Consider the following 57,671-nt stretch of genomic DNA (forward strand, 5'->3'; position numbering starts at 1 on the left):
CATTTTATCTATATTATTTGATCAATTTTACATTGATAATAGGTTATCAATTTTGTATTAAAACATATCTCCACCCAACTGCACATTTAAGTATTAGCCTGGCTGGCGGTTAAGGAATTATATGAATTATTCTAATTTAATTTTACTAAGCGTATTATCTGTAGGTGTTTGCACTTCTCTATATGCTCAAGAAAATACTATAAGTGGATCTTCTGATGCTAGCTCACTAGAAGAAACAGCAACGACCCATACGCGCTCACAAATTATTAAAGATTTAAAAAATATTAAAGTTAAAGATTTAAAAGTTAATGCGAATGCGGCACAACCAGATCCTGTAAAAGACCCATTACAGTCATTAAATCGTCCAATTTACTCATTTAACGACATGTTGGACCGAAATTTTTTACGCCCAGTTGCTGTGCAATATAGAGAAAAAACTCCAGAAGATGTACGTGGTTCTTATCGTCAATTCCGTAAAAATCTTGGAGAACCTTGGAATGCTGTTAACCAACTTATTCAAGGCCGCCCTGGTCGTGCGGCAAAAACCCTAGGTCGATTTACAATTAATACGTTAACAACGCTTGGTTTAGCTGATCCTGCCAGCCGTTTAGGTTTACCGACTGAAGAAGAGAATTTTGGTGTAACTCTCGGTTACTATGGTGTTCCTTCTGGCCCATTCCTGATGTTGCCTTTTTTCGGTCCAAGTACCTTACGTGATGGTTTTGGTTTAGCAGTAGATGCCCAAGCACGTCCACAGAAATATGTTATGGATGATCAAGATGGTCTTTATTGGTCAAGTAATATGTTACAAGCGGTTGATACGCGCGCTCAATATCTGGATCTAGATCAGACCTTACAAGGTGATCAATACGCCATGATTCGAGACTTATATCTCCAACGTAAAGCATTCCAAATTGCAGAGAAAAAGGGCGACTCAGCTGATGTATCTTTCATTGATGATGATTCAGAAGACACGCCAGATGACAATCAAAACCCTTAAAAGATGAAATCGAGGTATTGCTTGGATTAAGAGTTCGGCAATACCTTGATTTTGATCATACATACTCTATGATGAATAAAGTGATCATATAAAAGGACTACCATCTCTTCTATGTATTTTATTAAACCGACACGCTCTATCCCTTATTTAGAGCAAGCTTTGGATAAACTGCCAGGCTTACAAGTCATTAACATAGATGATTTAGATTTATATGATCCAACCATCATTGCAATAGCAGATGTACAAGATTTCCTTACATATAAATGGAATTTACCAACGATTGTCATTGCTTTTGAACATGAAGGTAGCGCTTTAGCTCAAGCTTGGGAAGCGGGTGCTCTTGCAGGTTGGGTATGGAATCAACTACCTAACGATTTAAATAAAGCATTATCAAGAATCGATGCTCAATATAAACGCAACCAAGATAGTCGTGATTTACCTTCAGCTGCTGAACTACAAAAAAGACTATTGCCTAATCCAATTGATTTATTAAATTATCAAGTCGAAACTTTCTTTCAGCCTTCAGCTTATCTTTCTGGTGATTGGTATGACTACTGGAAATTAAATGATAAGGAAGTTTTATTCTATCTTGCCGATGTTTCAGGACATGGTGTAACTAGCAGCTTATTAACATCTTGGATGGCAGCTTTCCATGGTCGCTCTAAAACACCAAGACAATTAATAAAAAAATTAAATGGAATGTTGGTTCAAGAGAATATTGAAAAGCACATTACGATTGTGGTGGGTATTTTAAACCTTGAAACACATACGCTTCGCTGGTCAAGTGCTGGACACTACCCTCCTCCTATCATTTTTGAACCTAATCAAGCTCCAAAAATTCTAACAACAAGTAGCTTCCCATTAGGCTTGACTGATGAACTCGAAGTTGAAGAGCATGTTTGTACATTAAACCACCAAGCACGCTTCATTGTTTGCTCAGATGGAGCACTTGAACCTTTTGATGGTGGGTTAAATGATCAGTTCCAACAATTGGTTCATCATTTGCAAAATCAATCATTCCAAGCACCCGATCATGTGGCTGATGACATTGCCATCTTCAGTCTTTGTCGAATGAATTAATTTACGAATCAATTAATTACATAATATACGACTTAAGGACTCTTGAGTCTGCGATGGCACTATGTGATAATTTTTCTATCCTTCTCTGAAAATGGCATTTATATGTCAACAGGTCATGTTGAATATGCAAGTTTAAATGGAACGCATATTTTCAAACTTATTGGTGAAGTGCGAGCCCATTCTTGTATAAGTCTAGACAAACTTTTAAACAGAATTGAACAGCAAGAGAATGTTGTTGGTGCAATCGTTGATTTAACCCAAACAACATTTATTGATAGTACGGTGTTAGGCATCCTGGCTAAGCTAGGTTTAAAGCTTAAACAAACTCATCATATTCAAGCTGTAATGCTATCTACCAATCCAGATATCACAACCTTAGCCAACAGTATGGGGCTAGGGCAGGTTTTTGTCATTTTGAATTACTGTGGCGATCCTAACGTTTGCACATTAACGTTAACTGATGAACAGATCACTCATAATGCAATGCTAAGAACAGTTCTGGATGCACATAAGACATTGATGAAACTCAATGCAAACAACCAGAATATGTTTGAGCCACTTGTGAAGCAGTTACAGAAAGAACAAGATACGCTTGAACAGGTATCAGATAAGCAAAATGCCTGACTTTAATATTAAGCCGGATTAGAATATGACCCTTATTTCTGTTGCTCAAATGAACTCGCAAGATGATATTGAAAATAATTTTCAAGTCATTGAGTCGTTGATTCAACAAAGTAAGGCGCAAAATGCTAGCCTGATTGTTTTCCCTGAAAACTTTGTATGTTTTGCAGCTGGAAAACAACGCGAAACAGCTGAGCAATTTGAGTCTATTCAACAACGGCTTGAGAAACTAGCACATCAATATCAAATCTGGATTGTGGCCGGTACCTTGCCATGCCCATTTCGTCCAGATGGATCTACCATTCAAGATGGTAGAGTCCGGACGGTTAGTCTTTGTATTAGCCCTGAGCGTACAGAAGCACGTTATGACAAGATCCATTTATTTGATGTACAAGTGGGTGATGCTGTCGGTGGTTATCAAGAGTCTCGTTTCTTTGAACCTGGAACAGACGTAGTAGTCACATCTACCCCTTTTGGCAATATTGGCTTAATGGTATGTTATGACTTACGTTTTCCAGAGCTTGCTCTAACTCTGAGACAACAAGGCGCTCATCTTCTTACTGCTCCTGCTGCATTTACTTATACAACTGGACAAATGCACTGGCAGCTTTTGCTACAAGCTCGGGCAATGGATAGCCAATGTTATGTTTTAGGCGCAGCACAACAGGGCTGGCATGGTGAAAAACGACAAACCTGGGGACACTCTGGGGCAACAGATAGTCGTGGCCAAATTTTAAGTATGATTGGATATGAAGGGAGTGGTTTAATCACTGTACCCTTTGATTTAACAGCACAAGAACTCGTCCGGTCTTCAATGCCTCTGATGACTCACCGTAAATTGATTCATTATTAAAAGTTTAATTATTCATGTGGAAATACTTATTTAGCATTTTTTGCTTGGGGGCAAATATTCATTGTTATGCAGAGTTTGGTACAACAAACCATTTTGTTTCGCCTGCTGCACAGCTCAACTCAGATATTCTTCCAGCAACTCCTAAAAATATCCCCTTGCCCGCTTTTGGCCAAAGAATTATTGGCTGGGGTACAGGCGCAGAAGGTGCTAGACAACGTTTAGAAAATATTCAGCCAGCAGATGTTTCTGTGATAAAAAAACAAGGAACAACGCTTGAAATGATTACTGCATGGCAAGATTTTTATGAACAAGAGCAGCAACGCAATGCAAATAATCCTACCGCGAAGTATCGTGCGCGTTTAATGAAAAAGATTGCAGATTTGTGGTGAAACACTTTCACCTAGAATATTTTTATCTTATGGAATAGTTGAAGTAATTATTCCATTTTTTATGTCCCTTAATTTACTTTATTCATAACCTATTCTTATGAACATTTAAGAAACGGAATAGAAAGCGATATACTACAAAAGTAATATCATTTTCTTTTGAGGAATATATGGACCAAGACTGTCAAAACTTAAAGCTTGAGAATCAATTATGTTTCCTCATTTATTCAACAAATTTAGCGCTTAATCAGCTCTACAGAAAACTACTAGCGCCTTTGGGTATCACATATCCCCAATATTTAGTTATGTTAGTGTTGTGGGAGCAGGATGAAGTAACTGTTTCAGAAATTGGAGCTAAACTTTTTTTAGAATCATCTACTCTCACACCTATCTTGAAAAAGTTAGAAGCTCTGCATTTACTTCGTCGTACCCGTTCAACTCAAGATGAGAGACAAGTGATTATTACACTGAGTGATGAAGGGAAAAAATTAAAAGATCAAGCAATGGATATTCCGGCAGGTGTATTAGAAGCAAGTTCATGTGATATGACAACGCTAATAGGCCTTAAAGACCAACTTACTAAACTTCGTACAAACTTAGTCAAATAAACAGCAATTTTTTCAAAAAATATACTTGTCAAAATAATTAAGTCGTGTACGATATATTTGTGTTCAATTTAATTTAGGAATAAAACGATGTCATTAGAAAAAGTTGTTTATCGTGCAAAAGCTAAAGCAACCGGTGGTCGTGATGGCCGTGCGACTTCATCAGACGGCGTATTAGATGTACAACTTGGTGTACCTAAAGAAATGGGTGGCGCTGGTGGTGCTGTAACAAATCCAGAGCAGTTATTTGCAGCTGGTTATTCAGCATGCTTTTTAGGTGCTTTAAAATTCGTTGCAAACCGCGATAAATTTAACATTAGTAAAGATGCTTATGTAGAGGGTGAAGTAGGTATTGGACCAATTCCTACAGGTTTTAGCATCGAAGCGACTTTAAATGTTTACTTAGTGGGTATGGATCGTGAAGAAGCTGAAAAGTTAGTTGCAGCAGCTCATATTGTTTGCCCATATTCAAATGCAACTCGCAACAATATTGATGTAACATTTAATATCGTGACTGAATAAGTTTTAATATTAAAAAAATGCCCGCATCAAATCGGGCATTTTTTTATCTTACATATTATGCTTCACTTGCCTCATTGGTTACACGAAGCACTTCTTCAAGTGTCGTTTTACCTGCAAACACTTTGCGCAAACCATCATCACGAATAGAACCTGAATACTCACGAGCATGATTTTCTAATTCATATTCAGCTGCGTTACCATGAATTAGACGGCGCATAGGTTCATCAACTGGTACGATTTCATAAATCGCTGTACGTCCATTAAAACCTAAATGTGAACAATGATCACACCCTTTGGCTTCAGGTAACTGCAACAACGGTTCATTATGAATATGTTGAAAAACCTGTTTTTCAAAAGTATCAGCTTCACGCCATGCCATACAATGTGGACATAAAGTACGAACTAAGCGTTGAGCAATCACCCCAATTAAAGAGCTTGATAATAAGAAGGGCTCAATTCCCATATCTTTAAGTCGAGTAACCGCACCAATAGCGGTATTGGTATGTAGTGTCGATAAAACCAAATGACCTGTTAAAGATGCTTGAACTGCAATTTCAGCAGTTTCCAGATCACGAATCTCCCCCACCATCACCACATCAGGATCTTGACGTAACATTGCTTTTAAAGCACGAGCAAATGTCATATCCACTTTGGTATTCACTTGGGTTTGACCAATGCCTTCGAGTTGATATTCGATTGGATCTTCAGCAGTTAAGATATTACGAGTATTGTCATTTAGATCAGACAAGGCTGCGTATAAAGTAGTCGTTTTCCCCGAACCTGTAGGCCCTGTGACCAGAATAATACCATGGGGACGATGCACTAACTGAGTTAAACGCTCATAGTCATTAGCCATTAAACCCAAGTGAGTCATGTTGAGACGGCCCGCTTGTTTATCAAGCAAACGCATAACGACCCTTTCACCATGTGACGATGGCAAAGTTGAAACACGCACATCCACTTCACGGCCAGCAAGACGTAAAGAAATACGTCCATCTTGTGGTACACGTTTTTCAGCAATATCAAGCTTCGCCATAACTTTAATACGCGAAACTAGTAAAGGCGCCAACTCACGGCGTGGTTGTACAATCTCACGTAATTGTCCATCTACACGTAATCGTACAGATAATTTTTTTTCAAAAGCTTCAATATGAATATCAGAAGCGCCTACTCGAATTGCCTCAGAGAGAAGTGCATTGATCAGACGCACAATAGGCGCGTCATCTTCTTGGTCCATCAAGTCTTCTGTTTCAGGAACCTGATCGGCCAAACTTAATAAATCCGGATGATCTTCTAAACCAGCTGCAACTTGTTGTGATTCCCCTGTATCACCTGCATAACTCGTACTTAAGAGCGTATTAAATTCTTGTTCAGTACATAATTGATAATGAGCTGGCTTACCCAAGATGCGTCTTGCTTCCTGTAATGCAATTTTTTCAGTGTTTTGACGTCTAATAATAAATACCTGATCACCGTCATAACGAAATAAAACACCATGACGCTTGGCAAAACTATATGGAACTTGTATTTGTTTCAATATTTGCATCACAATTTATAATGATGAGTAAGATGATTTTGAGTGTACTCTAAGCAGATTACAGCGTGAAGTCTGTTTAACAACTCGGTAGAGGAATTTTGCGTCTTGTTTGAAAATAATGAATATCAGCCTCACCCCCAGAATTCTTTAAAATGGTGGGGTGAACAGCACTTTGAAATTAACCAGTCCAAAGCATGGCAATTCGGTTCAATGCTCTTTCGTTTAACACGTGGCATAAAAGAATGGCGCATCGAATATTATCGTCCGTCTCTCCAAGATGATAATGAGCAAGATTGGCATCCAATTGCCGATCCACATTTTGCCTTTCCACATAATGTTCAAGTAGAACGATACATGTTTCGAAAGACCAATCCAGAATTTTTACTGATGCCCCGTCTAGCAGATCGTTCTGTGGTCATCAAACCTGTTGATCCTATTTACATTCCAGCCGGTCAACGTGGGACTCTATATATAAGCACACCATTATGGATTGCAGGCTTAGTTGAAAGTCAGCATGAACCTTTGTTTGAGATTCCTGTGATTCAGCCTAAAGATACGTGGTTTGGTCCTAATGCACAGCAAGGTGAAATCTGTTATGCCACTTCCGTGGATGGACGTACTGATATAAATCTATTAACACCACGCGCTTTCCGTGCTGTTACTCCAATTGACTTTCACAACACAAGTAATCATCAATTACGCTTTGATCGTATGAATGTGCCAGTTACCGCTCTTCCTCTTTTTTATAGTGAAAGTACTGGTCGTTTATGGACCTCTCAAATTAAAGTTTATTATGAGGGTTCTGATCGCCCGGCACGTATTCGTATTGAAAATCGTACGCCACCTCTTGCAGGTGAAGTGACCTATGTTCACCCACCACGTTCACCTGGTGGAGCATTATTCAATATGTTTGATTCATTCTTTTAAGAGGTTTATATGGCTGATTCAAATATTCCAAAAGATATCGCTGATAGCCTCACAAGTATATTTACCAATATCAATACCGAACGTATTAGTGAAATTTTAGTCGCTGTTGTGCTGTGTTTTATTGGATTTGTACTTGCTCGTATTATTTCAAATACATTTATTAGAACCATTGGCTCACGTTTTAATGCTCACCAACGCCTTGTATGGCGCCGTGGTATTTTTTATTTTATTTTCCTACTCTTCATTATGACAAGTTTGAAAGAAGCAGGGTTCAAACTTAGTGTATTCCTCGGTGCAGCAGGTATTTTAACTGTAGCACTCGGTTTTGCATCGCAAACATCTGCCAGCAACTTGATTAGTGGTTTATTTTTGATTGGTGAAGGTTCATTTGAAGTCGGCGATACGATCCAGATTACTCTCATTCGTGGTAATACCATTGAAGGCGAAGTCATTTCAATTGATTTGCTCTCAGTCAAGTTACTTACACTCGACAATGTATATATTCGTTTGCCGAATGAACAGCTTATTCGTGCGCCTGTACACAACTTATCTAAATATCCTATACGGCGTATTCCAATTACACTCGCAATCAACTTTCACGAAGATATTATTAAAGTACGTGAAGTTCTACTCGATGTGGCAGCCCATTATCCACTGGTATTGGATGATCCAAAACCTGCAGTTACGGTTACCGCATTCAGGGAATCATCGATTGAACTTTTATTTGCAATGTGGTGTCGACAAGAAAACTCTTTAAAAGTTCGGGATGAGATGCAAGAACGAATTCGAAATGGATTTTTAGACAATCAGATCGAAATTCCTGTTCCTAAAATGGGACTAATTGATCGACCATCTACTGTTTTTGCTGAAGATGATATCGATCAATACAGTAATCAAAAAGAATTAAATCGAGAGCCTAAAGCTTAGGCTCTTCATTTTTCTGTACAGCGGATGATGGTGGTAATGGCGCAAGATAAGCAATAATCAACATTACCCCACCCGCGCCAATAAATGAAATAACTCGAGTTAAAGTCGCACTTTGCGATAGATCAAGCAAAATCAGCTTTAATACCACAATTCCTAAAAGCGCAGCACCTACAAACCATAATTGACGAATCATTTTTCGACTAGAGAATGTAGTTAAAATGAATGCCAAGATTACCCAAAGCAATGTCAGACTTAACTGTACTATTCCATTTGTCCAAATTGCAGCACTCCAGAGTGGTGTTGCCCAGTAATAGTGCAAGCCTCTGACCACCACACTACTGAATACTAACAACCCCACTAAAATTGTTATAATTTTAAAAGCCCACTCCAGTGATTTATCTTGATCAAAAGCATGTTGATAAATAATAAAGAGCAGACCTGCAAATACTACAATAGAAAGAAAATCAGTTAAGTTAAATAAAGGAACTAAATAAAGATACTCAGCAAAGTGGCGATCAATGCTCACAACTAGCAACCAAATTAAGCTTAAACACCAAACCGGAATTTGATGTAACAATGTAGTTTTTTGAGCCTTATACGCCCAAAGCGAATAAACCACAGGAACAAACGCCAGAGCAACAACTGGCATTTGTGGAAAGATCGCCAAACCAACTACTGCTAACGCCAACCAGCTTAAACCAGCCCAGACGTTTAAGTATCCAGACTGACTCGACCGCGGTTGAGCCATAATAAATAAGGCACTTAGAATAATGGTAGCGACTAGGAAAGTAGCTTGTTGTAATGAGTCTACCCATTTGAATAAAGTAAACACTTGACTCGCAAACGCATCACCCAAAACTAACAACAGTAACAGGCTAATTAAAATTAACTGCAAACTTTGCCATTGCACACGAAGTTTATAGTGAACAACTGCACTAAATATTGCTATTAGAACTACGGCGAACATCAAATATGGACTCAAAGCATGATGATGCCATGCCATTATTTCTACACCAGCTACAGCACCCGCATACATTCCTAAACACAAGAAAATGCCACTAAACACGCTTGCACTAAAATAGCGTTGCTCTTTACTGTTGTATTGTAATAAATAAAAGGCAGAAATAAATTGAGCAATTGCATAGATGCTTGTGCTTAGGGTTGGGAACTCTTCATTTGCCCACACCTGATAAAATAGCGCAATAGAGCTGAGTAAAACTAAAACTACACCAATATATCGGCTTAAACGGTAGCGCTCAGTTACACCCCAAACAATTAAAGCCGTACCTTGAGCTACCCAACCAATTGCTGTCCAATGCGCTCCTTTTGCAAGCGGGAAAATTAAGGCAAAAAACGCAACCGCGAGAATGAAAAAGCTTTTTGCAAGGACCGAAAGCTGAGGATGAGTTTTCTTAATCCAGAAAGTTAATACTGCATAGGTGCTCGCCAAAACAGCTGCACCGATAGTCAATGCTTGTGTAGACTCATGTACCAAGTAAGCATGGAGGGTAAAGCCCAGTACTGGCACACTAAAAATAAGACCAACATCTAAGAGTGGTGGTAAACGAATCCTTTCGCGTTTTTCATGTGCTGATGCCCGAGATATATTTTGGCTATAACGAACACTTAACCAAATAAACAGCGCGATATGGCACCACAAAATCCAGTCTAATGTATTAAATTTTGCGGGTTCTGCATAAAATGCAATTGCACTACCACCTATAAACATTGTGGCAAAGAATGCAATTTGATTTAAGATTTTCCAAGGCTGAATAAAATTAACCGCAGCAACTGCTAAGTTAATTACTAAGTAATAGCTAAATAGGAAGGTTACATCAGGGCGATATTGTGGAATAACTAAAGGAGCCGCATAAGCCATACCAAGTGCTAATATTGCCAAATAAATAGCTTGTTGTTTTAAGCTCAGGAATACCGTAATAGCTAATAAAATCGTAAACAGAATACTCGCTGTAGTTAGGTTGGCAATTACACCAAAATGATGTGAGAACACAAGTGTCAGGAATACAACAGCCAGCCCGACACCTTGCAATGCCACAGCAAAAAGCTGATTTTTCTTTTGCAATGTATACCCAAATGCCGTTAACACACCTCCAGCAATAGCAATAAAGCCAAGTTTGACACCCAAACTAAGTTGCCAATGCTCGCTTGCAAAACGCAATAGCAACACCACCCCAACCATAAGCACAGCAACAGCAACTCTTAAGATTGGATTGCCATGAATCATCCAATCCACGGCTGGTTGCCACCATGCAGTTTGTACATCGGCTGGTTGTTCTGTTTGATTTAAAGGTGCCGTTCCAGCTGGGACTAGCGTATCCGTATTATTGGAACTAACTTGTTCTATTACAGGATTTATAACTTCTGTTTGTATGGTCTCATCTACATGAACAGTTTGTTTTGCTGACTCGAGGTATAATAGTCGAGTATGAAATGCACTGATGGTTTGAATCAAACATAGTAATAAAACCAGTAAAGCCCCACCAGCAATCCACATCCAATGATTTATATAAGCAACTAATGCAACCAAGGCTGCTGCATAAATCACTGTTCTTTGCATGTGAATAGAATAAAGTGGCGTTTTCTGCTGAGAAAACTGCTGTTCTAAATGAGTTAAACGCTCATGTAGATTTGACAGTAATTGAACTAGAATGACAGTAAGTGCAATAGATAAAGCAACAACGGCACTCTGAAATTTAAAACCAATTGAAATGGCTAAAAACAAAGTCAAAGCGATCAAAACAATGATCATTCCCTGTTTGTCTTTTTTATACATGGGCTTAGCAATATGACATCTTCATTACAGGTCATCTTACTTCAAGCCAATACAAGCGTATATTTATACATACAAAATACTGCAAAAATCATAAACCTGCATTCATAGCCGTTTTCACGTAAAATACCCGTAATTCAGATTAAGGAATTGTTCAATGCCACCATTTGTCTTGGTTGATGGGTCCTATTTTTTATTTCGTGCATATCATGCATTACCACCATTGACGACCTCTACAGGGTTACATACCAATGCAATACGTGGGGCAATTTCTGCCATTCAAAAATTAATGCGCCGTATGCAGCCAACACACATGGCCGTCATTTTTGATACGCCTGAGCCAACTTTCCGCCACAAGCTTTCACCTATTTATAAAGGTGATCGCCCGACCATGCCGGAAGAGTTATCTCAACAGATTCCATATTTGCATGCATTGATTAAAGCTCAGGGGATTCCTTTATATAGTCTTCCGGGTGCAGAGGCAGATGACATTATCGGTACGCTCGCTAAACGTGCCGTACTCGAAGGCCATCATGTACTTATCTCAACCGGCGATAAAGACATGGCTCAGCTCGTCAATGATCATGTAAAACTTGAAGATAGCTTTAAAGATCGTGTAATGGATACCGATGGGGTATTTGAAAAATTTGGTGTTTGGCCAAATCAAATTATCGATTACTTAACCCTTATGGGCGATGCGTCTGATGGCATCATGGGTGTACCTGGCGTAGGTGCAAAAACAGCAGCTAAGTTACTAACTGAATATGGCACTTTAGACAATATTATTGCCAATGCAGACCAACTTAAAGGCAAACTTAGCCAAAATATTAAAGATAACTTAGACAATATTAAGCTTGATCACCAGTTAGCTAGCATTGTCTGTGATCTTCCTTTAGAACTCGATTGGCATGAGTTAAAGCTTACTGATCCAAATGTTGAGGCTCTACGTAATCTTTATACTGAGCTTGAGTTTAGAAACCAATTACAGTCGCTTGATCATCCAAACAATCCAAATAGCTCAAGCTATAAACAACAAGCTTCACAAACTGTTGTACAAAATGAAGTTAAACCTGCTGAATCTATAGAAACTGAAGATCAAGCAAGCTTAACTAGTCAAGATGACCAGCTTGGAACTGCAAATTATCACACTGTTTTAACCCAAGAAGCATGGGATCAGCTCTTGCAACGCATGCAAAATGCCGATCATTTTGCTATTGATACAGAAACTACAAGCCTTGATTACCGTATTGCCGAGATGGTTGGTTTTTCAATCGCATTTGATGCGAAAGATGCCTACTATGTTCCATTAGCGCATAATTATGAAAATGCGCCGCAGCAACTAGATCGTGATCAAATTCTGGCTCAAATTAAGCCTGTGCTAGAAAATGAAGCTGTTAAAAAAATTGGGCATCACCTTAAATATGATGCCCATATCTTTGCTAATCATGGCATAGAACTTAAAGGCTGGTATTTCGATAGCATGCTTGCATCTTATGTATTGAATGCAGCAGCCACTCGTCACGGCATGGACGATGTAGCTCGTGTCTACTTAAGCCACTTAACCACCACTTTTGAACAAATTGCTGGTAAGGGTGCTAAACAAAAGACTTTCAATCAAATTGAGATTGAGGTTGCTGCTCACTATGCTGCAGAAGATGCACATGTGACCTATCGTTTGTATGAAGTGCTTTCAAACAAACTTAAGCCATTTCCTGAGCTAGAAAATATTTTATATAACATCGAAATGCCAGTTGCCCGTATTTTATCGGGTATGGAAGAAGATGGTATTCGTCTAGATCACGCATTCTTAGATAAATTAAGTGTTGAATTTGCAAAGACAATGGAAGGGCTTGAAAATCAAGCGATGGAAATTGCAGATGAAACTTTTAATATTGCATCTCCTAAACAAGTAGGCGAAATACTATTTGATAAATTAGGAATCAAAGGTGGTAAAAAAACTGCAACTGGACAATACAGTACTAGTGAAAGTGTTTTAGAAAAAATTGAACATCCTTTAGCGGAAATTATTCTAGAGCATCGCGGTTTAGCAAAGCTAAAAAGTACCTATACAGATCGTCTAGTTGAGCAATCTCATAATGACACACATCGTGTACACACGAGTTATCACCAAGCGCTCACAGCAACAGGTCGCCTCTCCTCTTCTGATCCTAATTTACAAAATATTCCAATTCGTAGACAAATTGGACGTCAAATTCGTAAAGCATTCATTGCGCCAGAAGGCCGAGTACTATTGGCTGCCGATTACTCGCAAATTGAATTACGTTTAATGGCTCATTTTTCTCAAGATGATGCTTTAGTACATGCGTTCCAGCACGGACAAGATGTTCACCGCCGTACTGCTGCAGAAGTATTAGGCATTGCAATTGAAGATGTGACCAATGATCAACGTCGTCAAGCGAAGGCAGTAAACTTTGGTCTACTGTATGGTATGTCTGAGTTTGGTTTGATTCGTCAGTTAGGTTTCACGCGCCAAGAGTCACAGAACTATATCAAACAATACTTCCAGCGCTATCCTGGCATTTACGAATACATGCAACGTACCCGCCAAGTAGCATCGGAACAAGGCTTTGTTGAAACTATTTTAGGCCGTCGTCTTTATACACCAGATATTGATGCACGAAATGTAATGGTGCGTAAGGCTGCCGAACGTGCTGCAATTAATGCGCCGTTACAAGGTAGTGCAGCTGATATTATTAAACTTGCGATGATTGAAGTCGATAAAATCTTACCAAAAGATCAAGCCAAGTTACTTCTTCAAGTACACGATGAATTAGTATTTGAAGCAGATCAAAATATTGCCGAAGAGCTCTCTAAGCAAATCGCGACTGTCATGGAATCTGTAGTAAAAATTTCTGTGCCTTTAGTTGTTGAAGTTGGGCAAGGGCAAAACTGGGATGATGCCCATTAATTAGTAGAAATAAAAAAGGGCTGTATTAACAGCCCTTTTTTATTGCGTTAACTTAAAGTCCTGTTAAAAGAACTTTTGCAACTTCATTCATTAAGATCTCGGCAATATAAAGCGCTAAAAAGGCCAAAATTGGAGATAAGTCAATCATTCCCATATTAGGCAACAAACGACGGAATGGCGCGAGTAATGGTTCAGCTAAATCTTGAATCACTTCAATATAAGGTGAACGAGATTGAGTGAACATAACCACCCAACTCAAAATAATTGTCGCGAAAATTAAATAACGGCAGAAACGAATTAGGTCCTGAATCATCGTCACAAATGTCAGAATCACTAAGTGAACTGGGCTATTTGGCATAGAACCGGAAAGATACATCACGCCAAAAATTTTCAGCAAATATAAAATAATTAAAAGAACCAACGCAGCCAAATTAAATCGGCCTTTTGCGACCGTCGGAAAAATTCGGCCAAAAATATCAACAATTTTAGTCGCCTTTACGGTCGATAAAACCACAGGATTATAAGGACTTACTGCCGCCAATTGCATTAAAAAACGGAAAAAGACCAATAAAATCGCGACATTAATTAAAATTCCAAAAATTAGCGCAGAATTTGCACCCATAGTTGTCTTATCCTATTTAAGCTATTTCGCACTGTCACTCAATTCTTGAGCCAATTCTTGACTACGCTTCTGTGCAGCAGCCAATGCAGATTGAATATTTTGGGAGATTTGTGCACGGTCAAAAACTTCAAGTGCAGCTTGAGTTGTGCCATTTGGCGATGTCACATTCTTACGAAGTTCAGAAGGAGTATTTGAACTCGTAATTGCCATTTGAGCTGCACCTAATGCCGTTTGAAGAGTCAACGCAGTTGCAACTTTTTCATCAAGTCCTAAATTTTTACCCGCACGGATCATACTTTCCATGAGATAGAAGAAATATGCAGGACCTGAGCCAGAAACCGCTGTTACCGCATCAATTTGAGCTTCGGAGTTTACCCAAATTGTTAAGCCTGTGGCTGCTAAAATCTGACTTGTTAATTCACGATCCGAAGTACCTACTACATCATTTGCATAGATACCATGCGCACCCGTCTGAACTAGAGCTGGCGTATTTGGCATAACTCGAACAATTCGATTGCTATCAATTAAGTTTGATATCGTTTGGATTTCAGCACCAGCAATAATTGAAATAACCAATTTATCTGATAACAGTCCTTTTAAAGGACGTAAAACAGTCGCCAAAACTTGTGGTTTTACTGCCAGTACAACGACATCAGCATTTTTAATTGCAGCTACATTATCTTGTGTCACATGGACTTCTTTTTCTTGCAATAATTGACGTATTTGCTCAACAGGATCTGAAACGGTAATACGTGTTGGTGGTAAACCTCTTGAAATGAGCCCGCCAATCAAAGCTTGGGCCATATTACCACCACCAATAAAACAGATATTACTATTTACTGCACTTGTCATAACCATCTTCGCCATTTACCAGATTACAAGAATAAGAAATTAAATCTGGTTGCCATCCTCCTTGCTCACAATACGGAGACTGAGCCAACCAAAATCCTTTCGGTGTAAAAACCCCAAGCATAACATTATCTATGACTAATATTTGAATTGTATGACGAAGCCAAGGCAAAATATGTGCTTCTTGAATTGCTTTTTTTAATGGCCATTGCCCAACACGACCATATAAATGGACCTTTTCACCACCTTGGCGTCGAATTATTTTTAATTTTTTATTTAATAAGGATGCAGACAAACCCATATTTTTTTGAGTAACTTGAAAATTTCCTGAAGCGCAATCCATTATTTCCCCTAGTTGAAAATAATGCTCCATCTCGGTTTCAACTGGGTTTAATTTTTCAGCAAGAAAAACTTGTCGGCTTAATCTATAAAGATAATGTTGATAACGGACATAGTAAAACTGATTCCAGTGTAATGCCGCTTGTGCATCAGACTTCGAATCAATTACTTCATTTTTTAACCGCTCAACCATTTCAAAGGCGGGCCGATATTGCCCATCACCTTTCATCCAAACCGAAAGCAATTGACGCTGTCGAGCAGAAGATAGTTTTAATAGCTGAGTTAAATCCAAACATTCATCCGTACCACAATTTTGCAAATCAACTTTTAAAACTTCTTCTAAAATTTCAGAAGCATCTTGCATCAAATAACTGGTACGACTAAGTGCTTGCTGCATTTTTGGAAATCGGTTTTGTAAGAAGGGCCAAAGTTCTTCACGCGACCATGCCCGATCATAATGGATATCGTAATTTGTAGGATCATCTACATACTCAATTTCAAGTTGAGTAGTCCACTCGGCAATCTGCTCACGGGTTAAATCCAAAAAAGGGCGCCAAATTGTCATATCAACACGATGATCAATAGACTGCATAGCAGCAAGCCCATCAACACCTGCACCCGACAATAAACGCAATATTACCGTTTCAGCCTGATCTTGCTGATGATGAGCGAGCACTAAAATTTCATTGGCTTGCAAATGTTGTAGATAAGCTTGGTAACGCGCCTGACGTGCTTGAGCTTCCAAATTACCGTTAGTAACTTGAACTTTTTGAATGATATAAGGAATATTTAAACGAGTCGCTTGTTTAGCAACGAGTTTCCCCCATCCCGCACTTTTTGATTGCAGTTGATGATCTATGTAAATTACTCGGATCTTTTGAGGGAAAATTTGAGACATCAAATGTAGTAGCAGCATTGAATCCATGCCGCCACTACATCCAATAAGAAAAGTACTATTTTCTGAAAACTCTTGAGCCTGTTTTAAGACGCGATGCCTAAATTTTCGCTGCCAAACTTCATTAAACGTTGATAACGTGCTTCGCATCGTTCATTTGCATCCATTGGTAGCAACTCATCCAAAGCTTGCTTCAAAACTACTTTTAGGTTTTGCATGACTTGCTCAGGGTCTAAATGAGCCCCTTCGCCTTCATCTACTACATATTCAACAATACCTAGAGATTGTAATTTATCTGCTGTCAAACCTAAAGCTTCACTTGCTTGAGCCGCTTTTTCAGCAGTTTTCCACAAAATAGATGCACAGCCTTCTGGTGAAATCACAGAATAAATACTATGCGACAACATAATTACTCGGTCAGCAACACCAATACCTAAAGCACCACCAGAACCGCCTTCACCGAGTACTGTTGCAACAACAGGAACTTTCAAACTTGAAAGTTGAGCAAGGCTAGTTGCAATTGCTTCAGCTTGTCCACGCTCTTCAGCACCAACACCTGGATAAGCACCCATAGTATCAATAAATGTGAAGACCGGAAGGTTAAAGCGCTCAGCCATATCTAATAGGCGTTGAGATTTACGGTAACCTTCTGGGTTAGCCATACCGAAGTTGTGCTTTAATTTTTCACGGGTACTACGACCACGGTGTTGGCCAATAACCATTACAGGCTGACCATCAAAACGAGCAAGACCACCTACCATCGCACCATCGTCACCAAACAAACGATCACCATGCAAGGCATCAAACTCTGTAAAGATTTCACCGACATAATCTAGAAACTGCGGACGATCAGGATGACGTGCAATTTGAACCGTTGTCCATGCTTTGGACTGAGTAGCTTTTTTCATAGGTCGAATATTATCCCTTTAATCGATAAATTTTTCCGACTGAATATTCAATTCAATGTCCCAATGCTTAAACTGCTCTTGCTCATCATGCAAGTCGGCAACTAACAATGGCCATTGTTTGGCATCACCAGAAACACTAAGTTGCCATTGTTGATCATTTATGATGGTCAGTTCAATGGCAGGAAGCATCTGATCACTTCGACTATGGTTGAGTAAAACTGCTAGGCGAAGTAATAAACATAGATAAAGTAATTTATTACCACCAGCCTTCAAAATTTCATTTTTTACATCATTTCGCAATTTACGACGGTGGTGAGCAACCAAATGTGAAAGGTGATTTTGATCAATTTGTGAGAAACCCGGAATATCAGAATGCTGCAATAAATAAGCACCATGACGGTGATAACCACCATGACTAATTGCTAAACCAATTTCATGCAAATAAGCAGCTCGACGCAGTAAGTCACTGTCTTCACTCGTTAAATTAAGGGACTCTGCAACACCATCAAATAATTGTTGTGCTGTATTTACAACTCGTTCTGCCTGTTTAGGATCGGCGTTATAACGCCCCATTAAAGCCTGTACACTTCGATCACGGATATCTTCATGTTTAAAACGACCTAACAGGTCATACATGACTCCTTCACGTAATGCACCATCAGAATATGCCAAACGATCAATTTCTAAAACTTCGAAAACTGCGTACAAAATTGCCAATCCGGCTGGCAAAACTGCTCGTCGATCTTCTCTTAACCCTTCAAAATCAATTTCAGAAATATTTTTAAACTTAAGTAATTTATCTTTGAGTTTATATAAGCCTTCTCGAGTAACGTTTTCTTGTTCATCGCTCAAGCCCATATTCACCATAATTTGACGGCAAGCTTTAATAGTTCCACTAGAACCAACGACAGTATCCCAACCTTCCATTTTATATGTTGTTGCAATAGCTGAAAGTTCTTTACGGGCAGCAACTACTGCTTTATCAAAGGCTTTTTGTGTGATTTCACCATCAGCAAAGTAGGCTTTTGTATAAGCCACACATCCCATTTGCAATGACTCAGTGTAAATAGGTTCAAACTCTTCACCAATAATGAACTCAGTAGAACCACCACCAATATCTACAACCAAACGTCGACCACCATTTGCCATGGTATGCGATACGCCAAGATAAATCAGACGCGCTTCTTCTCGCCCAGCAATAATTTCAATGGGTTTAGGCAAAATTTCTGCTGCTTTTTGAATAAATTCATGACCATTTTTTGCCTGACGCAAAGCATTGGTCGCCACAATTCGTAAGCGATTCGGTTGAACAGAACTTAATCTTCCCACAAAACGAGCCAAGCAGGCTAAGCCTCGTTGCTGAGCGGCTTCTGTTAGGTTTTTATTTTCATCTAAACCAGCTGCGAGCTGTACTTTTTCTGACATCGAAGCAACTTTTTTAACTTCGCCATGATCTACCCGTGCAATTGCAAGGTGAAAACTGTTCGACCCCATATCTATGGCGGCAAGTAATTCTTCATCAATCAGAAAATCAGACATTATTGAACTAAACCCATAACAATTCACGCCTAGAGTAATTCACAAGAATGCAATTGAAAAGCCATTTTCATCAACAATTAGCTGTCATTTAGATTTTTCTATTTATAAATTGATTGTACAAGTCGATGATGGATATCGTGAGCATCCATTAGACAAATTTAGTTAAGCCTTGAATAATAGCATCAAACCCTTACATTGAACTAAGTAGCTATGTAATACTGATAGAGATAATTTCTCCTGTAATAGCACTTTTTTCTAAAAATTGGAGCCGTACCATGTCTGCGACTATTGTAAATACAACTGATGATAACTTCCAAGCAGATGTTTTAGATGCTGAAACCCCTGTACTTGTTGACTTCTGGGCAGGATGGTGTGCACCTTGTAAAGCGATCGCACCTGTTCTTGAAGACCTATCAAGTGAATATGCTGGTAAAGTAAAAATTGTTAAAGTTGATGTGACTTCTTGCGAAGATACAGCAGTGAAATACAACATCCGTAACATTCCTGCTTTACTACTTTTCAAAAATGGTGAAGTTGTAGCTCAACAAATTGGTGCTGTACCTCGCTCTAAACTTGTTAGCTTTATTGATGAAAATGTTTAAGTCAAAATGCTAAAAAAGAAAATACGCTATACTTTTTTATAGCGTATTTTTTTCGCCTATAAATTGACAAATTAGCTAGGCTGGCTTATATTGCATGCTCAAGAGGCACTGAAGGGAATCATCTTCGTCTGGCTTCTTACAAGACACAAACATAAAGATCGCCACTCGGCAACAGAAATTGTTTTTTCACATTTCTCTTCGAAACAATTAATCAGACTTCTGAATTGTTATTGTGTAAATACAATTGCGATAATCTTTTTTGTATGCGAGCGATTTTTCTCCTTTTTAAACCACACTCTACTCTTTCCTAATTCTGACCCTTATGAATTTAACTGAACTCAAGAAAAAACCAATCGGCGAACTAATTAAAATTGCTGAATTTATGGGCCTGGAAGGTATGGCTCGTAACAGAAAGCAAGATATTATCTTTGCCATTTTGAAACGCCATGCAATGAATGGCGAAGAAATTTTTGGTGATGGCGTTCTCGAAATTCTCTCTGATGGTTTTGGTTTTTTGCGTTCTGCCGCAGGTTCGTATTTAGCAGGTCCGGATGATATTTATGTGAGTCCTTCACAGATCCGACGCTTTAACTTGCGTACAGGTGATACCATCACAGGTACTATTCGCCCTCCAAAAGAAGGTGAGCGTTATTTTGCGTTGCTCAAAGTTAACCAGATTAACTACGACACGCCAGAAAATTCTCGTAATAAAATTTTATTTGAAAACTTAACTCCACTTTTCCCGACCGAACAATTGGTTATGGAATTAGGTAATGGTACGACAGAAGACTTAACTGCTCGTGTCGTTGATTTAGTTGCGCCAATTGGTAAAGGCCAACGTTCTATTATTGTTGCACCGCCGAAAGCGGGTAAAACAATGTTACTTCAAAATATTGCTCAATCGATTGTTAGAAACAATCCAGAAGTATTCTTGATTGTTCTACTCATTGACGAACGTCCAGAAGAAGTAACTGAAATGGAGCGTACTGTTCGCGGTGAAGTTATTGCCTCAACATTTGATGAAGCACCAGCTCGCCATGTACAAGTTGCAGAAATGGTAATTGAAAAAGCAAAACGTCTTGTTGAACATAAAAAAGATGTTGTGATTCTTCTTGACTCTATTACTCGTCTTGCACGTGCTTATAACACAGTAATCCCATCATCAGGCAAAGTGTTAACTGGTGGTGTAGATGCTCATGCATTAGAGCGCCCTAAACGTTTCTTCGGTGCTGCACGTAACATCGAAGAAGGCGGCTCACTTACGATCATCTCTACTGCTTTGATTGAAACAGGCAGTAAAATGGATGATGTAATTTATGAAGAGTTCAAAGGTACAGGTAACCAAGAGATTACGCTTGATCGCCGTATTGCTGAAAAACGAGTCTTCCCTGCTATGAATATCAAAAAATCTGGCACACGTCGTGAAGAGCGTTTAATGGATGAAGATAAATTACGTAAAGTATGGATCCTCCGTAAGCTACTTCACCCTATGGATGAATTGGCAGCAATGGAATTCTTACTTGACCGTATGAAAGAAACCAAAACAAACGATGATTTCTTTGATCAAATGAAACGCAAAGCTTCAACTTAAGTAATTAAGCCTTCAAAAAAGCCACTCTTTTGAGTGGCTTTTTATTTGGTTGACAAGCTTTACACAAAAATACATTTTGCTTATTTTTATGTAAAATTATTTATAAGCTTTTGATAATAAATATTTTTACATAAAAAAGCTTAGTTTTTTTAGTAGCTTACCTCTACCTTTTCCAATATACACGAGCCGATTAATTGTTTTTTTCTGTTAAAAAACAGTCTGTTTTTCTCTTTTTCACACGTTTTTTTGATAGACGACAGTAGTATTTCAGCATTTGCAGTGATAGCATAGCGGCAGACCAGTTAGACTGCTCCATGCGTTGTTACCTAGCTACGTTTTAGGAATAATAAAAGCAAAACAGTCCAACTTAGGTTTTTTTAATCTCAAATCTTTTTTGTGAGAGTGATGCCATGTTATTCAAAAAATTCGCTGTTGCTGCTGCTGTTGCTGCTACTTTAGCTTTCGTTGGTTGTTCTAAGAAAGAAGAAGCTCCTGCTGCTGCTTCTGAAGCTGTAGCTGCTGCTTCTGAAGCTACTGCTGCTGCTTCTGAAGCTGCTGTAGCTGTTGATGCTGCTGCTTCTGACGTTGCTGCTGCTGCTTCTGACGTTGCTGCTGCTGCTTCTGACGTTGCTGCTTCTGCTGCACACTAATCTATAATTTAGATTAGATAAAAAAAGAGGACATTTTGTCCTCTTTTTTTATGTTTAAAGTTTGATTTTCTAAGATTAAGCGACCCTATATTGATGCCCAATAAAATTATGTAAAGCTATCTTAAATATAAAAAAAGCAGATCAATCGATCTGCTCATTTCCAACGCGTTGTCTAAACTTCTGACCCGCTCTGAACGTAACTACACGGCGCGCAGAAATTGGAATTTCCTCACCTGTCTTAGGGTTACGTCCTGGACGTTCGCGTTTATCTCTTAACTCGAAATTACCAAAACCAGAAAGCTTAACCTGCTCCCCTGCAATAAGCGCTTGGCTAATCTCGTCGAAGAACAACTCGACCATTTGTTTTGCTTCACGGCGATTTAAGCTGGTTAACTCACTTAAATGATCAGCCATGTCTGCTTTAGTTAATGCTGTCATGAGGCCCTCAATGTCGCTTGATAAGTGTTTTCCAACACTTGGATTATATTGTCCATACCAGATTTAATTTCAGCATCTTCAAGCGTACGTGAAGGATGTTGCCATAATAATGCAAACGCCAATGAGCGCTTACCTTCTTCGACACCCTGCCCCGTATACACATCGAATAACCATGTAGAGTCTAAAAGCTCTCCACCAGTTTTTTCGATTAACTGCTGAATATCTCTAACATTTATATTATCAGAGATTAAAAGCGCAATATCACGTCTAATCGAAGGAAAACGTGATAATTCTGTAAAATTAGATACATAAGATTGCAAAACGGCTGTTTGATCAAGCTCAGCAACCCACGTTGTTGTTAAATCAAGCTCGTTTTCTAAAGATGGATGCAGACGGCCTAAGTAACCAATTGATTGTCCATCAACTAAAATTTCAGCAGACTGCCCCGGATGCAACCATGCACGCTCAGAACGTACATATTCAACTTTGACACGACCAGCAGCCAAAATCTCTTCTATCTCTCCTTTGAAGTCAAAGAAATCCATTGGTTGAGGCTTCACATGCCAAGATTCTGGTTGTTGCGAGCCAACTGCCACTAGAGCTAAAGTCGGAATCTGTTTTAGATCTTCAATACTTTTAGCATTTTGATAATCAAAACGAAGTCCTAATTCAAAGAAACGAACACGACTTTGTTGACGGTTGAGATTATATTGTACGCAAGGGATTAAACTTGAAAGTAGAGTACTACGCATTGCAGCCAAATCACTTGAAATTGGATTGGCTAGCATTAACGGATTTACTTGCGGGTTCAATTGCTTTTCAAGTTTTGCATCAGCAAAACTAAAACTAATTGCTTCTTGATAGCCTAAAGTCACGATAGTTTGGCGTAACTCTGCAATTTCAAAACGGTCTTGATATTTAGCTAATTGAACATCCATGCTTGGTAAGCTAATTTGGATATTGTCATAACCATCAATACGTGCCACTTCTTCAATTAAGTCTTGATAAATAGCCATGTCATAGCGATGTGATGGAGGTACTACACTCCATTCACCTTCAGCTTTAACAGTTACTTCACATCCTAGTCGAGTTAAAGCATCTGCAATGAAATCAGCCGTCACTTGATATCCCAACAATTGGTCTACCTGAGCTTGTTTCAGTTCAATTGCTTCACGTTTTGGTAAAATTTCAGTTTTTTCAGCAACAGTAATTGGACCAAATTCACCACCTGCCAACTCTTGAATAAGCTGCGAAGCACGGTTCATCGCAATTAACGGCAATTCAAAATCTACACCACGTTCATAACGCTGTGAAGAATCGGTATGCAAGCCAAAACGACGAGCACGTCCAGCAATCGCAAGTGGCGCGAAGAAAGCACTTTCTAGGAAAATATCAGTTGTATCATCAGTTACGCTTGATGCTAGACCACCCATAATTCCAGCAATTGCCAAAGCTTTCTGGTCATCAGCAATCACCATAATATCTTCTTGAAATTCAACCTCTTGATCATTAAGGAGTTGTAATTTTTCTTGTGGCTTAGCTTGACGCACATGTATAGTCCCTTCGATTTTAGCTAAATCGAAAGCATGCATTGGCTGACCCAATTCCATGAGGACATAGTTCGTCACATCAACCAAAATACTGTGCGTGCGAATTCCTGAACGTGCTAAAGCCTGCTCCATCCACTCAGGAGTAGCAGCTTTTACATTAACGTTTTTAATTACACGCCCTAAGTAGCGTGGCGCACCTTCAGTGCTGATCACTACTTTCTTCTCATCAGCAATTGTCGCATCAACTGATTTGATTTCAGGTTCATTCATTTGCAGTTGGTTAATTACTGCAATCTCACGTGCGATACCACGGATACTGAAACAATCACCACGGTTTGGTGTAATACTGATATCGATGACGTTATCATCAAGTTTTAAGTATTCACGGATGTTTACTCCTACTGGAGCATCAGCTGGTAGTTCGAGCAAACCATCGATCTTATCTTCAAGATCAATTTCAGAAGCACCACAAAGCATGCCTTGTGACTCAACTCCACGAAGTTTACCTTTTTTGATTTTAAAATCACCCGGTAATACAGCACCAATAGTTGCCACAGGCGCTTTCATTCCAGCGCGGACATTTGGTGCCCCACAAACAATTTGTAAAGGCTCACCCGAACCAATATTAACTGTTGTTACACGCAGACGGTCTGCATCAGGGTGTTGCTCAACTGTTAAAACTTCGCCGACCACAACGCCAGTAAATGGCTTAGCAACAGGTGCAAGTTCGTCAACTTCAAGCCCAAGCATAGTTAACTGATCAGACAATGTCTCACTATCAATTGCTGGGTTAACCCATGTGCGTAGCCAATTTTCGCTAATCTTCATCTTTATAAACCTTTTTTAATCCTGAAAAATTGTTAGGCAAATTGGCGTAAGAAACGCACATCATTTTGATAGAACATACGCAAATCATTAATGCCATAACGCAACATTGCAAAACGCTCTACCCCTAAACCAAAAGCAAAGCCTTTGTATTTATCAGGATCAATACCCGCAGCACTTAATACATTTGGATGTACCATGCCACAGCCTAATACTTCTAACCAACGTCCACACTCATCCATGATATCCACTTCTGCACTAGGCTCTGTAAATGGGAAATATGATGGGCGGAAACGTACTTTTAAATCTTTCTCAAAAAATTCATTCAGTAGGTTAATCAATAAACCTTTTAATTCAGCAAAGCTGGTGTTCTCAGCAACGTATAAACCTTCGATCTGATGGAACATTGGCGAATGCGTTTGATCCGAATCACAACGGTAAACACGGCCAGGACATACGATACGAATTGGCGGCTCACTCGTCTCCATTGTACGAATCTGTACCCCAGAGGTATGTGTACGTAGCAAGTGAGTTGCATCAAAGTAGAAAGTATCGTGCATAGCACGTGCTGGATGATGACCAGGAATATTTAATGCTTCGAAATTGTGATAGTCATCTTCAACTTCTGGACCGGTTGCAACTGTAAAACCAGCTTTAGTAAAGAACTGGCAAATTCGCTCTTGTACCTGAGTAACAGGGTGGACTGTACCAATACGTTGACCACGGCCCGGCAATGTAATATCAATCGTTTCACTTGCTAGCTTTTGTGCAAGTGCTGCCTGTTGTAGTGCCGCTTGACGTTCTGTTAATGCAGTATTAATTGTTTCTCGAACAGCATGAATCGCAGCACCTTGTACTTTACGTTCTTCAGGGTCCATTTTCCCTAATGCTTTCGATTGTTCTGCAAGCTGGCTTTTTTTCCCTGTAAATTGCACACGCACCTGATCAAGTGCAACAAGGTCTTGAGCTGCTGCAATGGCAGCAAGCGCTTCTGTGGTCAGGGCTTCCAGTGACATATTAACTCTCAAAGCAACAAATTTAAAAAATATAATAAAACACTGCATTCTAACAGTTTTTCATCGAATTGATGAAGTTTATCCATCATGAAAAATGTATTAGGCAACAAAAAGACAAAACGTATAAGATAATAGCATCGTCAATGAGATCAACTATTATGGCGCTTAATGAGATTTGGAAACAACAACTTACGCTTGTGACATATGGTAATGAATACCTCCGTCAGAATTTAAGCTTTAACCAATGGCGACAACATCATATTTTCGACCATCATAGTTTTCAGTTTCGTGACTTAAATTCTCAGCATTTATTGGCTCAACACTTCCAAGTTTGGCTAGAAGCATTAAAAAAACAAGGCACCACAAAGCTTAGCTTACATTTATCAAGCCTTCTCAATGAAGAGCAAAATCCGAATAGCAATGTCGAGCTCTTACCTTATACTCATTTTATTGTGAGTCATCAAAACGATAAGAAGTTTGCATGGATTTTTGGCCATGAGCTTGCCGAATGGTATAACAATGATAACGAATTCGAAGCCCCTGCCTCACAAACCTGTGAGCTTCGTTTAGAAACTTTCTGGCGTTTTGAACTCAATGAAAAATTATCAAAAAAAATTGAAGTTGATTTAAAAAATCCGCCATGGCAAGAAATAGCCGATTTTATGGATAGTGAATTATTCCAGAGTAAGTACGCAGCAGGCTTTGAGGAACCAGAATTTCAAAAAGCTGTTTTTGATGGTACAAATATTAAAAGCTTAGAGCCAAAACTTGCATTAATTCCAGAGAATTATCCCGCAGATTATGCTCATCAACTTTTATCTCGTACACAAGCATTAGCCAATTATTTAGAACAAAAGAAACGCCTTGCAAATGATCCTTTAGGAGAAGAACTAGATCAAGAACAGCTCATCAACCTAAGAAACTTTACACAAAAAACTGATGATTTGTTCGCCAAGCTTATTGTGAAAGTTGCCAACCATTATCAGACAGCTCAGATGGTGCCTGTAGTTAAACCTTCTCCATTTGAACAATCAAATGAAAATCCGCAGCATCTCAAGTCTCACCACCATAAAGGCAATGGTTTAGGCGTTATTAAGCTGATTGTTTTGACAATTATTATTTGTGCTTTGGCTTATTATTTTGGTCTTTAAAGATTAGAGTTCCCATTGATAAAGTAACTCTGTTATTTCGGGGCCGAACTCAGGTAGTTCGGTTTCCCCAATTAATTTAGCTCCCATTTTTTCGTAGAAGAAACGACTTGGATTTTTATTAAAGACTTCTAAGCGAATAAAACTGTATCCTTGATTTAAAGCACATTGGTAGAACTTTTGAAATAACTCACGTCCAATGCTTTGCTTTTGAACTTCTTTTAAAAGATAAAAAGCCATAATTTCAGCAATATTATTGTCTGGATTTAAATAACCATCGAGAAAGCCTTTCACGAACCCATTTTCAGTATAGACAAATAACTTATGATCAGGGCTTTGGGCTATTTCTTTCCATAATTGTTCTTTATCTAGTACTTTAAGCTCATCTAATATTTCTTGCTTAATTATACCTGTATAGGTTTCTTTCCAGCCCTGTACATGTACTTCTGCAATAGATAATGCATCCTTAAGTGATGCTATACGAATATCCATGTCATTTAATGATTTCAATTCACTTCCCTCACACCACTATTTTTAAAGTGAAGTATTGATTGGTCTCACACCAACCTACTCAGGTAAAAGTAGCTCTCGAACATGCATTAAAGCAAAACCCAACAAATTTAGTCCTTGCCATAGAGATGGATCTTGAATATGTGGATGATCTTGTGCCATACCAATTCCCCAAATTTTATCGACTGGAGATGCTTCAACCAAAATACGATCTTTCGTTGCTAATAAGAATTTTTTCAATTCCGAATGCTGAGAGAATTTAGCAGAGTTTGCTCGCACCACGATGTCAAAACGCTTTTCTTGCCATACCTGTTCATCATAATTACGCACTTTACGACCTAGCTGTTTCGCTTCATTAGGATGTTTAACTTGCAAAATTCGTGCAAAAATTTCTTCATCATTAAATAATTTTGCTTTCTGCGCCATCATATAGTGTTCAGCAGTAAAGTATTTAATACCCTCTACTTCAAATTGCGCAGGAAACCACTGACTAAAACAACTCTTATCAACAACATCAGCTTTCTTAGGAATATGCCCCCAGAAATATAAATATTTGACCTGATGACCTTGCTGTACTTTTTGAATTAAATTATTTAGAAATTTTTCGTCTTTCGTCTTTCGTCTTTTATCTCTGATTGTTATCTCTTTTTAAAATAGAACCACTAAAAATAAAAAAGACCGCTAAAAAGCGGTCTTTCTTTGAATCTCTAAGCTTATGCAGCTAATGCACCTTTAGCTTTTTCAGCTAAAGCAGCAAATGCTACTGCATCATGCATAGCGATGTCAGCTAATACGCGACGGTCGATGATCACTTGAGCTTTTTTCAAGCCATCGATCATACGGCTGTAAGACAAACCGTTTTGACGAGCACCAGCATTGATACGCGCAATCCATAGAGCACGGAATTGACGTTTCTTTTGACGGCGGTCACGGTAAGCGTATTGACCAGCTTTGATTACCGCTTGGAACGCTACGCGGTAAACGCGTGAACGAGCACCGTAGTAACCTTTAGCGCGAGCAAGAATTTTTTTGTGACGACGATGAGCCACTACACCACGTTTTACACGAGCCATTTATAATCTCCTTAGATGTATGGGCACATACGACGAACTGAATTCATGTCAGAAACATGAACCATTACACAGCCGCGTAATTGACGGATACGTTTAGCAGATTTTTTGGTCAAAATGTGGCGCTTGAATGCTTGTTTGCGCTTAAAACCGTTTGCAGTCGCTTTGAAGCGTTTAGCTGCACCACGGCGAGTTTTTAACTTAGCCATAGTAACCTCTTTTGGGCACCTGTTCGGCACGATCGCACCATTGCAAAATCGACCTGCAGGTAAGGAAGCGCGTATTTTATAGTATGCTGACTAAAATTAAAACTATTAGTTACTGTTTTTATGATGCAAAGAAAGACTTTTTCGCCTTCCACGGTGTTAGCAATATCAATAATAAATAAAGCACCTGCGCTTTTTTCCATTTATAATACGATCAAATTATCAACATACGATATTCCTAATGCAGAAACATGATGCATTTGCTGCCTTACGCTACAGAGATTTCTCAATTGTTACGATTAATCAATTTTGCTTAACTTTAGCAATTCTGATTCAAGAAATTATTGTTGCTTACTCACTCTATCAAATCACCAAAGATCCTCTGACTCTAGGTTTAATAGGACTTGCAGAAGCCATTCCTTTTATTGCTCTTTCTCTTTGGGGTGGCTATTTTGCAGATAGGTTTAATAAACAGATTATTATGAAAATCTGTTTATTTTTCTCGGTTCCTCTTCCTTTAGTACTATGGTCGCTGTTCCATCTGCATGGTTTAGGTCATATCAGCGTAAATTTCCTTTCTTGGGGTATTTATGCTGTTATTTTTGGCTTAGGTACTATACGTGGGTTTTATAATCCCTCTGCAACGTCTTTAAAACCATTTTTGATTCCTCGTGAACTGTATGCAAATGGTGCAACATGGACGACAATCGGTTGGCAAAGTGGTGTAATTATGGGGCCAATGCTTGGTGGTTTCATGCTTGCCTATTTAGGCCGAGAAACAAGCTTATTTAGTGTTGCGGTTTTACTTGCTATTTGTTTTATCTTAATTAACCTATTGCATAAGCGTACTTTCCCTAAAATTGAAACTGCTAATGTTTTAGAAAGTTTAGGAGATGGTTTCCGTTTTATCTGGAAAACTAAAATTGTTCTTTGGGCAATTTCTCTTGATTTAGCTTCTGTTTTATTTGGTGGAGTCATCGCATTATTACCAATTTTTGCAGAAGATATCTTAAAAGTCGGCCCAGAAGGACTGGGATATTTACGTGCGGCACCCTCTATTGGAGCGCTCTTCACTATGATTGCTTTGACTCGCTTCCCGCCAACTCAACATGCATGGCGTAACATGCTACTTGCTGTTGCAGGATTTGGTGTTTTCACGATTCTTTTCGCGTTCTCAAATAACATGTGGTTATCACTATTTGCGTTGGCTATGACAGGTGCTTGTGACAGCATTTCAGTTGTGGTTAGACAAACCATTTTGCAAATTTTTCCGCCAGAAAATATGCGTGGACGCGTTGCTGCCGTAAACGGGATGTTCGTCTCATCAAGTAATGAGCTTGGTGCATTTGAGTCAGGGTTGGCAGCTAAATATTTAGGAACGATTGCAGCGACCATTTTTGGTGGTTGTATGACACTTGCAGTAGTCACCTTCTGTTGGCTAAAAACCAATGATCTCTTTAAAGTCGATATTACTAAAAGCTCAGAAGACTAATTAAATCGTTTTAATAGAAGCATCTTCGGATGCTTTTATCTTAAATAAAATCTGTAATCATCCAATAAATAAAAATATAGCGTCCTGCTTTAGCAATCAAAACTATAATTAAAAAGCGCCAAAAATTTTCTTTGAATAAGCCCGCAACTAAAGTAAGTGGGTCACCAATCACAGGTGTCCAACTTAGAAGCAGCGAATAAAACCCATACTTATGATAAAAACGCTGAGCTTGTTCTAAGCGTTTTTCAGAAACTGGGAACCACTTTTTGTGTTTAAACTTCTCTATTTTTAAACCAAGCCACCAGTTCACACACGAGCCCAGTACATTTCCAAAAGTGGCAATAGAAATGAGAAGAAAAGCTGAGTGTTCTTTTTTTAATAATAAGGTAGCGAGCACAGCTTCTGATTGTAACGGTAATAATGTGGCCGCCCCAAAAGCACTTAAAAAAAGCAAAAAGTAACTCAGCATAACTCATCAAACCAAATGACTTTTTGCTTTAAACATTTATTAAATCCACGCAAAAATCAAGCTACTTTAATAGACAATGCTTTTTGAATCGCAGGACGTGCCGTTAAGCGAACAATGTATTCTTGGACATAAGGGTAATCCTCTAATTGGATACCCTGCCATTCATAGCGCAAGATCCAAGGTAAAATTGCCATATCAGCAATCGAGTATTCACCTGCAACAAATTTCTGACCAATGAGCTGTTTATTCAAAACGCCATATAAACGTTTAGTCTCATTTACATAGCGGTCTATAGCGTATGGAATTTTTTCTGGTGCAAAGCGGTTAAAATGATGATTCTGCCCAAGCATAGGTCCTAGCCCACCCATTTGCCACATGAGCCATTGTTCAACTTCAACTCGCTCTTGCTCATCTGCTGGATAAAATAATCCAGTTTTCCGACCTAAATATTGCAAAATAGCGCCTGATTCAAATATTGAAATTGGCTCACCACGTGGTCCATCTTGGTCAACAATTGCCGGAATTTTATTATTTGGAGAAATTCTCAGAAAGTCTGGTTGAAATTGATCATTTTCTAAAATATTGATGGGGTAAAGAGTATAATCCAGTCCCATTTCTTCTAAGGCAATTGTGATTTTATGTCCATTGGGAGTTCCCCAATAATAGAGATCAATCATTCTATTTCCTATTCATCGTTATCATGACTGCATCTTGCGTTATAGCATGTTTTAAGAGAAACGATGAGGTTTCCAACACTAAAAAATACATAAAATTCAAGAATTGAATTTCTTTTAAAAGATATCGCAATTGTCTTAAAGAAAACTGAACAAAGAAAATTTAATCATCTTTTTTATTATGATGAGGATATAAAAAAGCACTGCTTTTGCAGTGCTTTTTTTGAGTATTACTTTTTCTTTTTTGGTCCAAGTAACATACCCATTTGACGGCCTTCCATTTTAGGTGCTTGTTCCACAACCCCAAACTCAGCGACATCTGCTTCAATTTTTTGTAATTGAGCTAAGCCAAGTTGTTGGTGAGCCATTTCACGACCACGGAAACGTAAAGTGATTTTCACTTTGTTTCCTTCTTCAAGGAATTTCAAAATAGCACGAAGCTTAACTTGATAATCACCAACATCAGTTGCAGGGCGCAGTTTGATTTCCTTCACTTGCACTTGATGCTGTTTTTTCTTCGCATCTTTTTGCTTCTGCTTAAGGTCAAACAAGTGCTTGTTGTAATCCATAATTTTACAAACAGGCGGCTCGGCGTTTGCAACGATCTCAACTAGGTCAAGATCTGCCTCTTCAGCAGCGCGCAGTGCTTCATTTAATGAAACAATTCCTTTTTGCTCACCGTCAGCGCCAACGAGGCGTACTTCTTTTGCACGGATCTCGTCGTTAATTGCTGGACGGTTGCTTTTTGCACCTTGTTGTTGGTTACGGTCAGGCTGTTTAATCTTTCTTACTCCACAATATACCGGCCACGTTCGGCGACGGCAGACTTCACTAAGTCAATGAATGCATCTACTGACATAGTACCTAAATTTTTTCCTGAGCGGGTACGCACATTCACTGTACCTTCTTCAACTTCTCGATCACCAAGAACTAATAGGTAAGGAATACGCTCTAGAGTACGCTCACGAATCTTAAATCCGATTTTTTCATTTCTCAAGTCAGAAATAGCACGAAGGCCATTTTCTTTGAGTTTTGCTACGACTTTCTCACAAGCTTCAGCTTGAGAGTCGGTAATATTCATGACACATGCTTGTAACGGCGACAACCAAGGTGGCATGAAACCAGCGTAGTGTTCAATTAGTATACCAATAAAACGCTCAAAACTGCCAAGAATTGCACGATGCAACATCACAGGCTGATCACGATCATTGTCTTCAGTCACATAAGACGCATCTAAACGTTCTGGTAAGTTGAAGTCACACTGAATAGTACCACACTGCCATACACGACCGAGACAGTCTTTCAATGAGAATTCAATTTTCGGACCATAGAACGCGCCTTCACCAGGTTGTAATTCCCATTCCAGACCCGCTGCATCTAAAGCATCTGCTAAAGATTTTTCAGCCATATCCCAAAGTGCATCATCACCGACACGTTTTTCTGGACGTGTAGAAAGTTTCATTTGCACTTCTTCAAAGCCAAAATCTTTATAAACTTCTAAAGTCAGCTTAATAAAATCTGCAACTTCTTGACCGATCTGTTCTTTAGTACAGAAAATATGTGCGTCATCTTGTGTAAAGCCACGTACACGCATAATGCCGTGTAAAGAACCTGATGGTTCGTTACGATGACAAGAACCAAACTCTGCTAAACGAATCGGTAGATCACGGTAAGACTTCAAACCTTGGTTGAAAACTTGCACGTGACATGGGCAGTTCATTGGCTTAACGGCATAATTACGATTTTCAGAATGAGTCGTAAACATGTTGTCAGCGTAGTTCGCCGCATGACCTGATTTTTCCCACAATGTAAAGTCTACAATTTGCGGTGTTTTAATCTCAAGGTAACCGTTGTCTTGCTGAACTTTACGCATGTATTGTTCAAGAACTTGGTAAATCGTCCAACCGTTTGGATGCCAGAACACCATACCTGGTGCTTCTTCTTGCATATGGAACAAGTCTAAAGCTTTACCAATTTTACGATGGTCGCGCTTTTCAGCCTCTTCAATACGCTTAATGTACGCAGCAAGCTGTTTCTTATCTGCCCATGCCGTACCATAAATACGTTGAAGCTGTTCATTCTTCGCATCACCTCGCCAGTATGCACCAGAGATTTTAGTGAGCTTGAATGATTTTAAGAATTTGGTATTCGGTACGTGTGGACCACGACACATATCCAAATAATCTTGATGGTAGTACAAGCCCATTTGTGTTTCTTCAGGCATGTCTGCAATCAAGCGTAATTTATATTCTTCGCCACGCGCAGTAAATTCAGCAATAACTTCATCACGTGGTGTCATTTTTTTAACGACATCGTAATCTTGATCGATGAGCTTTTTCATACGCTCTTCGATAGCTGCCATATCATCCAAGGTAAAAGGACGTGGCATCCAGATGTCGTAGTAAAAACCTTCTTCAATGACTGGACCAATCACCATCTTGGCTTCTGGGAAAAGCTGTTTAACAGCATGCCCTACAAGGTGTGCACAAGAATGGCGAATAATTTCAAGACCTTCTTCATCTTTTGGAGTGATAATTTGTAAGGTCGAATCTTCGGTAATTAAGTCACATGCATCAACTAAGCGATCATTTACACGGCCAGCAACAGTATTTTTTGCTAGACCAGGCCCGATACTTTGGGCAACTTCCATAACAGATACAGCGTGATCAAAACTCTTTTGATCGCCATTTGGCAATGTGATAATTGGCATAAAAAAATCCTTAAGGAGTGATGCCCTATACGAAGGAGCATTTCACCGCGAGATTATGATCGAGGCGAACCTCAAAATATAAAAACGGTGTAAATCAAAGTTAAAAAAACCTGAAAGATTTTACACTTGTTCAAGCAATGTGAAAACCTTTGGGTCCATAAAATCATAAATACATTTTGTTTATCGCGTAAACAGCAATAAATGACTTAAAAAATATGTTGAGATAATTTTTAAACATGTTTAACACAAGTGGTTTAAGATGAAGAAAATAGCATTTCTGCTCATTTTTTGACTGGATGGTATCGTTCTTTAAGACTAAAGCATAAATGCTTTGATTAATATTAAATCATATGTTCAAAGAATGAATTAAAAATAGAACACGGAGTTGTTTCACATGGTTAGTGCTTATGATGAGTTACCACGCACACCCGCAAACTTTGTTGCGTTATCACCTCTACGCTACCTAGAGCGTGCGGCTTATATTTACCCGAATCAAGCTTCGATTATTCATGGTAAACGCCAAATTTCATGGAAAGAAACTTATCAGCGCTGCTGTCAATTTGCATCTCAGCTCAAGCAACTGGGAATTGAGAAAAATGATACGGTATCTGTCTTATTGCCAAATATTCCAGCCATGATTGAAGCGCATTTTGCAGTTCCTATGGCTGGTGCGGTACTTAATACTCTCAATACACGTTTAGATGCAAAAACAATCGCTTTCATGCTGGAACATGCTGAAAGTAAAGTATTGTTGGTTGACCCTGAATTTGTGAATTTAGCAAGAGAGGCCCTCTCACTTATTCCGAATCAACACATTATTGTGATTGATGTAGCTGATACAGAATATAAAGGCGAAAATCAGTTTTTAGGTTCTTTTGAATATGAAGAGTGGATCGCTCAAGGCGATATTAACTTCTCTTGGCATTTACCAGAAGATGAATGGGATGCGATTAGCTTAAATTACACATCTGGCACTACAGGCAATCCCAAAGGCGTGGTCTATCATCATCGCGGGGCTTATCTTAATGCTGCAAGCAATATCTTGGCTTGTGGAATGAAACCGCGTGCTGTGTATTTATGGACACTACCCCTCTTTCATTGTAATGGCTGGTGTTTTGCATGGAGCATAGCAGCAAGTGGTGGAACCAATATTTGTTTACGCAAAGTTGATCCAGAATTAGTCATGCAATTGATTGCAGCCCATAAAGTTGATTATTTCTGTGGTGCGCCTATTGTTCTTTCAATGATTCTTGACTTACCTAAAGAAAAACAAACGAACTTTGATCACCATGTTGAAGTCATGGTTGCTGGGGCAGCTCCACCTGTTGCCATTATTGAAGGGATGCGAAACATGGGGATTAACGTAAACCATGTATATGGCTTAACAGAAACTTATGGGCCTTCTGCACTATGCGCTTCTCAATCTGGATGGAATGAGCTATCAATTGCTGAACAAGCCCAACTTCATTCCCGTCAAGGCGTACCCTACCCATTACAAGACAGCATGCGTGTATTAGATCCCGAGACTATGGAACCTGTGCCTAATGATGGTCAAACCATGGGAGAAATCATGTTCCGTGGCAATATTGTCATGAAAGGCTATTTAAGGAACCCTAAAGCCACTCAAGAAGCCTTTGCTGGCGGATGGTTTCACACGGGCGACTTAGCCGTTTGTCACCCAGATGGTTATGCAAAAATTACTGATCGTTCGAAAGACATCATTATTTCAGGTGGAGAAAACATTTCATCTTTAGAAGTAGAGGATGTTTTGTATAAACACCCTGCTGTATTAACCGCTGCGGTAGTCGCTAAACCCGATGCACGTTGGCAAGAAGTACCATGCGCGTTTATTGAATTAAAGATGGGTACTACAGCAACACCTGAAGAAATTATTGCACACTGCCAAAAAGAATTAGCGCGCTTTAAAGTGCCTAAAGATGTGGTTATTACAGAAATTCCGAAAACATCGACAGGTAAATTACAGAAATTTATATTGCGTGAATGGGCAAAAGAACGGGCTGAAAATGTATAAATAAAAAAGCGACGCCTTGAGCGTCGCTTTTTATGGAAGAGCATTTAGCCTTGATCAGACAATAAAGCAATTTGCTGTACATAGTTTACAAATTTACCTTTTGATGCCTCAAGCTCTGCCTCACTCACTTGTTGATTCTTATCACGGTTGATTCTCAACACATGCTGACGCAAGGTGTGACGCTCCGATGCATTATAAATTTTACTAAATTCATTAATTGCAGGGTCGCCTTGTTCGATCATACGATCAACCCAACGCATCAATTGAGCCTGCTTTTTTGCGCCTTGCTGCGGAGTTAAATAAGACAAAATAACGGTCTCATCTTCATTACGCAATAATTTACCAATACGTTGAAACTGACGACGACGAGCTTCAAAAGAACTAATGTTCTGTACTTCCATTAACGCATCAATTAAACGTTCATCAACTGGGAGTTTTTGAATCTGTTTAACAGAAAGTTGTGCTAATTGCTCACCTAAAGCAGCCATACGTTGAACTGCTTTTTTCTGTTCTGTTTTACTTGCACGTCCTTCTAAAGAGCCAAAATCTTCTTCAGTATAACGTTGGGGACGACGTGCCACGATTAATCTGCCTCATAAAATTTTGCGGCGAATAACGCCTGTACTTCACTTAATGCCTGCTCTTCGTCGGTACCATCAATGACCAATCGCAAAGTGGTCCCTTTACCTGCACCTAACATCAGCAAAGACATAATATTTTTTGCATCTACTAAATGATCGCCTTTTCCAATTTGGATCGACGAACGAAATTTTGTAGTGACCTCTATCAGTTTTCCTGATGCACGAGCATGTAAACCGAGTTTATTAATTACATCAACAGTTGTGTCTATCATGACCAGTGCTTCATTTCTCTGTGTAAGACCTGAACAGACCATTCTGCCTCAAGTGCTTGTTTTAGTCTATCTACGATATAAACGGAACGATGTTGACCACCAGTACAACCAATAGAAATCGTCATATAGTGACGATGTCCTTCAGCAAATGCTGGAAGCCATTTTTTTAAGAAGTGAAGAATATCATCAAACATTTCGTTTGCTTGCGGACTTGCTTCTAAAAATTGTCTTACTGGCTCATCCAAACCAGAAAACCGTCTCAATTCTAAATCCCAATGCGGATTTGGTAAATGCCGTACATCAAAAACATAATCAGCATCTAAAGGAATGCCGTGTTTATATCCAAATGATTGCAATATCACGATGAGCTTATCTGACTGCCCCAATTTAGACAGTAAAATATGCTTTAAATCATGAACACTTTTATCCGTTGTATCAATATGAACCGTAGCGCGGAACTGAATTGGCAGCAGTAACTGCTTTTCTTCATGAATACATTGCAACAGACTTTTAAAACGATTGGCCAATGGATGCGGGCGACGCGATGCACTAAAACGTGCGATCAAATCCTGATCTTGCGTAGTCAGATAAATCACATCAACTGTGCCATGTTTTTGTAGTTGCTCAAAAACATGATCGAACTCTTGCATATCTGCACGAGTGCTTCGAACATCCACACCTAATGCCAACTGCTCTAGATTATTTTCATGATCTAGCTTTGCCACAATTTCGGGCAGCAATGCCAAAGGCAAATTATCAATACAGTAATAGCCCAAATCTTCTAACACTTGGAGAGCCGAAGATTTTCCTGAACCAGACTGTCCTGTCACGATAAGTATACGCTTCATGGCATGGCTGTCCTTTGATCTGTTTATTGAGGTGTAAAGGCAACTTCTAAATTATCAATCAAACGAGTTGCACCCAATTTTGCCGCGATGAACAACACAATATCACGATCAAACTGAGTAGCAGGTAACAGATTTGACTGACGAGCTTCGACATAATCCACAACAAACCCATTATCTGTCAACTGAGTTTTGATATCCTCTAAAACTTGTTGTAGATCTTTGCCTTGATGTAAATGCTGCTCAGCTTGCTTTAAACTCTGATAAATAACCGGAGCGACCTGACGTTGCTCAGGACTTAAATAACCATTTCTTGAACTAAGAGCCAAGCCATCTGCTGCACGAACAATTGGCACACCAATTACTTCGAGTGGGATATTTAAGTCTTGTACAAACTGACGAATCACTGCTAATTGCTGATAATCTTTTTGACCAAAGAAAGCATAGTTAGGTTGCACAATATTAAAGAGTTTGGTTACTATCAAAGCTACGCCATCAAAATGCCCAGGACGTGAACTACCACATAAAGCATCAGTAATTTGGCTAACACTTATATTGGTTAAACGTGGCTGAGTACCGTACATTTGCTCAACTGATGGTGCAAAAATAATGTCACAACCGACATCGGCTAATAGACGACTATCTTGTTCTAAAGTGCGAGGATAGTTATCAAAATCTTCACCCGGTCCAAATTGAGTTGGATTTACGAAGATACTAACAACCACAACATCACATAACTTTTTCGCTTCACGAACAAGTGTGAGATGTCCTTCATGTAGATTTCCCATTGTTGGGACAAAACCAATAATTTTACGCGCAGCTCTAGCAGGATTTAAAGAAGCTGCAAGACCTTGTATGGTGGTTTCTGTTTTCATGAATTACAGCTCAACGTGGAAAGTATGTTCTTTGGCTGGAAATGACTGATCCTGCACGGCAGCATGAAAAGCTTTAAAAGCGTCTAGGATTGCTGTTTCTCCAGATTGTTCTTTCATAAAGTTACGCACAAAACGCGCAACTCGACCAAAAGTTAAACCCAACATATCCTGTACTACAAGTACCTGACCATCAGTCGCATTACCCGCACCAATACCAATCACAGGTGTATTTGGAAATAGTTCAGCAATTTCTTGTCCCAACTGAGCAGGAACACACTCAAGCAATAGAACTGCCGCACCTGCTTCAACCACTGCCGTACAATCAGCAATAAGTTGATCAGCTGCTTCACGTGTTTTAGCTTGTAATTTGTAACCACCAAATACGTGTACAGATTGAGGAGTTAAACCTAAATGTACACATACAGGTACACCATTACGTGTTAACACTTGTACAGTTTCACTTAGCCACGCGCCACCTTCGATTTTGATCATCTGAGCACCAGCTTGCATAACTGTTCTTGCGTTTTGCAAAGCATCATTTAAGGTGGCATAACTCATAAATGGTAAGTCAGTCATAATCAAAGCATGCTGGTTACCGCGACGCACAGCCGCTGTATGATAAGCCATGTCCTCAACAGTTACAGGTAAAGTTGAGTCACGACCTTGAATTGCCATTCCAAGAGAATCACCAATTAAGATTGTATCAATTTCAGCAAGTTCCATTGCTTTTGCCATACTCGCATCGTAACAAGTTAGACAAGAGAACTTACGTCCTTCGGCTTTAAATTTTCTTAAGTCACTTAGACTAATCATGATGGTATCCTCTACAGGAGTTTGCAGAACGTAATAAGTCAGGCTCTAAGCCCAAGACTCATCAGCAAGTACAGTCAGCGTGGGCTGCTGTATGAGTTCTAAATTTTTAAGTGGCTGATCGTTAATATGTAAATCAGCATCTAAATCTAATAAAGGAATTACAACGAAATCTCGCTCTAGAATTCCAATGTGTGGCACAGTTAAGCGCTCATTTTGAATTTTTTTATCACCATATATAAGCAAATCCAGATCTAATGTACGCTCCCCCCAACGACGAAGGCGTACACGACCAGCCTCTTGCTCAAATCGCTGTAACTGGTCTAACAAATCTAAAGGCGTGAGATCCGTATTTAGCTCTGCAACTGCATTTAAATAATTTGGTTGATCTTGAGGACCCATAGGCGGACTTTGATAAAGTTTAGAAACTTTCACTTCACCTAAAGTTTTAAGCTTAGTAATGGCTTCAGATAAGATTTGGCGTGAATCGCCTAAATTACTTCCTAAACCAATATAGGTCTTCGTTGTCATTGCGTTGGCCCAAAAATAACTTGGCTTAAATCGCGTTGTACTCGCTTACGCTTCAAAATCGGATGGTCGCCCATCACCCCAGCTTCTGAAGCAGTGGCTTTTTCAACGAAACGACCCATCGATTGTTCTTGTCGAGCACGTTCTTTTTTCCCACGACGGCTGCGTGGTTCAGGAATATCAACCAAAGGTTCGATTTCCATCTCAACTTTATTGTTTTCAACAGGTTCAGCAACAGCTTTACGACGGTTTCTAGCCTTCTGACGATTGTACTGGCTAATTGCTGCTTCTTTTTCGTCATTCGACATTTCTTGGTAGGCTTCCCACCAGCTTCCCATTCCTTGCGTAGTGTCATCACCTGACTTTTCACGAAGTAACAAGAAGTCAAAACCAGCTCGGAAACGCGCGTGTCCAGCCAATGCTTCAATTTGCTGTGGTTTCGGATTAAGCAAACGGGTCTGCATTTCCCAAACTTCACGAATAAAAGTTTCTGCAAAACGAGGAATCACTGTGCGGGTTGCTTGACGTTTTAAGACATCTAAACCAGCTTGTGCACGAGCTTCAGCTGGTACCACACCTTTAGATAAATAAAATTCACAACGCTCTAAAAATGGTTGCCACAATAAGACTGCATAGAAAAATGCAGGGTTAATTGTTTTACCAACCTGAATACGTTGATCTGTATTCTTTGCTGCTCTTAAAATAAATGGAGTGAGGTTAGGCTGAATATCGGCAAAGAGTTGTTTCCAAACACCAAACTCAATCAACATTGGCAAAACACGCGCCAAATGTCCCATTGTAAAGAGCTTCTGAGATTCATCATATAAACGATGTGGAGAGACATCACGCAATAGTTGCGTCATCTCTGCATCAAATATATTGAGAATATCTGAGTCAATTTTGAAATTTAACTTGGCTGCAAAACGTAGAGTTCGCAGCATACGCACTGGGTCTTCTTCGAAGCGCTGTGCCGGATCGCCCAATAAACGTAGAGTTTTATTTTTTACATCATCAATTGCTTTGCAGAAATCAAGCACAATACTCTTACGCGGTTGGTAATATAGCGTATTGATTGAAAAGTCACGGCGAGCAAAGTCTTGTTCGATGGTTCCCCAGTTATTGTCACGTAAAATCATGCCTGAAGCACTGGTGACTGCTTTTTTTGGAGGAGCACGGAAGGTTGCAACTTCAATAAGCTCACGCCCTGAATAGACATGTGCTAATTCAAATCGACGGCCAATGATTCGACAACGTCGACCAAAAACTTCTTTAATCTGGGAAGGTGTTGCATTAGTGACTGCATCGAAATCTTTAGGATTAAGCCCTAGCATTAAATCACGGACACCACCCCCAACAATATAAGCTTCATAGCCAGCTTTAGTCAGGCTATCGATCACATCTAAAATCGAAGAAGGAAGTTGGGCTGTGGACAAACCACATTTTGACGCTCGCAAGGTTTGCAAAAGACGCTGTCTCCTACGTCAGGACGTAAATAACAAGTTGTCGCTAATCATAGCTCTAACGCACACAAAGGGCAATTTGATTCTCTGTAGTTTGCGCATGAAATGATAATTGACAGACAGATGATTTATAAAGTCAAACGCGTTTTATTCTTTTCAAAAATGGCTGGACCAATACCCTTTACGTTTTTAAATTCATCAATATTTTTAAAGCCGCCATTCTTTTGACGGTATTCCACAATTGCCTGAGCCTTTTTCTCACCAATACCTTTTAGCTTTTGGAGCTCATCAATATTGGCTTGATTCAAATGAATTTGTCCTGATGAATCAGTCATAACTGAGCTTTTTGGACTATTAGAATGAGAGGCGTGTTGCATGCTCAACTTCTGATCATACATCTGCTGTTTAGCCTTCCACTCCTTAAAATTTTGATCAAAAGATTGAGCCTGAACAAAAGTTGATGAAATCACGCTCCAAAATAAAATAATGAAAATATTGTGCTTATTTTTCCAAAGATTCATGCTGAATTGCATGTGTTTTTTCCCCTAACTTTAACTGCCGCTTTGCCTGATTCCACAATTCATCCATTTCAGACAGGGTCATGTCTTCTAATGTTCTTTGCTGTTTTTGGGCTTGATCTTCAATAAAAGCAAAACGGCTTCTAAATTTATGTATTGTCGATAAAAGTGATGTTTCACTTGAAATCGCAAGTTTACGTCCAACATTGACTAATGAAAACAGGCAATCTCCAAATTCGTCTTGAATTTCATCAATATTTTGATTTTTTAGGGCCTGCTTAAACTCATCCAACTCTTCTTCTAGTTTTTCATACGCATCTTCTACCGTTTCGAAATCAAACCCAACCTTAGCTACATTTGTTTGAATTTCTTGTGCCTGCAACAATGCTGGCCCATGCTTTATTTCATCTAATCTTGATTGCGGCTTGCCTTGTTTTTCTTGTTGTTTAATTTGTTTCCAAAGCTCACTTACTTGTTCTGGTGTTAAATTATTAAATTGATCTGCCTGAAAAACATGGGGATGACGGCGTATTAACTTTTCACTTATTGCCTCAACAACATCTTGAAAATTAAAAGCGCCTTGCTCACTAAACATTTGTGATTGAAACACAACCTGTAATAACAAATCGCCTAGCTCATTTCTAATTTCATTAATATCGCCTTGACGAATGGCCGCCTCGACTTCATATGCCTCTTCAATCGCATATTTAGTCAGTGAGATTGGGGTTTGTTGTTGATCCCACGGACATTTTTCACGTAATTCTTGCATGATTTTAAGCAATTTATCCATGGTAACCCTCAAGTTTAAAAAGTCGGTCAGTCAATCTAAGATTTTAATTTGTTATGATCAAAATCAAAGCGATTAAATCAGTCGCACTATTGTACTGACAAAGAGAAAAAAGATGAGATACAGTATTCTGATTAGTGGTGCCGCTCAAGGTATTGGGGCTGAAATTGCACGTGTATTCTACAAACAAGGATATAAAGTAGGCATTTACGATATTAATGAATCGCTTGCTCAGGAACTAGCAAATGACTTAGGCTCAAATGCCCGTGCCGGCTATCTAGACGTAAGTGATTACAGCCAGTGGCAACACATATTAAAAGAATTTACCGAATGGGCTGGTGAACTTAATATTTTGGTAAATAATGCAGGTATTTTATATTCTGGCGCGTTTGAAACGACTGATATTAAAGCTCATCAAAGAACAATAAATATTAATGTAAACGGTGTAATCAATGGCTGTCACGCTGCTCTCCCTTACTTAAAGCAAGCGTCTTTTGCACGTGTTATCAATCTCTCTTCAGCTTCTGCAATTTATGGTCAAGCTGATTTGATCTCTTATTCAGCCAGTAAATTTGCTGTTCGCGGAATTACTGAAGGTTTAGATGTGGAATGGAAAAAATATGGTATTCGCGTTTTAGATGTGATGCCGCTATTTGTACAAACTGCAATGGTTAACAATATGGATGCAGGCACTATTCAAAATATGGGGATAGATTTAACCCCCAATGATATTGCTCAGCAGGTACTTACGCTTGTAGAGAAAAAAGCTCATTTTTGGACGCCTACGCATACTCCAGTGGGTATAAAAACCAAACTGCTTTATCAACTATCAACGTTGAGTCCTCAGTTTCTAAATCGACTCACCAATATTTATTTATCTAGAAAGTAATTTGCAATAAAAAGGCTGTCATTTGACAGCCTTTTTACTTAATTTATTAAACGCCTTGAATCATGCGTCGCGCACTAATGATTCCAGGTTGCTGCTCTAGGCGAGCCAATAAACGAGAAAGCTGCGCTAAACCTTTAACCTCAATGAGCAACTTCATATTAGCAATACCATCTGCCTCAGAAATTGTATTGACCTGACGAATATTAATTTGGTCAGAGAAAATCACTTGAGTTAAGTCTTTAAGCAGACCACGACGATCATAAGCTTCCACCACAATCTGAACGCTTTGACCACGTGTTGGCTGCATTTCCCAATCAGCTTCAACAGCACGCTCTGGCTCTTGCTTAATCATACGCTGATAGTCAGAACAAATGACTTTATGGATGCTGACACCACGGTTCAAAGTAATATATCCAGCGATTGATTCACCATGCACCGGCTGACAGCACTGAGCGATGTGGAGCTCTACATTGTCTAAACCATCAATTAAAATGCCATGTGCCGATAGCGTATGGCTGGCACGTGGATTTAATGTTGGTTTAAGTACTAGTTCAGGCTCATCCTGATCTAGATGCATTTGGCGGTTCACCTGATTAATCAGGGCATGTAAGCTAATATCGCCACTGACCAGATTCACCAAAATGTCGTCGCCAGTCTTCACATTAAAATGTGATGAATAATCGTTTAGGTCGATACTTTTTGGATGAATCGCAAGACGAGCTAACTCTTTATTAAGAAGTTCTCGACCTACTTCAAGATTTTTACTACGATCTTGCTGTCTAAACCAATGACGCAACTTGTCACGTGCACGAGAGGTTTTAATATAACCTAGAGAGTTCACCAACCAGTCACGGTTTGGTTCACGATCTTTTTTAGTTAAAATTTCAACCTGTTCACCTGTTTTTAAAGTATAGGTAAGTGGTACATAACGCTGGTTGACCCGCGCTGCATAACACTTATTCCCTACTTCTGTATGCACATGATAGGCAAAATCTAAAACTGTTGAGCCACGCGGCAATTCTTTAATATCACCATCGCGACTGAAAACATAAATCTTCTCAAAGCCTTCAAAGTCTTGTAACTGGTCAAAGCCTTCTGTTTCATCTTCGTTTTGATGTACCGTCGTTTCATTACGTTCTTGATAGTGTTCTAAAACAGCACGTAACGAATGCAAACGATGGTTAAAAGAATGGTCGGTATTCTTTGAACCTTCTTTATAGTTAAAGTGTGAACATACGCCTAACTCTGCTTCATCATGCATCTCATGAGTACGAATTTGCACTTCAAGAGATTTATTTTCAGCAATTACAGCCGTATGCAAAGAACGATAACCATTGGCTTTCGGGTTGGTAATATAGTCATCAAACTGGTGCGGAATATGACGCCAGATTTGATGTACGATACCTAAAGAGTGGTAGCACTCTGGCACACTATTGACCAACACACGTAAGGCACGAATGTCATAAAGTTGGTCGAAGCTCAGGTTTTTGCTCTTCATTTTTCGATAAATCGAATAAATGTGTTTTGCACGCCCTGTAATTTCAGCTTCAATGCCGTAAGACGCTAACTCATTTTTCAAACGGTCAATGACGAACTGAATATAATGCTCACGCTCTAAACGCTTTTCATTGAGTAATGAAGCAATCTCTTTATAACGATCTGGAGCCAAATAGCGAAACGCTAGATCTTCAAGTTCCCATTTAAGCTGAGCAATACCGAGTCGATGTGCCAACGGCGAATAAATAGTAAGGATTTCACGCGCTACACGTTCTTGGCGTTCACGAGAGGAATTTGCAAGCTCTCGCAAAGAATAAGTACGTTCAGCAAGTTTAATTAAAACAACACGAACATCTTCGGTCACCGAAATCAGCATTTTATAAATGCCGCTTAGATGTTCTCGTTGATTATTATTAAAGTGATCTTCTAACCGTTTATTTTTTTCAATAAGTTCTGAGAGTTTACCCATTGCCAAAGTACCTTTGACAAGGTTGTAAACTTGCTCTCCGAATTTCTGTTTTACTTCTTCTATATCGGTAATGCCTTCACGCACACTACGATAAAGCATTGCTGCTGATAAAGTATCTTCATCTACGTGAAGATGTGCCAGAATATCGGCCATTCCAACGCCTGTAGCAAAAGTATTGGAACGATGATTAACCGTTGAATCTAACTCTTTTTGCAGGGTTAAATGAGCGACTTTTTCAAGTTGTTCAAGCTCCGCCCCATCTAATATTTCACGCACCCGATCCAACCATGAGGCTAAACCGATTTGCGTTTCGGCGGCATGCTCTACAGTCGTTTCCTCTGACAACTCGGTTAGTTGTTCAGGTAACTGTTCACGTACTGTGACCATACCATTCTCCTCAATATGTAACTCATGTTTTTAATCGTTTATCTCTTGAATTTTTTCAAATAGTGCAATGGATTCAACATGTTCGGTATGCGTAAACATGTCCATCACTGCTGCTTTTTTTAACTGGTAACCATATTGGACCAAAACACCCGCATCCCTTGCCAGTGTAGCTGGATTACATGATACATAAACGATTCTTTTTGCTCCAAAATTTGATACATACTGCATAATTTCATATGCACCAGCACGAGGAGGATCAATCAATAATGCATCAAATCCTTGATTTGCCCAAGAATGATGCGAAAAATCTTTTGTTAAATCTTGTGAAAAGAAGGTTGCTTGCACCAAACTATTGCATTTCGCATTAGCTGTTGCTCGCTGCACCATTTCTTCACTCCCTTCAACACCGACAACCTGACCACTCTCACCAACACATCGTGCTAACGGGAGTGAGAAATTGCCCAAACCGCAAAATAGATCAAGTACCTTTTCACCTGGTTGCAACTGAAGCAATTCACATGCCAATTGAACCATCTGTTGATTTACTGTGGCATTGACCTGAGTAAAATCCAATGGCGAAAAAGCAAAATTTACATTAAACCTCTCCAAGGCATAATGTAAACGTAAAGCACCTTGTTCATCATCAATACGATGAATACTTTCCGGACCTTTAGGTTGCAAATACAATTGCCACCCTTTGTGTAACGCAAATTGCTTTAATTGGTTGACATCAGAATTGTTTAATTTTTCTACATGACGAACCAATAAAGAAACTTCATGATCACCTTTTGCTAATTCTACATGACCAATATGTGCTTTGCCTTTTAGACTTTGGAGTAAAGTGCGTAACTCAGGCAGACTATTTGATAAGTTTTTATCCAAAACACTACAGCTATGAATCGAAGTTAGACGATTACTATGATGTTCGCGAAAACCCATAATTAAGCGATCTGGTTTTGGTAAATAGCGCACACCGATTCGAGCACGACGACGATAATCGCTTTGTAAAGATCGAATCGGTTCTAGCCACTGTTCAGGCTGAATACCTGCAAAATGCTGTAAATGTGACTGAAGTACACTTTGTTTTAAACGGATTTGTTCAACAGGGTGAATATGCTGCATGCTACATCCACCACAGATCCCATAATGAGGACAAATTGCCTCGATACGATGTGATGAAGGTTCTCCTAACAACTGCAACATTTCAGCTTCTTCAAGACGCTTCGCTTGATGGGTAATCCGAGCTTTTACAGTTTCTCCTGGCAATGCATAACGAATAAAAACTTTTTTGCCATGCTTATCTGCCGGATGATCTGGATGAGAACCATAATGCGCAATCCCCCGCCCCTCATGAGAAAGTGTTTCAACCTGAAAAATATATTCTGGTTGTTGAAGGTTGCGAGATTTGGCTTGTTGTTTCAAAGAATGAACCTAAAAATCTGAAGAATTAAAATAGTGAGAAGTAAATTCAGTATGTTTTGAAGTGCGTTCCCATACTTCAAGAAAATCAGCCTGCTGTGGCATGGTCTGTAAATATTCAATACTCGAACTAATCCAATGGTTATGTTCATCTGCATTTAATTGGCCTTTTAGTACTAACCAACGCAAATAAATAAACCACGTATTGAGCACATCTCCTTCACAATAGCTCGTTAATTTTAACCACTGTTGATTACGAACATATTCAGGCACATGATAACCCGACTCACCACGCTTACCCGGCAAACCTAAAATACAGGCAATATCGTCAAGCTTTTGAAAATTACGGCCATTAAACATTGCCATAACGTCCATTAAGTCTATATGGCGATGGTGATAACGGTTTTGGTAATTATTAAAACGCTTCTGGCTATCAATCTCGCCTTGATCAAACAGACCGGGGGCAGATAGCCCATGATACATAGCGCGAAATAGGATAACTGGTAAATCAAATTGCGAACCATTCCAACTTACTAGAGTCGGATGGCGCTTATCAAAAATAGATAAAAATTTCTGTAAAATTTCTGCTTCAGAATATTGTTCTCGACTAAAAGAAAATAATCGAAAACCAGACTCATCGATCCATAAGCCAGAAATACAAACAATTTCATGTAAAGGCAAACGCTGAAAGTCCATACCAGATTCTTGGCGACGGATTTTCGTCAATGCTTGCTCTACATCGGCCTCAGGTAAATCAAGATGATATAAATGCGCACCCGCTTTTAAATCAGTTAAAGTTTCAATATCAAAAACTAAGGTAGGGAAACGCATTATTTCTCTCAATTATGAGTTATCGTCCTGTACTGAAAACAGACCTGTAGACAAGTAGCGATCGCCACGGTCACAGATAATGCAAACAATAACAGCATCCGGATTTTCTTCTGCAATTTTGATTGATGCCCAAACTGCACCGCCTGAAGATGTACCAGCACTAACACCTTCCATACGAGCTAATTTACGCATAGTTTTTTCAGCTTCAATTTGTGGAATATCAATAATACGATCCACACGGCTACTATCAAAAATAGTAGGCAAGTATTCTTTTGGCCAACGGCGAATACCGGCAATACTTGATCCGTCTGCAGGCTGTAAACCAACAATTTGAATATCTGGGTTTTGTTCTTTTAAATATTTAGAAACACCCATAATGGTACCGGTTGTGCCCATTGAACTCACAAAATGGGTAATTTTTCCACCTGTTTGTTTCCAAATTTCAGGACCAGTCGTTAGATAATGAGCTTCAACATTATCAGGATTACCAAACTGATTTAAAACGTGCCCCTTACCCTCTTTTTCCATTTGTAAGGCTAAATCACGTGCACCTTCCATTCCTTGCTGTGGTGTCACTTCAATCAGCTCTGCGCCATAAGCCAACATTGCGTCTTTACGCTCTTGGCTCATATTGTTCGGCATAATAAGTTTCATTTTATAGCCGCGCATTGCCGCAACCATAGCCAAAGCAATACCTGTATTACCGCTGGTTGCTTCAATTAATGTATCACCCGGTTTAATTTGACCACGTTTTTCTGCCTGCATAATCATGTTATATGCAGGACGGTCTTTTACAGAACCTGCCGGATTATTACCTTCCAATTTTGCTAAAACTATCGCTTGCGTATGAGAAGCTAATCGCTGCAAACGAACTAGAGGCGTCTTACCTACATAGTGATCTAACAAAAATTCGTCGGCTAAAAAATCAGGTTGTGTATTACTCATGATCAACACCTATATCGAGGTGGGCCTATTGTATGAAAAAATGCTCGGTACTGCACCCATTTCAATATGCTTTTTCATGAAAGCGATTAAAGCTCGGTCATTTATAAAATGCCGTCTGTTTTAAAATAAAGCGTGATAAGATGCCCTACAGAGAGATAAATCTGATGTAGCCATGTCTAATTTCAATAAAACCTTATCGAAACGCTTACGTCTGAATCATGCATATGGACAATTAATTGCTCTTATTTTTGTGCCCATCATGATTTTAACGTGTGTTGGTGCTTTTCTGGTTTTAACTGAAACCTCACATTCAGTAAAACAACAACAGCTACATCATGCCTCAGCAATTTTAGCTCGCTACAATCAAATCGCGATCGATTTATATAAGCTTGTTGAACTAGAGCCCGATGAATATGATCACGCTCAGCACATCATGCAAAGCATGTTTAGTGAAAAAAATCTAAAACGTGCTGCTTTAATTGATAGTAATGGCCAGACCTATTTAAGTATCGGTTATCGCGACAATCGCTACTGGCCAAACTTTACGCAAAGTAGTAATTTTTTTGGTCCAATATCTTATAACCACAACAATATTTATGGACAGCGGATTAGCGATACCCCCGGAAAAGCACCTGTCTGGCTCGTCATTGAAATGGATAATCAGCCACTAGAATTGGCACGTTACCGTATTTTGATTGCCCTCGTCATTACTGGCTTAATGACCTTATTGTTACTTTTACTTTGCTTGAATTTTTATTCGCGTCGCTGGATTGCGCCGATGTACGAAATTCGCATGCAGTTGCAACGTTTAAATGCAGACACGTTGGACCAGCATATGGTCATTAACAGTACGGGTGAATTGCGCTTATTACAGCGTGATATTGCAAACGTTGTTAAACGATTACACTTTAGCTTTTTAGAGTTAAAAGAACACACCGAACAAACCGAAGAAGACTTACGCAGAACTTTAGATACTTTAGAAGTTCAAAACATCACTTATCGTCAAGCACGCGACCAAGCGATTTCATCGAACCAAGCAAAATCAGTTTTCCTTGCCAATATTAGTCATGAACTTCGAACACCTCTAAACAGTATTGATGGCTTTATTCATTTATTACTTCGTCAGCAAAATCTAAATAACGAACAAAACCTTTACCTGCAAACTATTCGCAAATCATCTGCCCATTTATTAGCATTAATTAATGATGTATTAGATTTCTCAAAAATTGATGCCGGTAAGTTAGAGCTTGAAACAGCACCGTTTGATTTAGAAGAAGCTGTCTTTGATGTCATGGATATGTTGTCTCCTCTGGCTGCTCAAAAGCATATCGCAATGGCTTTTTATTATGCGGACAATATTCCACAACAAGTGATTGGTGATGCTTTACGCTTTAAACAAATTCTAACTAATTTGATTTCAAATGCGATTAAGTTCACTCCAGATGGCGAAATTATTGTTCGTGTTCGTATGGAACATGATGATATCGGACAATGCCTACTTCATTTTAGTGTTCAAGACAGTGGTATTGGTTTAAGCGGCACAGATCGTAAAAAATTATTTGAATCATTCTCGCAAGGTGATGCATCTGTTACACGCCAATTTGGCGGTACAGGTTTAGGTTTAGCTATTTCTAAACAGCTTGTCCATCTCATGCATGGCCAAATTGGCTTTGAGGATAACCAAGAACGCGCTCCAACAGAAAAAGGCTCGACCTTCTGGTTTACAGCACAATTTGTGGTAGATGAAGATTACGAGATTGAACACCCGCACTTTGAACATTTACAAGTGGTGTCTTATCTTGCCCACCCTGCTACAGCAAGTGTTTTACGTTATTACCTTGAGAACTATCATGTTCCTCATATCGAGACACAATCGATTCTGGACTTATTTAGTCGTTTAAAACATCTTGATCAAAAAGACAATACATGGCTCATTGTTGACCACAGCGGCGATACTGAAGCGTTATTAAAAGAAATCCGTAGTCGTTATCAAGGCAATTTGGCAGTCTATGGCTATCAAATGACACTTGAGCCAAATATGCTCAATGAATATCGTGCTCGCCCTTTATATCAACCATTAAGTCGAAGCGGACTTATTCAATTATTAAATGATCAGCCTATTTTTGAAGAGGAGCAACAAGATTTTAATGGTCAAGGTTTACACATTCTGGCAGTCGATGACCACTTACCTAACTTAATTGTTTTAGAAGCCTTGCTAGGCGAACTCAACGTTAGAACAACTAAAGCTCTCAGCGGTCAAGAAGCGCTGAACCTGATCCAAGAGCGAATTGACCAGAAGCTTAAACCATTTGATTTGGTATTTATGGATATTCAAATGCCTGTTATGTCAGGTATTGATACAACTCGCGCTATTCGCTCATTAGAGTCGACTCTAGATGGTGAAATGCAGCTTCCAATTATTGCATTAACAGCGCATGCCCTTGCTGATGAAAAGCAAAAACTCCTCAAAGTAGGCATGAATGACTATGTCACCAAGCCAATTCAAATGGAACAAATTATTCAAATTTTAACGCAATGGACCAAAAACAACTTTACATCAAAAGCTCTAGATAAAGACCATCATGTCGTTGCAGAAGCATTAGACCCAGAAATTCTAAACTGGCAACAAAGTTTGCAGCTTGCAGCAAATAAAGAAGATCTTGCTCAAGATTTACTTAAAATGTTAGTTGATAGTTTCCCAACTGAGCTAGACGAAATGCAGCAGCTCATCGAGCTTGAAGACTTCCCTCAACTTGAGCATGTTTTACATCGTCTTTATGGCGCTACCCGCTATGTAGGTACTCCAAAACTGCAACAAGTGACAGGTGATTTTGAGCAATTTATTTCAACACTACGCAAAGAACGCCGTATAGCCGATGAAGGGTTTATTGAAGAAGTTATGAGACGCTTTGATGAGTTAGGACTTGTTGTTAAAGAAGTTGAAAGTGCTGCTCATCAAATCTTGGTGATTCCTGACTAGCATATCTACCAAATGGTATGACTGAGCTGTCATGTTTCCAAATTACAGCCATGTTATGCTCCGCTTATCGATAAAAAAATAAGCGGGAATTTCATGGCACTTTTACGTATTGAAAAGAATAATGGCATTGCAACAGTTTATCTAAACCGTCCTGATAAACGTAATGCCATGAGTTTTGCCCTTCTCAAAGAACTCGTTTCAACAGCAAAAGCCATTAAAAAAGATAGAGATATCCGCTGTGTGATTTTGACAGGGGAAGCACAAGTTTTTAGTGCTGGAATTGATTTATCTGATCTGAATAATCCGAAAAACTCCGCTTTTGCCATTTGGGAGCTTGTTAAACCTGGCCAAAGCCTCTTCCAGAAAGCATTTCTTATTTGGCAAAATTTACCTGTACCTGTGATTGCAGCTCTTGAAGGATATTGTTTTGGTGCCGGAATGCAACTTGCCTTAGCAGCTGATATTCGTATTTCTCATCCAGACACTAAAATGTCGATTATGGAAAGCCGTTGGGGCTTAGTTCCAGATATGGGACTTACTCGCTCATTGAAAGGCTTAATTGGTGTTGACCTTGCAAAAGAACTCACCTTAACAGCCCGTGTTTTTGATGGGAATTATGCAAAAGAAATTGGTCTTGTGACTCATTTAAGCAACTCTCCTCTAGAAAAAGCCAATGAAATAGCTTCTGAAATGTTACAACGCTCACCTGATGCCCTAACTGCAGCAAAACGTGTACTTGATGCAATGGAACACCAACCTGAAAAGTCATTACGTCTAGAAAAAATCTGGCAACTTAAATTATTACTTGGTAAAAATAGCAAACTTGCTCGTAAAAAAGACAAACATCCGGAAGTTAATTTTTTACCACGCCAATATAAATAAAGAGCTTAGATTATGAATTTTGATCGTAATACCCCTATTGCTTTTTTAGGTATAGGGCTGATGGGGAGCCGCATGGCAACCCGTCTTATTCAGGCTGGTTTTCAAGTTGCGGTTTGGAATCGAACCCCTTCTGCATGTGAAGAACTGATTGATATCGGCGCACAACCTTTAGAACTTTCAGATATTGATGAGTATCCAATTATTTTAACCTGCCTAGCAGATGACAAAGCAGTAGAAGCAGTATTTGAACAAATTCAGCCTAATTTAAAAACGAAACAGGTAATTGTTGATTTCTCAAGCTTATCTGTTACTGCAACAAAAACGCTTGCTCAAGCTGCTTCCGCGCATGACGTTACATGGATTGATTCACCCGTATCAGGTGGAACAGCTGGTGCAGAACAAGGCACACTTGTTATTTTTGCAGGTGGTGATGCTCAAACGATTACGGAATTAGCTCCCATTTTTAATGTCTTATCTCAACGTGTAACACGAATGGGTGATATAGGTACGGGTCAAGCCACTAAAATTTGTAATCAATTGATTGTGGCAGCAAATAGTGCTCTTATCGCTGAAGCTGTAGCACTAGCAGACCGAGCTGGTGTAGACACTACATTACTCGCTCCAGCTCTAGCTGGTGGATTTGCCGACTCAAAGCCATTTCAAATACTTGCACCACGCATGGCAACTCATACATTCGAGCCTGTTCAGTGGAAAGTTCAAACATTATCTAAAGATCTTAACAACGCGGTAACATTGGCTAACAATGTTAATTTAGATATCCCTGTTGCACAAAAAGCTCTATTACAGCTACAAACTCACCAAAAAAATGGCTTTGCTGAGAAAGATTTAGCTACTATGATTCAAGTAGTAGAGCAATAATAAACGGAGTTTGTGTATGGGTCGTCTTGCCGTTAACTTATCCATGATTTTTACCGAAGTTTCTTTAATTGAACGCTTCGCATTAGCCCATGCAGAGGGCTTTGAACATGTAGAAATCCAATTCCCATACGAACTTACCATTTCCGAGATTCAAGACCAACTTGAACGTTACAACCTCAATCTCTGTCTAATCAATGTGCCTGCTGGTGATCTTATGCAAGGCGGAAACGGTTTAGCAGGCATTCCCGGCCAAGAGATAGCTTTTCATGAAGCCTTAGAATTGGCCATTAGCTATGCCACTGCTTTAAAAGTTCCTCGTGTTAATATTTTAGCAGGTAAACAACCGCTAGATGCTGACTTACTTCCTTGTTTAAAGACGTTAGCAGCCAATTTAAAACATGCCTGCAACTTATTAAGTGAACATGGTATAGAGCCTGTTTTCGAAATGATTAATGGCACGGATATGCCACGCTTTTTGGTACAGAACATTGCACAGGGCCAAGAAATGTTAGAAGCAGTCAATCACCCTGCTCTCAAAATGCAATATGACTGCTATCACATGGCCATGATGGGTGAAGATGTACTTGAGGGTTTACAAGAAAACATTAACTTAATTGGTCATATTCAATTTGCAGACTGCCCGGGCCGCCATGAGCCTGATACAGCTCAAATTCCTTATGAACAAATTTTTTCTTGGTTAAAGCAAAGTTCATATCAGAACTATATTGCGGCAGAATATAAACCTGAAAATGCTTCAAATCAGTCGTTTACATGGAAGAAAAAATACTTTTCTGATGATGTAAATATATAAACTGTTACGACTTCTGTTTGAAATTTAGTGCGAAAACCACTATATTAGATAGTGAGTAATTGTCAGGAAAATATACCCTATATGAATTTAGAACCATCGCCCAGCGTGTCTAATTCTCACGATTTCGCAATGAACACCTCAAATAAAGACGTACAAGCTTGTCTCAAAGTCGTCCACGACGCTTTAGTTGATGTAAAAGCAAAAGATATTCTCCAGTTAGATGTTAGCTCAATTAGCAATGTCGCTGATGCTATTGTAATTGCAAGTGGTACTTCTACTCGCCATGTCAAAGCACTTGCTGACAATGTTGCAGAAGAAGCTCGAAAAGCCGGTTTCCGCCCGATTGGCGTTGAAGGTGAACGAGATGCAGAATGGATCTTGATTGATCTCGGCTTTGTTGTAGTACACGTAATGCTACCAACAGCCCGTAAATTCTATGATTTAGAAAGCTTATGGCGTACCGCTCCAGAGTCGGTTGCTTAAAATTTTGCTTTTAAAAAAAGCGGCTCTTTTGAGCCGCTTTTTTTATTTATCTAACATCAATTTTAATGACATTCAAATACGCAGACCCTATCCCCAAAGCACCAATCATCACTTACAACCAATTTTGACATGACAAATTGTCAAATTTGCAGCACTATACAAATTCTTGAAGTCCCCACCAATAAATAGCATAACCGGAGTACAGAAAGTGAAGATATTAATTACAGGTGCTAATACGGGCATAGGTTTCGCGACAGCAGAACAACTTGTTAAACAAGGGCAACATGTGATTTTGGCATGTCGAAATCCTCAAAAAGCGCAAGAGGCACAAAACAAACTACGCTCACTTAACCAAGGACAAGTCGATGTCGTTTCTCTCGACTTAAATAGTCTTGAATTAACTAGAAAAGCCGCCGATGAAATTGCAGAAAAATATGGCAACCTTGACGTACTCATTAATAACGCAGGTTTATTTGCCAAAACAAAACAACTGACCCATGAAGGCTTTGAACAACAATTTGGGGTTAATTATTTAGGCCATTTTTTATTAACTCAAAAACTACTTCCAGTTTTACAACAGTCTCCTAAAGCGCGCATTATTCATCTTGCGTCTATTGCTCATTGGGTTGGCTCAATTAAATCCAATAAATTTCGCGCAGAAGGTTTTTACAATCCCCTGTTCTATTATGGTCAATCAAAGCTTGCGAATTTACTATTCAGCAATGCATTAGCAGAACAGTTAGCCGGAAGTTCAATTACCAATAACGCACTACATCCAGGCGGTGTCGCTTCTGATATTTATCGCGACATACCCAAACCTGTCTATGCGGCGATGAAATTAGGCCTAGTCCCAACCTCAGTTCCAGCAAAGCTCATTACAGAAATGGCAACTTCTGAGGCATGGCAAAACCGTAATGGCGAATATGTCAGTGCACATATGCCAGACTGGAAATCATCACATGCTAAAAATCAGCAACTTGCACGTGACCTCTATCAACAATCTATGGACCTTGTAGAAAAATTTCTTTAAAAAACAGCCCAAATAAAAAACCACCGGAAGGTGGTTTTTTATTTCAAAGCAGCTTAGTGGCCTGTACCGTTAATTGCTTTTGTCATATCTTCAACAACTTTCTTGGCATCACCAAAGATCATCATTGTTTTTTCGTTATAGAACAAGTCGTTGTCTAGACCAGCATAACCTGTTGCCATAGAACGCTTAATTACCATAATTGTACGCGCTTTATGAGCTTCAAGAATCGGCATACCATAAATTGGTGAGCTTGGATCATCTTTCGCAGCCGGGTTTACAACGTCGTTTGCACCAATTACCAGTACTACGTCAGTTGCAGGGAAGTCTGAGTTGATCTCATCCATTTCCAAGATGTCTTCATATGCCACGTCCGCTTCAGCAAGTAGTACGTTCATATGACCAGGCATACGACCTGCAACCGGATGGATTGCAAAGCGAACCGTTACACCCTGTTCTTTCAAAAGTTCACACAACTCTTTTACCGCATTTTGAGCACGACCTTGCGCCATACCATAACCCGGTACAATCACAACGCTGTCCGCATTTGACATCAAGAAGCCTGCATCATCAGCAGAACCTGAACGGTAGTTACGTTGAACTTGTTCACCTTTATCTGCAGATGCAACTGCTGCACCACCCATTGCCCCACCAAACAATACATTGATGATCGAACGGTTCATTGCTTTACACATGATGTACGACAGAATCGCACCAGATGAACCTACAAGTGAACCTGCAACGATCAACATGTTGTTTTCAAGAGTAAAACCAATACCTGCCGCTGCCCAACCAGAGAATGAGTTAAGAAGCGATACCACTACAGGCATATCACCACCACCCACCGGTGCAATCCAAACCCAACCAAATGCAAGTGCAAGTGCTGTCATTGCCCAGAAAGCAGTCATGTTGCCAGTCGTGAAGAAGTAGAAACCACAAGCCAACATCGCAACAAAGATAAGTGCTTGAACAGGTTTAACCCATGCACCAGAAATTGTTTTAGCCCATTTTTTCGCAGCCAATTTACCGTACGCAAATACAGATGCAGTAAAGGTAATCGCACCAACGAAACAACCAACAAACAACTCAAATAAGTGAACCTTGCTCATGTGTGCATGTTGCACGCCAGCTGCTGTTAAAGCCGCTTCATTTTGAGCGAATAGTTCAGTAAGTTGGTTGTTAT

57 protein-coding genes (1 of these 57 running past the window's edge) are annotated in these 57,671 nt (G+C 39.3%); 23 read left to right on the forward strand and 34 right to left on the reverse strand.

What is annotated here, in order from left to right:
- Positions 1-121 precede the first annotated feature (121 nt).
- The 7 genes from ACXM0J_RS15340 (at position 122) to ACXM0J_RS15370 (ending at position 5,067) form a co-directional block, all read left to right on the forward strand.
- Positions 122-1,000: an MlaA family lipoprotein gene (locus ACXM0J_RS15340; RefSeq protein WP_235823118.1), complete on the forward strand. Its 879-nt coding sequence runs from the start codon at positions 122-124 to the stop codon at positions 998-1,000.
- 111 nt (positions 1,001-1,111) lie between these two features.
- On the forward strand, positions 1,112-2,080 hold the full coding sequence (gene gigA / locus ACXM0J_RS15345; protein ID WP_002117221.1) for an RsbU family protein phosphatase GigA: 969 nt from the start codon (positions 1,112-1,114) through the stop codon (positions 2,078-2,080).
- Positions 2,081-2,182: 102 nt separating this feature from the next.
- On the forward strand, positions 2,183-2,704 hold the full coding sequence (gene gigB, locus ACXM0J_RS15350) for an anti-anti-sigma factor GigB (protein WP_002117273.1): 522 nt from the start codon (positions 2,183-2,185) through the stop codon (positions 2,702-2,704).
- A 25-nt stretch (positions 2,705-2,729) separates the two neighbouring features.
- The gene (locus ACXM0J_RS15355; protein WP_032005320.1) at positions 2,730-3,554 is read left to right on the forward strand and encodes a carbon-nitrogen hydrolase family protein; all 825 of its coding nucleotides are present in this window, start codon (positions 2,730-2,732) and stop codon (positions 3,552-3,554) included.
- A gap of 14 nt (positions 3,555-3,568) precedes the next feature.
- A complete protein-coding gene (locus ACXM0J_RS15360) occupies positions 3,569-3,943 on the forward strand; it encodes a DUF4951 domain-containing protein (protein WP_005804300.1) in 375 nt (124 codons plus the stop codon).
- Positions 3,944-4,110: 167 nt separating this feature from the next.
- A complete protein-coding gene (locus tag ACXM0J_RS15365) occupies positions 4,111-4,548 on the forward strand; it encodes a MarR family winged helix-turn-helix transcriptional regulator (RefSeq protein WP_086264990.1) in 438 nt (145 codons plus the stop codon).
- Positions 4,549-4,635: 87 nt separating this feature from the next.
- Positions 4,636-5,067 carry an organic hydroperoxide resistance protein gene (locus ACXM0J_RS15370; protein WP_005066315.1) on the forward strand — a complete coding sequence of 144 codons (432 nt, stop codon included), beginning with the start codon at positions 4,636-4,638 and terminating at the stop codon, positions 5,065-5,067.
- Between the two features lie 55 nt (positions 5,068-5,122).
- On the opposite strand, the gene gspE is transcribed toward ACXM0J_RS15370, so the two are convergent.
- Positions 5,123-6,613, reverse strand: coding sequence for a type II secretion system ATPase GspE (gene gspE / locus ACXM0J_RS15375; RefSeq protein WP_086264991.1), 1,491 nt, complete (start codon positions 6,611-6,613; stop codon positions 5,123-5,125).
- A gap of 96 nt (positions 6,614-6,709) precedes the next feature.
- Between gspE and ACXM0J_RS15380 the strand changes: the two genes are divergently transcribed.
- Entirely contained in the window at positions 6,710-7,531 is an 822-nt protein-coding gene (locus ACXM0J_RS15380; RefSeq protein ID WP_479750632.1) for a hypothetical protein, read from the forward strand.
- A 9-nt stretch (positions 7,532-7,540) separates the two neighbouring features.
- Positions 7,541-8,458: a mechanosensitive ion channel family protein gene (locus ACXM0J_RS15385; RefSeq protein WP_086264988.1), complete on the forward strand. Its 918-nt coding sequence runs from the start codon at positions 7,541-7,543 to the stop codon at positions 8,456-8,458.
- On the opposite strand, the gene ACXM0J_RS15390 is transcribed toward ACXM0J_RS15385, so the two are convergent.
- Complete coding sequence (locus tag ACXM0J_RS15390) at positions 8,448-11,252, reverse strand: DUF2339 domain-containing protein (RefSeq protein ID WP_086264987.1); 2,805 nt, start codon at positions 11,250-11,252, stop codon at positions 8,448-8,450. The two genes, ACXM0J_RS15385 and ACXM0J_RS15390, sit on opposite strands and share 11 nt — an antisense overlap.
- Positions 11,253-11,406: 154 nt before the next feature.
- Here ACXM0J_RS15390 and polA point away from each other — a divergent pair, with 154 nt between their 5' ends.
- The gene (polA, locus tag ACXM0J_RS15395) at positions 11,407-14,178 is read left to right on the forward strand and encodes a DNA polymerase I (RefSeq protein ID WP_086264986.1); all 2,772 of its coding nucleotides are present in this window, start codon (positions 11,407-11,409) and stop codon (positions 14,176-14,178) included.
- A 52-nt stretch (positions 14,179-14,230) separates the two neighbouring features.
- On the opposite strand, the gene ACXM0J_RS15400 is transcribed toward polA, so the two are convergent.
- The 5 genes from ACXM0J_RS15400 to ppx are packed head-to-tail and all read right to left on the reverse strand — an operon-like array spanning position 14,231 to position 19,330.
- Complete coding sequence (locus tag ACXM0J_RS15400) at positions 14,231-14,800, reverse strand: YggT family protein (RefSeq protein WP_000501183.1); 570 nt, start codon at positions 14,798-14,800, stop codon at positions 14,231-14,233.
- Positions 14,801-14,821: 21 nt separating this feature from the next.
- Positions 14,822-15,658, reverse strand: a complete 837-nt coding sequence (proC, locus tag ACXM0J_RS15405; protein WP_005804294.1) for a pyrroline-5-carboxylate reductase — start codon at positions 15,656-15,658, stop codon at positions 14,822-14,824.
- A complete protein-coding gene (gene tilS / locus ACXM0J_RS15410; protein ID WP_235823119.1) occupies positions 15,633-16,913 on the reverse strand; it encodes a tRNA lysidine(34) synthetase TilS in 1,281 nt (426 codons plus the stop codon). The genes proC and tilS overlap by 26 nt, the downstream gene beginning before the upstream one ends.
- Positions 16,914-16,969: 56 nt before the next feature.
- Positions 16,970-17,791 (reverse strand): acetyl-CoA carboxylase carboxyltransferase subunit alpha, encoded by an 822-nt coding sequence (locus ACXM0J_RS15415; RefSeq protein WP_005066304.1) that lies wholly within the window; start codon positions 17,789-17,791, stop codon positions 16,970-16,972.
- A gap of 18 nt (positions 17,792-17,809) precedes the next feature.
- Positions 17,810-19,330, reverse strand: coding sequence for an exopolyphosphatase (gene ppx / locus ACXM0J_RS15420; protein WP_014208409.1), 1,521 nt, complete (start codon positions 19,328-19,330; stop codon positions 17,810-17,812).
- A gap of 275 nt (positions 19,331-19,605) precedes the next feature.
- Here ppx and trxA point away from each other — a divergent pair, with 275 nt between their 5' ends.
- A complete protein-coding gene (gene trxA, locus ACXM0J_RS15425; protein WP_002054512.1) occupies positions 19,606-19,932 on the forward strand; it encodes a thioredoxin in 327 nt (108 codons plus the stop codon).
- Between the two features lie 322 nt (positions 19,933-20,254).
- Entirely contained in the window at positions 20,255-21,523 is a 1,269-nt protein-coding gene (gene rho, locus ACXM0J_RS15430; RefSeq protein WP_002117304.1) for a transcription termination factor Rho, read from the forward strand.
- 190 nt (positions 21,524-21,713) lie between these two features.
- Here the strand turns inward: rho and ACXM0J_RS15435 are convergent, their stop codons facing one another.
- Positions 21,714-21,839, reverse strand: a complete 126-nt coding sequence (locus tag ACXM0J_RS15435; protein WP_086264984.1) for a hypothetical protein — start codon at positions 21,837-21,839, stop codon at positions 21,714-21,716.
- 94 nt (positions 21,840-21,933) lie between these two features.
- Between ACXM0J_RS15435 and ACXM0J_RS15440 the strand changes: the two genes are divergently transcribed.
- A complete protein-coding gene (locus ACXM0J_RS15440; protein WP_086264983.1) occupies positions 21,934-22,173 on the forward strand; it encodes a hypothetical protein in 240 nt (79 codons plus the stop codon).
- 141 nt (positions 22,174-22,314) lie between these two features.
- On the opposite strand, the gene ACXM0J_RS15445 is transcribed toward ACXM0J_RS15440, so the two are convergent.
- Genes ACXM0J_RS15445 through pheS form a run of 3 tightly spaced genes read right to left on the reverse strand, consistent with a single transcriptional unit; the run spans position 22,315 to position 26,002 of the window.
- A complete protein-coding gene (locus tag ACXM0J_RS15445) occupies positions 22,315-22,611 on the reverse strand; it encodes an integration host factor subunit alpha (RefSeq protein ID WP_000126166.1) in 297 nt (98 codons plus the stop codon).
- Positions 22,608-24,989 carry a phenylalanine--tRNA ligase subunit beta gene (gene pheT, locus ACXM0J_RS15450; protein WP_086264982.1) on the reverse strand — a complete coding sequence of 794 codons (2,382 nt, stop codon included), beginning with the start codon at positions 24,987-24,989 and terminating at the stop codon, positions 22,608-22,610. The genes ACXM0J_RS15445 and pheT overlap by 4 nt, the downstream gene beginning before the upstream one ends.
- A 32-nt stretch (positions 24,990-25,021) precedes the next feature.
- On the reverse strand, positions 25,022-26,002 hold the full coding sequence (pheS, locus tag ACXM0J_RS15455; protein WP_086264981.1) for a phenylalanine--tRNA ligase subunit alpha: 981 nt from the start codon (positions 26,000-26,002) through the stop codon (positions 25,022-25,024).
- Between the two features lie 158 nt (positions 26,003-26,160).
- On the opposite strand from pheS, the gene ACXM0J_RS15460 reads away from it, so the two are divergent.
- A complete protein-coding gene (locus ACXM0J_RS15460) occupies positions 26,161-27,153 on the forward strand; it encodes a hypothetical protein (RefSeq protein WP_086264980.1) in 993 nt (330 codons plus the stop codon).
- Between the two features lie 3 nt (positions 27,154-27,156).
- Here ACXM0J_RS15460 and ACXM0J_RS15465 read toward each other — a convergent pair whose 3' ends face one another.
- The 5 genes from ACXM0J_RS15465 to ACXM0J_RS15485 all read right to left on the reverse strand — a co-directional run bounded on the left by ACXM0J_RS15465 (position 27,157) and on the right by ACXM0J_RS15485 (position 29,139).
- Positions 27,157-27,660: a GNAT family N-acetyltransferase gene (locus ACXM0J_RS15465; RefSeq protein ID WP_086264979.1), complete on the reverse strand. Its 504-nt coding sequence runs from the start codon at positions 27,658-27,660 to the stop codon at positions 27,157-27,159.
- 57 nt (positions 27,661-27,717) lie between these two features.
- Complete coding sequence (locus ACXM0J_RS15470) at positions 27,718-28,296, reverse strand: NADAR family protein (RefSeq protein ID WP_086264978.1); 579 nt, start codon at positions 28,294-28,296, stop codon at positions 27,718-27,720.
- A 77-nt stretch (positions 28,297-28,373) separates the two neighbouring features.
- A complete protein-coding gene (rplT, locus tag ACXM0J_RS15475) occupies positions 28,374-28,733 on the reverse strand; it encodes a 50S ribosomal protein L20 (RefSeq protein WP_000124858.1) in 360 nt (119 codons plus the stop codon).
- A gap of 11 nt (positions 28,734-28,744) precedes the next feature.
- A complete protein-coding gene (gene rpmI, locus ACXM0J_RS15480) occupies positions 28,745-28,939 on the reverse strand; it encodes a 50S ribosomal protein L35 (protein WP_002054552.1) in 195 nt (64 codons plus the stop codon).
- Positions 28,927-29,139, reverse strand: coding sequence for a hypothetical protein (locus tag ACXM0J_RS15485; RefSeq protein WP_032062463.1), 213 nt, complete (start codon positions 29,137-29,139; stop codon positions 28,927-28,929). Before ACXM0J_RS15485 ends, rpmI begins: the two co-directional genes overlap by 13 nt.
- A 38-nt stretch (positions 29,140-29,177) precedes the next feature.
- Between ACXM0J_RS15485 and nreB the strand changes: the two genes are divergently transcribed.
- On the forward strand, positions 29,178-30,428 hold the full coding sequence (nreB, locus tag ACXM0J_RS15490; RefSeq protein WP_086264977.1) for a nickel resistance MFS transporter NreB: 1,251 nt from the start codon (positions 29,178-29,180) through the stop codon (positions 30,426-30,428).
- Between the two features lie 40 nt (positions 30,429-30,468).
- Here the strand turns inward: nreB and ACXM0J_RS15495 are convergent, their stop codons facing one another.
- The 4 genes from ACXM0J_RS15495 to thrS all read right to left on the reverse strand — a co-directional run bounded on the left by ACXM0J_RS15495 (position 30,469) and on the right by thrS (position 34,281).
- A complete protein-coding gene (locus ACXM0J_RS15495) occupies positions 30,469-30,897 on the reverse strand; it encodes a YqaA family protein (RefSeq protein ID WP_086264976.1) in 429 nt (142 codons plus the stop codon).
- A 56-nt stretch (positions 30,898-30,953) separates the two neighbouring features.
- Positions 30,954-31,574: a glutathione S-transferase N-terminal domain-containing protein gene (locus ACXM0J_RS15500; RefSeq protein ID WP_033849283.1), complete on the reverse strand. Its 621-nt coding sequence runs from the start codon at positions 31,572-31,574 to the stop codon at positions 30,954-30,956.
- Between the two features lie 227 nt (positions 31,575-31,801).
- Entirely contained in the window at positions 31,802-32,353 is a 552-nt protein-coding gene (gene infC / locus ACXM0J_RS15505) for a translation initiation factor IF-3 (RefSeq protein WP_075383312.1), read from the reverse strand.
- A gap of 5 nt (positions 32,354-32,358) precedes the next feature.
- Positions 32,359-34,281: a threonine--tRNA ligase gene (gene thrS, locus ACXM0J_RS15510; protein ID WP_002117224.1), complete on the reverse strand. Its 1,923-nt coding sequence runs from the start codon at positions 34,279-34,281 to the stop codon at positions 32,359-32,361.
- 394 nt (positions 34,282-34,675) lie between these two features.
- On the opposite strand from thrS, the gene ACXM0J_RS15515 reads away from it, so the two are divergent.
- Positions 34,676-36,313 carry an acyl-CoA synthetase gene (locus ACXM0J_RS15515; RefSeq protein ID WP_086264975.1) on the forward strand — a complete coding sequence of 546 codons (1,638 nt, stop codon included), beginning with the start codon at positions 34,676-34,678 and terminating at the stop codon, positions 36,311-36,313.
- Between the two features lie 44 nt (positions 36,314-36,357).
- Here ACXM0J_RS15515 and yjgA read toward each other — a convergent pair whose 3' ends face one another.
- The 9 genes from yjgA to mazG all read right to left on the reverse strand — a co-directional run bounded on the left by yjgA (position 36,358) and on the right by mazG (position 42,992).
- Positions 36,358-36,894: a ribosome biogenesis factor YjgA gene (yjgA, locus tag ACXM0J_RS15520; protein ID WP_086264974.1), complete on the reverse strand. Its 537-nt coding sequence runs from the start codon at positions 36,892-36,894 to the stop codon at positions 36,358-36,360.
- A gap of 2 nt (positions 36,895-36,896) precedes the next feature.
- Positions 36,897-37,166, reverse strand: a complete 270-nt coding sequence (locus ACXM0J_RS15525) for an HPr family phosphocarrier protein (RefSeq protein WP_021510640.1) — start codon at positions 37,164-37,166, stop codon at positions 36,897-36,899.
- Positions 37,163-38,014, reverse strand: coding sequence for an RNase adapter RapZ (rapZ, locus tag ACXM0J_RS15530; protein WP_005066272.1), 852 nt, complete (start codon positions 38,012-38,014; stop codon positions 37,163-37,165). Before rapZ ends, ACXM0J_RS15525 begins: the two co-directional genes overlap by 4 nt.
- Positions 38,015-38,037: 23 nt before the next feature.
- On the reverse strand, positions 38,038-38,886 hold the full coding sequence (panC, locus tag ACXM0J_RS15535; protein ID WP_086264973.1) for a pantoate--beta-alanine ligase: 849 nt from the start codon (positions 38,884-38,886) through the stop codon (positions 38,038-38,040).
- Between the two features lie 3 nt (positions 38,887-38,889).
- Positions 38,890-39,699, reverse strand: coding sequence for a 3-methyl-2-oxobutanoate hydroxymethyltransferase (gene panB, locus ACXM0J_RS15540; protein ID WP_002117298.1), 810 nt, complete (start codon positions 39,697-39,699; stop codon positions 38,890-38,892).
- Positions 39,700-39,744: 45 nt separating this feature from the next.
- The gene (gene folK, locus ACXM0J_RS15545; RefSeq protein WP_086264972.1) at positions 39,745-40,227 is read right to left on the reverse strand and encodes a 2-amino-4-hydroxy-6-hydroxymethyldihydropteridine diphosphokinase; all 483 of its coding nucleotides are present in this window, start codon (positions 40,225-40,227) and stop codon (positions 39,745-39,747) included.
- Entirely contained in the window at positions 40,224-41,687 is a 1,464-nt protein-coding gene (gene pcnB / locus ACXM0J_RS15550; RefSeq protein ID WP_086264971.1) for a polynucleotide adenylyltransferase PcnB, read from the reverse strand. Before pcnB ends, folK begins: the two co-directional genes overlap by 4 nt.
- Before the next feature lie 125 nt (positions 41,688-41,812).
- On the reverse strand, positions 41,813-42,217 hold the full coding sequence (locus ACXM0J_RS15555; protein ID WP_032007083.1) for a ComEA family DNA-binding protein: 405 nt from the start codon (positions 42,215-42,217) through the stop codon (positions 41,813-41,815).
- A complete protein-coding gene (gene mazG, locus ACXM0J_RS15560; RefSeq protein ID WP_017482387.1) occupies positions 42,186-42,992 on the reverse strand; it encodes a nucleoside triphosphate pyrophosphohydrolase in 807 nt (268 codons plus the stop codon). Before mazG ends, ACXM0J_RS15555 begins: the two co-directional genes overlap by 32 nt.
- 112 nt (positions 42,993-43,104) lie before the next feature.
- Here mazG and ACXM0J_RS15565 point away from each other — a divergent pair, with 112 nt between their 5' ends.
- The gene (locus tag ACXM0J_RS15565) at positions 43,105-43,878 is read left to right on the forward strand and encodes an SDR family oxidoreductase (protein WP_032007082.1); all 774 of its coding nucleotides are present in this window, start codon (positions 43,105-43,107) and stop codon (positions 43,876-43,878) included.
- Positions 43,879-43,924: 46 nt separating this feature from the next.
- On the opposite strand, the gene ACXM0J_RS15570 is transcribed toward ACXM0J_RS15565, so the two are convergent.
- From ACXM0J_RS15570 to cysM, 4 genes are read right to left on the reverse strand one after another with little or no spacing between them, the layout of a single operon-like run.
- A complete protein-coding gene (locus ACXM0J_RS15570; protein WP_017482389.1) occupies positions 43,925-46,231 on the reverse strand; it encodes a RelA/SpoT family protein in 2,307 nt (768 codons plus the stop codon).
- Positions 46,232-46,261: 30 nt separating this feature from the next.
- Positions 46,262-47,653, reverse strand: a complete 1,392-nt coding sequence (rlmD, locus tag ACXM0J_RS15575; RefSeq protein ID WP_086264970.1) for a 23S rRNA (uracil(1939)-C(5))-methyltransferase RlmD — start codon at positions 47,651-47,653, stop codon at positions 46,262-46,264.
- Between the two features lie 9 nt (positions 47,654-47,662).
- The gene (locus ACXM0J_RS15580; protein ID WP_005066255.1) at positions 47,663-48,481 is read right to left on the reverse strand and encodes a 3'-5' exonuclease; all 819 of its coding nucleotides are present in this window, start codon (positions 48,479-48,481) and stop codon (positions 47,663-47,665) included.
- 12 nt (positions 48,482-48,493) lie between these two features.
- Positions 48,494-49,426, reverse strand: a complete 933-nt coding sequence (gene cysM, locus ACXM0J_RS15585) for a cysteine synthase CysM (protein ID WP_002117176.1) — start codon at positions 49,424-49,426, stop codon at positions 48,494-48,496.
- Positions 49,427-49,598: 172 nt separating this feature from the next.
- On the opposite strand from cysM, the gene ACXM0J_RS15590 reads away from it, so the two are divergent.
- The 6 genes from ACXM0J_RS15590 to ACXM0J_RS15615 all read left to right on the forward strand — a co-directional run bounded on the left by ACXM0J_RS15590 (position 49,599) and on the right by ACXM0J_RS15615 (position 56,491).
- Positions 49,599-52,406 (forward strand): GacS-like sensor histidine kinase, encoded by a 2,808-nt coding sequence (locus ACXM0J_RS15590; protein ID WP_086264969.1) that lies wholly within the window; start codon positions 49,599-49,601, stop codon positions 52,404-52,406.
- 93 nt (positions 52,407-52,499) lie between these two features.
- Positions 52,500-53,288 carry a crotonase/enoyl-CoA hydratase family protein gene (locus ACXM0J_RS15595; RefSeq protein ID WP_033849297.1) on the forward strand — a complete coding sequence of 263 codons (789 nt, stop codon included), beginning with the start codon at positions 52,500-52,502 and terminating at the stop codon, positions 53,286-53,288.
- A 12-nt stretch (positions 53,289-53,300) separates the two neighbouring features.
- A complete protein-coding gene (locus ACXM0J_RS15600; protein WP_086264968.1) occupies positions 53,301-54,167 on the forward strand; it encodes an NAD(P)-dependent oxidoreductase in 867 nt (288 codons plus the stop codon).
- Between the two features lie 16 nt (positions 54,168-54,183).
- The gene (locus tag ACXM0J_RS15605) at positions 54,184-54,978 is read left to right on the forward strand and encodes a hydroxypyruvate isomerase family protein (protein ID WP_033849301.1); all 795 of its coding nucleotides are present in this window, start codon (positions 54,184-54,186) and stop codon (positions 54,976-54,978) included.
- Positions 54,979-55,059: 81 nt separating this feature from the next.
- Positions 55,060-55,461: a ribosome silencing factor gene (rsfS, locus tag ACXM0J_RS15610; RefSeq protein ID WP_001047580.1), complete on the forward strand. Its 402-nt coding sequence runs from the start codon at positions 55,060-55,062 to the stop codon at positions 55,459-55,461.
- Positions 55,462-55,669: 208 nt separating this feature from the next.
- The gene (locus ACXM0J_RS15615) at positions 55,670-56,491 is read left to right on the forward strand and encodes an SDR family NAD(P)-dependent oxidoreductase (RefSeq protein ID WP_086264967.1); all 822 of its coding nucleotides are present in this window, start codon (positions 55,670-55,672) and stop codon (positions 56,489-56,491) included.
- Positions 56,492-56,544: 53 nt separating this feature from the next.
- Here ACXM0J_RS15615 and ACXM0J_RS15620 read toward each other — a convergent pair whose 3' ends face one another.
- Positions 56,545-57,671: the 3' portion of an NAD(P)(+) transhydrogenase (Re/Si-specific) subunit beta gene (locus ACXM0J_RS15620; RefSeq protein ID WP_005079030.1), read on the reverse strand. 328 nt of this gene lie beyond the right edge of the window; the window shows 1,127 of its 1,455 coding nt (coding positions 329-1,455); its start codon lies beyond the right edge, outside the window; the stop codon is at positions 56,545-56,547.

The sequence above is a fragment of the Acinetobacter sp. GRABPA_MV_2 genome (assembly GCF_056725885.1).

Bases quoted from the DNA above. Each gene is read 5' to 3' on its own strand.
- ACXM0J_RS15355 (WP_032005320.1), top strand. From the start codon at position 2,730: ATGACCCTTATTTCTGTTGCTCAAATGAACTCGCAAGATGATATTGAA.
- ACXM0J_RS15600 (WP_086264968.1), top strand. From the start codon at position 53,301: ATGAATTTTGATCGTAATACCCCTATTGCTTTTTTAGGTATAGGGCTG.
- panB (WP_002117298.1), bottom strand. From the start codon at position 39,699: ATGATTAGTCTAAGTGACTTAAGAAAATTTAAAGCCGAAGGACGTAAG.
- rapZ (WP_005066272.1), bottom strand. From the start codon at position 38,014: ATGAAGCGTATACTTATCGTGACAGGACAGTCTGGTTCAGGAAAATCT.
- ACXM0J_RS15390 (WP_086264987.1), bottom strand. From the start codon at position 11,252: ATGTATAAAAAAGACAAACAGGGAATGATCATTGTTTTGATCGCTTTG.
- proC (WP_005804294.1), bottom strand. From the start codon at position 15,658: ATGGTTATGACAAGTGCAGTAAATAGTAATATCTGTTTTATTGGTGGT.
- ACXM0J_RS15415 (WP_005066304.1), bottom strand. From the start codon at position 17,791: ATGAAAAAAGCTACTCAGTCCAAAGCATGGACAACGGTTCAAATTGCA.
- ACXM0J_RS15595 (WP_033849297.1), top strand. From the start codon at position 52,500: ATGGCACTTTTACGTATTGAAAAGAATAATGGCATTGCAACAGTTTAT.
- ACXM0J_RS15525 (WP_021510640.1), bottom strand. From the start codon at position 37,166: ATGATAGACACAACTGTTGATGTAATTAATAAACTCGGTTTACATGCT.
- ppx (WP_014208409.1), bottom strand. From the start codon at position 19,330: ATGTCTGATTTTCTGATTGATGAAGAATTACTTGCCGCCATAGATATG.
- rsfS (WP_001047580.1), top strand. From the start codon at position 55,060: ATGAATTTAGAACCATCGCCCAGCGTGTCTAATTCTCACGATTTCGCA.
- ACXM0J_RS15515 (WP_086264975.1), top strand. From the start codon at position 34,676: ATGGTTAGTGCTTATGATGAGTTACCACGCACACCCGCAAACTTTGTT.
- gigB (WP_002117273.1), top strand. From the start codon at position 2,183: ATGTCAACAGGTCATGTTGAATATGCAAGTTTAAATGGAACGCATATT.
- ACXM0J_RS15565 (WP_032007082.1), top strand. From the start codon at position 43,105: ATGAGATACAGTATTCTGATTAGTGGTGCCGCTCAAGGTATTGGGGCT.
- ACXM0J_RS15570 (WP_017482389.1), bottom strand. From the start codon at position 46,231: ATGGTCACAGTACGTGAACAGTTACCTGAACAACTAACCGAGTTGTCA.
- trxA (WP_002054512.1), top strand. From the start codon at position 19,606: ATGTCTGCGACTATTGTAAATACAACTGATGATAACTTCCAAGCAGAT.
- folK (WP_086264972.1), bottom strand. From the start codon at position 40,227: ATGACAACGAAGACCTATATTGGTTTAGGAAGTAATTTAGGCGATTCA.
- mazG (WP_017482387.1), bottom strand. From the start codon at position 42,992: ATGGATAAATTGCTTAAAATCATGCAAGAATTACGTGAAAAATGTCCG.
- ACXM0J_RS15440 (WP_086264983.1), top strand. From the start codon at position 21,934: ATGTTATTCAAAAAATTCGCTGTTGCTGCTGCTGTTGCTGCTACTTTA.
- gspE (WP_086264991.1), bottom strand. From the start codon at position 6,613: ATGCAAATATTGAAACAAATACAAGTTCCATATAGTTTTGCCAAGCGT.
- panC (WP_086264973.1), bottom strand. From the start codon at position 38,886: ATGAAAACAGAAACCACCATACAAGGTCTTGCAGCTTCTTTAAATCCT.
- thrS (WP_002117224.1), bottom strand. From the start codon at position 34,281: ATGCCAATTATCACATTGCCAAATGGCGATCAAAAGAGTTTTGATCAC.
- ACXM0J_RS15495 (WP_086264976.1), bottom strand. From the start codon at position 30,897: ATGCTGAGTTACTTTTTGCTTTTTTTAAGTGCTTTTGGGGCGGCCACA.
- polA (WP_086264986.1), top strand. From the start codon at position 11,407: ATGCCACCATTTGTCTTGGTTGATGGGTCCTATTTTTTATTTCGTGCA.
- ACXM0J_RS15400 (WP_000501183.1), bottom strand. From the start codon at position 14,800: ATGGGTGCAAATTCTGCGCTAATTTTTGGAATTTTAATTAATGTCGCG.
- ACXM0J_RS15435 (WP_086264984.1), bottom strand. From the start codon at position 21,839: ATGGAGCAGTCTAACTGGTCTGCCGCTATGCTATCACTGCAAATGCTG.
- cysM (WP_002117176.1), bottom strand. From the start codon at position 49,426: ATGAGTAATACACAACCTGATTTTTTAGCCGACGAATTTTTGTTAGAT.
- nreB (WP_086264977.1), top strand. From the start codon at position 29,178: ATGCAGAAACATGATGCATTTGCTGCCTTACGCTACAGAGATTTCTCA.
- ACXM0J_RS15590 (WP_086264969.1), top strand. From the start codon at position 49,599: ATGTCTAATTTCAATAAAACCTTATCGAAACGCTTACGTCTGAATCAT.
- rpmI (WP_002054552.1), bottom strand. From the start codon at position 28,939: ATGGCTAAGTTAAAAACTCGCCGTGGTGCAGCTAAACGCTTCAAAGCG.
- rplT (WP_000124858.1), bottom strand. From the start codon at position 28,733: ATGGCTCGTGTAAAACGTGGTGTAGTGGCTCATCGTCGTCACAAAAAA.
- ACXM0J_RS15580 (WP_005066255.1), bottom strand. From the start codon at position 48,481: ATGCGTTTCCCTACCTTAGTTTTTGATATTGAAACTTTAACTGATTTA.
- gigA (WP_002117221.1), top strand. From the start codon at position 1,112: ATGTATTTTATTAAACCGACACGCTCTATCCCTTATTTAGAGCAAGCT.
- pheS (WP_086264981.1), bottom strand. From the start codon at position 26,002: ATGTCACTGGAAGCCCTGACCACAGAAGCGCTTGCTGCCATTGCAGCA.
- ACXM0J_RS15370 (WP_005066315.1), top strand. From the start codon at position 4,636: ATGTCATTAGAAAAAGTTGTTTATCGTGCAAAAGCTAAAGCAACCGGT.
- ACXM0J_RS15605 (WP_033849301.1), top strand. From the start codon at position 54,184: ATGGGTCGTCTTGCCGTTAACTTATCCATGATTTTTACCGAAGTTTCT.
- ACXM0J_RS15360 (WP_005804300.1), top strand. From the start codon at position 3,569: ATGTGGAAATACTTATTTAGCATTTTTTGCTTGGGGGCAAATATTCAT.
- ACXM0J_RS15460 (WP_086264980.1), top strand. From the start codon at position 26,161: ATGGCGCTTAATGAGATTTGGAAACAACAACTTACGCTTGTGACATAT.
- tilS (WP_235823119.1), bottom strand. From the start codon at position 16,913: ATGGATTCAATGCTGCTACTACATTTGATGTCTCAAATTTTCCCTCAA.
- ACXM0J_RS15365 (WP_086264990.1), top strand. From the start codon at position 4,111: ATGGACCAAGACTGTCAAAACTTAAAGCTTGAGAATCAATTATGTTTC.
- ACXM0J_RS15500 (WP_033849283.1), bottom strand. From the start codon at position 31,574: ATGATTGATCTCTATTATTGGGGAACTCCCAATGGACATAAAATCACA.
- ACXM0J_RS15445 (WP_000126166.1), bottom strand. From the start codon at position 22,611: ATGACAGCATTAACTAAAGCAGACATGGCTGATCATTTAAGTGAGTTA.
- ACXM0J_RS15340 (WP_235823118.1), top strand. From the start codon at position 122: ATGAATTATTCTAATTTAATTTTACTAAGCGTATTATCTGTAGGTGTT.
- ACXM0J_RS15385 (WP_086264988.1), top strand. From the start codon at position 7,541: ATGGCTGATTCAAATATTCCAAAAGATATCGCTGATAGCCTCACAAGT.
- pheT (WP_086264982.1), bottom strand. From the start codon at position 24,989: ATGAAGATTAGCGAAAATTGGCTACGCACATGGGTTAACCCAGCAATT.
- rho (WP_002117304.1), top strand. From the start codon at position 20,255: ATGAATTTAACTGAACTCAAGAAAAAACCAATCGGCGAACTAATTAAA.
- ACXM0J_RS15555 (WP_032007083.1), bottom strand. From the start codon at position 42,217: ATGCAATTCAGCATGAATCTTTGGAAAAATAAGCACAATATTTTCATT.
- ACXM0J_RS15485 (WP_032062463.1), bottom strand. From the start codon at position 29,139: ATGGAAAAAAGCGCAGGTGCTTTATTTATTATTGATATTGCTAACACC.